Consider the following 57,068-nt stretch of genomic DNA (forward strand, 5'->3'; position numbering starts at 1 on the left):
TTGTATTTTTCATGGGCTTGCCTGCTAGTGTGCGCCTGCTGTCGTGGAGGGCGTTTTTGCGCTGAAACTAGGGCAAATCCGTAGAGAGCCAAACTGCATCAGATCCGGTTCAAGACCTCTTATTTGCTGGCCAGCCGGCGATAGAGTGTGGCCCGGCTCAATCCCAGGTTGCGAGCTGCCACGGTTACATTCCCGTGAGCCTCCTGCATGGCTTGCTGAATCAGCAGCAACTCGCTGGTGCGCAGCGGTGTGGTCATGGCATTGGCAGATGTTGCCCGACAGGCTGCGCCGGAACCCGGCATGACGGGGACACGCAGCAAGGGACTGGCCTGTGCCAGTGCCAGCAGGCGCAGACCGGACCACAGCGGTAGTTGCAGTGGCGCCTCGGGCCGCTGGCGCGCATGTTCGATCAGATGACTCCAGGGCAGGGCCAGCAGCTCATGGCTCTGGATGAGCGAGTCCCCCCCAGGGGCTTGCAGAGGACGCGGCACCAGTTGCCTGGCCACGGTATTGCTGCCCAGCAATCGGCCTTCGGCATCAAATACCATCAGGCCTTCGCCTTCCTGGCCCAGAGGTCCGCCGGGCCAGTTCACGCGCAGCAGCAGGGTATGAGGCAGGGCCCGCAGCAATCGATCTTCGATGGCGCGTGCGCAGCGCAGTGCCAGCAGCAGCAGTTCGGGGCGCTCGGGTACATCAATGCCGGTGATGTCCAGCATGCCCAGGCACTCGCCCTGAGGGCCGAATACCGGAGCGCCTGCGCAACTGTAGTCGCGCAGATCGTCAAAGAAATGCTCCTGCCTGTGCAGCCATACCGGGCTGAGTTCGGCCAGTGTCGCGCCTATGGCCGAGGTGCCCACGCCGCGCTCGGACAGATCCACGCCGACACGGCCTACGGCCAGCGCACGCAGATCGCTATGGTCGACGGGACCTTGCACTTCAAGTGCCAGTCCCTGGGCATCGGTCAGCAGGCAGAAGTAGCGCATGGCACCCACGGCCGCGACCAGCTGCGTCATGACCGGGCGTGCAGCCTGCAGCAGCAACTGGTGCTTGTCCTGGGCGTGGCGCAGCGCGTGAGGTCCGACGGCCTCGAACTCCACTTTTTGCGCGGGATGACGGCCCTGCGCCACGCAGCGCTGCCACGAGCGCCAGAGCCAGGGAGCCAGGCCAGACGGTGCCAGCGCATGGGATGAGTCCATCGCCAGCAACTGCTGCCTGGCCTGGGCAAGCAGGGAATGGCGTGCACCTGGATGCGCTGCGGCTTGCGCGGAAATGGCGGGGCTGGCGGGCGACATGCGGACTCCGGACAGTGTTTCATTTTGAGAATATCTGTGCGTGTTTCGTCTGGCTTGGGGGTCAACCCTAGCGCCTTGCATGGCGGTAACTGCCCACCATAGAGAGTGCGGTTGTGCTTTGTTACCCAATTCTTCGGATAAAGGCAGGAGGCATCACGATGAATGTTCAGTTCACGGTCAATGGCCGCGCGGCCAGCATTGACGTCCCCCCCAATACCTTGCTGGTGCAGGCGCTGCGTGAACAGCTGCGCCTGACGGGCACCCATGTGGGCTGCGATACCAGCCAGTGCGGAGCCTGCACGGTGCTGGTGAATGGCAAGGCCATCAAGTCCTGCACCATGCTGGCCGTGCAGGCCCAGGGCGCAGAGGTGCAGACCATAGAGGGCATGGCCGCTGCCGATGGAACCATGCATCCCATGCAGGCGGCCTTCAAGCAGTGCCATGGCCTGCAGTGCGGCTTCTGCACGCCCGGCATGGTGATGAGTGCGGTGGATCTGTGCCGCCAGAAGCCTCAGGCCACCGATGCCGAGATCCGCGAACTGCTCGAAGGCAATATCTGCCGCTGCACGGGCTACCAGAACATCGTCGCTGCCGTCAAAGTGGGTCGCGACGGCATGAGCGCCAGCTGAGCCGCGCATCACAACTAGAAGAGGAGACACACCATGGGTGCATCTGACTTTTCCAAGCTGCCGCATATCGGCGAAGCCGTTCTGCGCCGCGAGGATGATCGCTTTCTGACCGGCGCAGGCCAGTACACGGACGACATCACGCTGGGCGCGCAGGCCTATGCGGTATTTGTGCGCTCGCCCCATGCCCACGCGAGGCTGCGCAGCGTCAACGTGGATGCCGCCAAGGCGGCGCCAGGCGTGGTCGGCGTGCTCACGGGCGCCGATGTGGCGGCCGCCGGCATCAACGGCCTGCCCTGCGGCTGGCTGATCACCAGCACCAATGGCGAGCCCATGAAGGAGCCGCCGCACCCGATCCTGGCCCTCGATACCGTGCGCTATGTGGGCGACCAGGTGGCCATGGTGGTTGCCGAGACCCTGCAGCAGGCACGCGATGCGGCCGAGCTGGTGGAGGTCGATTACGCGGTGCTGCCTGCGGTCGTGAACGTGGCCGATGCGGCGGGTGGCAAAAAGCCCGGCGCCGTGGTTCACGATATCGCTCCCGACAACCGCTGCTACCAGTGGGCGATAGGCGACAAGGCAGCCGTGGATGCCGTGTTTGCGGGCGCGGCCCATGTGACGCGGCTGGATCTGGTCAACAACCGGCTGATCCCCAATGCCATGGAGCCGCGCGTGGCCATCGGCAGCTACAACCGCGCCATGGATGAGTACACACTGTACGTGGCCAACCAGAACCCGCATGTGGAGCGGCTGCTGATGACGGCTTTCGTCATGGGCCTGCCCGAGAGCAAGGTGCGCGTGATTGCTCCCGATGTGGGCGGCGGCTTCGGCTCCAAGATCTTTCTGTATGCCGAGGATGTTTGCCTGACCTGGGCGGCCAAGAAGCTCAACCGCAATATCAAGTGGACGGCCGATCGCAGCGAGTCCTTTCTGACCGATGCGCATGGCCGCGACCATGTCAGCCATGCCGAGATGGCCATGGACGCCGATGGCAAGTTCCTCGCCATGCGCGTGCACACCGATGCGAACCTGGGCGCCTATCTGTCCACCTTTGCCAGCGCCGTTCCGACGATTCTTTACGCAACGCTGCTGGCGGGGCAGTACACCACGCCGCAAATCCATATCGAGGTCGATGCCTGGTTCACCAACACTTCGCCCGTGGATGCCTACCGGGGTGCAGGCCGCCCCGAGGCCACTTATCTGCTTGAGCGCCTGGTCAGCCGCTGTGCCTGGGAGATGAATCTGTCCCAGGCGGAGATCCGGCGCCGCAACTTCATCACCAGCTTTCCCTATCAGACGCCAGTGGCGCTGCAGTACGACACCGGCGACTACAAGGCCTGCATGGATCAGGCCGAGCAACTGGCCGATGTGGCGGGCTTTGCGACAAGGCGCGCAGCCAGCGAGGCCAAAGGACTCAAGCGCGGCCTGGGCTACAGCAGCTACATCGAGGCCTGTGGCCTTGCTCCCAGCAATATTGCCGGGGCGCTAGGCGCTCGTGCCGGTCTGTTCGAGTGCGGCGAGGTGCGCGTCCATCCCACGGGCAGCGTGACGGTGTTTACGGGCTCGCACAGTCATGGTCAGGGGCATGAGACCACTTTTGCCCAGGTGGTGGCGGCCCGACTGGGCATTCCCGTCGAGCATGTGGAGATCGTCCATGGCGATACGGGCCGCGTGCCCTTTGGCATGGGTACCTATGGCTCGCGCTCCATCAGCGTCGGAGGTGCGGCCATCATGAAGGCGCTGGACAAGATCGAGGCCAAGGCCAAGAAGATTGCCGCCCACCTGATGGAGGCCAGCGATGCCGACATCGACTTCGCGGGAGGCGAGTTCACGGTACGCGGCACCGACAGAAAGCTGCCGTTCGCCCAGATTGCGCTGACGGCCTATGTGCCGCACAACTATCCGCTGGACAAGCTGGAGCCGGGGTTGGACGAGACCGCTTTCTACGACCCCACCAACTTCACTTTCCCGGCCGGCACCTATATCTGCGAGGTCGAGGTGGACCCTGCCACGGGCGTGGTGCGTGTCGACCGCTTCAGTGCCGTGGACGATTTCGGCACCATCATCAACCCCATGATCGTCGAGGGTCAGGTCCATGGCGGACTGGCCCAGGGCATAGGCCAGGCGCTGCTGGAAAACTGCGTCTACGACCGTGACTCGGGTCAGTTGCTGACCGGCAGCTTCATGGACTACGCCATGCCCCGCGCCGACGATCTGCCCGACTTCAAGCTGGGTACGGTCTGCACGCCATGCACCCATAACCCGCTGGGTACCAAGGGCTGCGGCGAGGCCGGGGCCATAGGCTCGCCGCCAGCCGTGATCAATGCCGTGCTCGATGCTCTGCATTCCCTGGGCGTCAAGGATCTGGACATGCCTGCCAGTCCGCACCGCGTGTGGGAGGCCATCGATGCTGCACGCCCCTGACTGTGGCCTGCACACACCCGACTGAGAGGAAGAGAGGACAACATATATGTATGCCTTCAGTTACTCCAATCCCCGGACGCTGGATGAGGTGAGCGCTGCCAGCGGGCAGTTTCTGGCCGGCGGCCAGAGCCTGATTCCTTCCATGAAGCTGCGCCTGGCTCAGCCCGGCGCGATTGTGGACCTCAACCAGGTCGATGGTCTGGCGGGAATCCGCGTCAGCGGTGATCAGGTCGAGATCGGCGCCATGACCCGTCATGCCGATGTCGCCGCCAGCCGCGAGGTGCAGCACGCCATTCCCGCGCTGGCCGAACTGGCCGGCGGCATTGGCGATCGGCAGGTGCGGGCGCGAGGCACGATTGGCGGCTCGCTGGCCAACAACGACCCCGCGGCTTGCTATCCCAGTGCGGTGCTGGGTCTGGGCGCCACCGTGCTCACCCAGCGGCGCGAGATAGCGGCCGACGACTTCTTCCAGGGCATGTACACCACGGCACTGGAAGAGGGCGAGCTGATCAAGGCCGTGCGCTTTCCTGTGCCCAGAAGGGCCGCCTATATCAAGTTCAAGCAGCCCGCTTCGCGCTTTGCGCTGGTGGGCGTGTTTGTGGCGCAGACGGCGCAGGGCGTGCATGTGGCCGTAACCGGCGCGGGACTATCGGTCTTCCGCCACGCAGGCCTGGAAGCGGCGCTCAACCAGAGTCTCACGGCCGCTGCGGCGGCTGCAGTGCCTATCGACGACAGCGAGCTCAACAGCGATCTGCACGCGAGTGCGCGTTACCGGGCGCAGCTGATCAGCGTCCTGACGCAGCGGGCGGTGGATCAACTGCTCTCAATCTGAGCGGCTTGGCCGCTTTCCCCTCTCTCGCTTCGCGGGAGGGGGCAACAGCCTCGCTGCGGTGCGGCCCTTGCTTGCTGTCTCGTTCTTGTATTTTGAAGAAAAGTGGCTCTGGTCTATATGGATAAAGCGCAGGCAGCTATGAATACTGATGTGAACAGCGCTTTGGAGTCGGTGGATGGGCTGCTGGCCGCCTTGAAGGAGGTCGGCTATTTCGCGGACCGGCGTCTGGCTACGGCCGTGTTTCTGGCGCTCAGGCTTCAGCGGCCCCTGCTGCTGGAGGGCGAGCCGGGCGTTGGCAAGACCTCGCTGGCTCAGGCGCTGTCCCAGGTGCTGGCGCGGCAGCTGATCCGGCTGCAGTGCTATGACGGCCTGGAGCAGCGTGAGGCGCTGTATGAGTGGAATTACGCGGCGCAGCTGCTGCATCTGCGCGCGGCCGAGCTGCGTGGTGCGGCGGAACTGGAAGCTGTCGAGCAGGAGGTCTATCAGCCGCGCTATCTGGTGCGCCGGCCTTTGCTGCAGGCCCTGCAGGCGCCCGCGCCCGGCGCGGTGCTGCTGATTGACGAGGTGGACCGGGCCGACGAGCCTTTCGAGGCCTTTTTGCTCGAGTATCTGGGAGAGTACCAGGTCAGCATTCCCGAGCTCGGGGTCATCAAGGCTCAGGTGCCGCCGGTCACCATTCTCACGAGCAACCGCACGCGCGATCTGCATGACGCGGTCAAGCGCCGCTGCCTCTATCACTGGCTGGACTATCCCGAGCGCGAGCGCGAGTTGGCCATTGTCCAGTCCAAGGTGCCTGAGGCCGCAGCGGCCTTGACCGAGCAGATAGCCCGCTTTGTGGACCGGCTGCGCAGCCGCCCGTTTGCCGATGCCTTCGAGCGCACGCCCGGCATTGCCGAAAGCGTGGAGTGGGCCAAGGCGCTGGTGGCGCTCGACACCCTGGTCATAGACCCCGAGGTGGTGCACGAGACGGCGGGCATTCTGTTCAAGCAGCGTGAGGACGTGGCCGCGCTCACCCCAGAGCGTCTGCAGCAATTGCTGGAGCCCGATGCCACAGCCTGAGCTGCAGGCGCAGGCGCAGGCGCCAGAGCGGCCCGCAAGCGTGAGCTGGTGGGGCGATGCGCGCAGCGGCAAGCTGCCCGTCAATCTGCTGGGGTTTGGCCGCGCGCTGCGCCGCGCGGGGCTCGCGGTGGATGCCGAGCGCCTGGCGCTGGCCCAACAAGGCCTGATGCTGGTGGGCATGAACCGCGAGGACGTGGCCGCCGCGCTGGAGGCCGTGATGGTTTCGCGTGAACAGGATCTGGCGGTCTTTCGCGAGCTGTTCGCGGCCTACTTTCGCAATCCCGAGGTGGCGCAGCAGCTTCTGAGCCAGTTGCTGCCGGGTGCGCCGGAGGCTGCCAGGCCGCGTCACAGGCCGCGTGTTCAGGAGGCCTTGTCGGCGATTCGCGCCGCACAGCAAAAGACCGCGAGCGAGGAGTTGACGCTGGATGCTGCCATGTCGGCCAGCGACCGGCACAGGCTGCAGCATGCGGATTTCAACCAGCTCAGTGCCAGCGAGTACCGCCTGGTGCAGCAGCTGGCGCGCGATATCCGCTTGCCGCTGCCTAGCTATCGCAGTCGCAGAAGCGAGCTGCGCGCCTCGGGACTGCGCGTGCACTGGCCCGCCAGTCTGAAGGCAGCGGCGGCCACGGGCGGCGAGTTGGCAAGTCTCAAATGGCGCAGGCGCAAGCGGCTGCCCATGCCCTGGCTGGCGCTGGTTGATGTCTCGGGCTCCATGGAGCGCTATGTGCGTCTGCTGCTGGCATTTCTGCACCAGGCCACCAGCCCCCGGCGCTATCCGCAGCTGCGCCGCCATGTCTACAGCATGGGAACCGGCCTGCAGGAGCTGAACCGCGCTTTTGCCTACAGCGACCCCGATGCCATGCTGGCCCAGCTCAATCACGACATCGACGATTTCGGCGGCGGTACCTGCCTGGGAGAGTGCCTGGCACAGTTGCGCCAGCAGGGGGCGCGCCATCTGGTAGGGCGACGTACCCTGGTGCTGCTGATCAGCGACGGGCTGGATACCGGCGACAGTACGCTGCTGGAGCGGGAGCTACAGTGGCTGGCCCGGCACAGTGCGCGCATTGTCTGGCTCAACCCCTTGTTGCGTTTTGACGGGTATGCCCCGCTGGCCAAAGGCGCGCAGGTACTGCATCGTCACAGCCATGCCATGCTGGCCGTGCACAACCTGCAGTCGTTGCAGCAACTGGCTGCCCATCTGGCGAGGCTGCTGCAACTGCCGCACCGAGATTGAAAAGGAGAACACCATGGAAATGCATGCCAGCCGTCCTCTTGCCGTGAGCCAGCAGCAGGCCTGGGAGGCGCTCAACGATCCGCAAACCTTGCAGCAATGCCTGGCCGGCTGCGAGAAGTTTGAGGATGCGGGCGATGGCTCCTATGCGGTGATCATGTCCGTGAAGATCGGTCCGGTATCGGCCAAGTTCAACGGCCGGGTCACGCTGTCGGACGTGCAGCCGCCCAAGAGCTACACGATTGCCTTTGAAGGGCAGGGCGGTGTGGCCGGCTTTGGCAAGGGCCAGGCCAAGGTGGATCTGACGCCCATCGATGCAGGGCATTGCGAGCTGCAGTACGAGGTGCAGGCCCAGGTCGGCGGCAAGATTGCCCAGCTGGGCCAGCGCCTGATCGACGGCGCAGCCAAGAGCATGGCCGAGGACTTCTTTGCGCGCTTCGAGGCCTTGATGCAGCAGCGCCACCCGAGCGAGCAGCCCGAAGACGAAGGCGGTGCGGAGGAGCTGGATACACGCTCCTGGGAACACGACGCGGCCTCCACCAGCTACGCGCCGCTGGACGCCACACCCTCGGCGCCGCCGCGCGAATCGTCCGGCATCCCCGTCTGGGCCTGGGGCCTGGGGGCTGTCATCGTGCTGGGCGCGCTCTGGCTGCTGACTCGTTGACCAGCGCATGAATAAAAAAAGCCCCTGAGCCTGAGGCCAGGGGCTTGGTGCAGGTAGCCAAACCTTACTGAGGCTGGGCGTGGAAAGCCTTGTTGGCAATCTTCCAGCCCTGCTCGGTCTTGAGCAGCACAAAGTAGTCGGTGAAGGTCACGGCACCGTGGTAGAGCGTGACCTTGGCCATGGCGGCCGTGCCCACGATGTCCAGGGAGTCGATGACGCGGCGACGCGTGGCTTCGTCGGCAGCGGGCGTGTTCTTGAAGCGCTGGCAGTAGAAGTCCAGGTCCCAGGAGGTCAGCGGGCCTTCGCGCACGGACTCCAGCCGGGCCGTGGGCATGAAGGCTGCGCGCATATGCTCGGCATTGTCTTCGGCATGGCCGCGCATATACAGCTCCAGCGGCACGCGCACGGCGGCTTCTTCGGGGTGATTGGTCAGGCGTTCGGTGGTCATATGGGTTTCTCCTTGGAGCCGGATTCCCTGCGCCGCATGGCGGACGCAGCAAGGGGCAGTGTCAGCCGCCAAGCATGAGGCCTGAAAAAGCCGTCATTGCTGCTATGAAAGTCAGCACTGTTTAAGTCTCCGAATACGGAACTTCAGCAGGTAAACCCAAGGTAAAGCGGGGGTAAATGCTGGCAAAGCCGGCGCTGCCTGACCCGGGGTTTGATTGCAACTGGATACCATTGGCGCCAATTCAGGCTCGAAATTCCTGCGCTCAACCATGTCCAGCTCATCCAAATTGCACCCCAATCGTCATTCTTTACAGCAGGGCAAGGTCCGGCCCGTCTTGCTTGCCAGTGTGGTGCTCGCCCTGGCAGCCGCTGGCGGTGGCTATTGGTGGTATGCGCAAAAACAGGGTGCAAGCGGTGATATGTCTGCGTCTGCAGCTCCTAAGCAGGGAGCAGGCGGGCCCGGTGCACGCGCAGGGCGCAATGGTCGAGCAGGGCCGGGCGGCCCCGGCGGCATGAGCCAGGCTCAGCCTGTGAGCGTAGGCCTGGTGGAGCAGCGCGACATGCGCGTGCTCGTCAGCGCCATCGGTACGATGAATGCACGCGCCACGGCCGTGGTGCGCGCCAAGGTCTCGGGCGAGCTGCTCAAGCTGCACTTCAAGGAGGGGGACGAGGTCAAGGCAGGTCAGTTGCTGGCCGAGATCGACCCGCGCAGCTTTGCGGCTTCGCTGGCGCAGGTGCAGGGCTCTCTGGCACGCGACCAGGCCCAGCTCAAGAATGCGCAGCTCGATCTGCAGCGCTACAAGGAGTTGCAGGCCCAGGACTCGATTGCCCGCCAGCAGGTCGATACCCAGGCCGCGCTGGTGCGCCAGCTGCAGGGTACGGTGGCGGCCGACCAGGGCCAGGTCGATGCGGCCAAGCTGCAGCTGAGCTATACCAGGATCACGGCCCCCATCTCGGGTCGCCTGGGCCTGCGCCAGGCCGACCTCGGCAACGTGGTCAACCCTTCCGATACCAACGGACTGGTGACAATCTCCCAGATTCGCCCCATCGATGCCGTTTTCTCCATCCCCGAAGCCCATGTCGGGACGCTGGCCCAGCAACTGCGCGAGGGCAAGCTCATGCCCGTAGAGCTCTGGGATCGCGAGCAAAAGCAGATGCTGGCCAAGGGCCAGCTCAATGCGCTGGACAACACCATCGACACGACCACGGGCACGGTCAAGGCCAAGGCCTCGTTTGACAACGCCGAGCGCAAGCTGTTCGCGAATCAGTTCGTCAACGTCAAGCTGCAGCTGCGCCAGATCGATCAGGCGCTGGTCGTGCCCGCGAATGCGGTGCAGAACAATTTCGTCTATCTGGTCAAGCCCGACAACACGGTCACCCAGCGCAAGATCACCGTGGGGGTGACGGACGGTGACTATGTCAGCGTGCGCGGCGAGCTGGAGCCCGGCGACAAGGTGGTGACCGACGGCATCGACCGCCTGCGCGAAGGCGCGCAGGTGACGGTGGTGGACTCCGAAAAGGTCAAGAAGGTCGACCAGGCCGTGCAGGATGCAGCCAACCAGCCGCGCGGCATGATGCGCAACCTCAGTCCCGAGCAGCGTGAAAAAGTCTCCAAGATGACGCCCGAGGAACGCAAGGAGTTCTTCCAGAAGCTGCGCGCCGAGCGTGGTGCCAATGGCGGCAATGCGGGCCCAGGCCAGGGACCTCGCGGCGCGGACGCCCGTGGCGATCAGCCGCGCGAGGTGCAGGGCAGTCCCTCCAAGCCGGACCCCAAGGCAGAAGCCAAGCCGGATGCCAAGCCTGCGGCTGCGAACGAGGCCAGGCCTCAGGCCGGCGCCGAGCGTGGTGAAGGCGGCGAGGCTCGCACGGAAAGATCCGAGGGCCGGGGTGAGCGCCCCCAGCTGACTCCCGAGCAGCGCGCCAAGCTGGAGGCCCTGTCGCCCGAAGAGCGCCGCGCTTTCTTCCAGAAGCTGCGCGCTGAGCGCGAAGCCAATGGCCAGACCGGTACGGCAGCCGGTGGTACGGGTCGCTGAGCATAGTCAGAGCCTGCGGCCATCATGAATCTCTCGCGCCTCTTCATTCTCAGGCCCATCGCCACCAGCTTGCTGATGGTGGCGGTGCTGATCTCGGGCATTCTTGCCTACCGCCTGCTGCCCATCTCGGCCCTGCCCGAGGTGGACTACCCCACCATACAGGTCACCACGCTCTACCCCGGTGCCAGCCCCGATGTGATGACCTCCAACGTCACGGCACCGCTGGAGCGCCAGTTCGGCCAGATGCCGGGCCTGGACCAGATGTCCTCGACCAGTTCGGGCGGCGCATCGGTCATCAGCCTGCGCTTTGCGCTCGATATGTCCATGGACGTGGCCGAGCAGCAGGTGCAGGCCGCGATCAACGCGGGCACCAATCTGCTGCCCAGCGACCTGCCCATGCCCCCGCTCTACAGCAAGGTCAACCCGGCCGATGCGCCGGTGCTGACGCTGGCCATCAGCTCGCCTTCGCTGCCCGTCATCAAGATCAACGATCTGGTGGAGAACCGCCTTGCGCCCAAGCTCTCCCAGGTCAAGGGTGTGGGCCTGGTGGCCATTGCCGGTGCGCGCCGCCCGGCCGTGCGCATCCAGGCCAACCCCGCAGCGCTGGCCAGCTTCGGCATGACGCTGGATGACGTGCGCACCGCCATCTCTGCGGCCAACGTCAAGACCGCCAAGGGCAGCTTTGATGGCCCCAACCGCGCATCGACCATCGATGCCAACGACCAGATGCAGTCGGCGGCCGAGTACCGCAACCTGATCATCGCCTTCAAGAACGGCAACCCCGTGCGCCTGTCCGATGTGGCGCAGACCGTGGACGACGCCGAGAACACGCGTCTGGCCGCCTGGTCGGGCACGCCCGAGACCGGCTCCAAGTCGGCCGTGATCCTCAATATCCGCCGCCAGCCCGGCGCGAACGTGATTGACACCGTCGATGCCATCAAGAACCTGCTGCCCCAGCTCAAGGAGACGCTACCTGCCTCGATCGACGTGCAGGTGCTGACCGACCGCACCGTGACCATTCGCGCCTCGGTCAAGGACATGCAGTTCGAACTGGCCCTGGCCATCGCCCTGGTGGTGATGGTGATCTTCCTGTTCCTGCGCAGTGCATCGGCCACGCTGATTCCCAGCGTAGCGGTGCCGCTGTCGCTGGTAGGCACTTTCGGCGTCATGTATCTGGCGGGCTTTTCCATCAACAACCTCACGCTGATGGCCCTGACCATTGCCACGGGCTTTGTGGTGGACGATGCCATCGTGATGATCGAGAACATCGCCCGCTATGTGGAAAAGGGCGAGCCGCCCATGCAGGCCGCGCTCAAGGGTGCCAAGCAGATCGGCTTCACCATCATCTCGCTGACCATCTCCCTGGTCGCGGTGCTGATTCCGCTGCTGTTCATGGGAGATGTGGTGGGGCGCCTGTTCCATGAGTTCGCCATCACCATGACGGTGGCGATCCTGATCTCGGCCGTGGTTTCGCTCACGCTCACCCCCATGCTGTGCGCGCGCCTGCTGCGCCACCAGCCCGAGGGCGAGAAGAACCGGGCGCAGTCCAAGGGTTTCAGCGCTGCGGTCGCGCGCTCTTTCGACAAGGTGATTGCCGAATACGGCCGCATGCTGACCTGGGTGCTGGATCACAGCAAGCTGACCTGGCTGGTGTTCATCGCCACGCTGGTGGTCACGGTGCTGCTGTATTTCGTCGTGCCCAAGGGCTTTTTCCCCGAGCAGGATACGGGCACGATTGCCGCGACCACCGAGGCCGACCAGTCCATCTCCTTTGCGGCCATGGCCGAGCGCCAGCAGGCGCTGGCCGAGCATTTGCTCAAGGACCCGGCCGTGGCATCCATCTCCTCGTTTATCGGTGTGGATGGCACCAACACCACGCTCAATACCGGCCGCATCCAGATCGACCTCAAGCCCCATGCCCAGCGCGACCGTCTGCCCGTGGTGCTCAACCGCCTGGCCGAGGATTCCCGCGCCGTGCCCGGCATCCGTCTCTATGCCCAGCCCGTGCAGGACCTGACCATAGAGGATCGCCAGGCTCGCACCCAGTACCAGCTGCTGCTCTCCTCGCCGGACATGAACCAGCTCACGGCCAGCACCAGGATGTTGGTCGAGCGTCTGCAGCAACTGCCCCAGCTGCTCGATGTGAGCAGCGATCTGCAGAGCCAGGGCCGTCAGGCCTATGTGCAGATCGACCGGGCCCAGGCCAGCCGCCTGGGCGTGACGGTCTCGTCGGTGGACTCGGCGCTCTATAACGCTTTCGGCCAGCGTCTGATCTCGACTATCTTCACGCAGTCCAACCAGTACCGCGTGGTGCTGGAGGTGGCGCCGCAGTTCAAGATCGGGCCCGAAGCCCTGCAGAACATCTATGCCGCATCGAGCAACGGTGCGCCGGTGCCGCTGTCCTCGATTGCCACGGTGAGCGAGCGCCCGATGGCGCTGGCCGTCAATCATGTGGGGCAGCTGCCTGCAGCCACCATTTCGTTCAACACCGCATCCGGCGTGTCGCTGGGCCATGCGGTGGAGGCGGCGCAGACCATCATTGCGCAGCTGCGCGACGAGGGGCAGATCCCGCTGTCGGTGGACACGCAGTTCCAGGGCGCGGCGCTGGCTTTCCAGGCCTCGCTCTCCAATACCCTGCTGCTGGTGCTGGCCGCCATCATCACCATGTACATCGTGCTGGGCGTGCTCTACGAGAGCACGATTCACCCGATCACGATTCTCTCCACCCTGCCTTCGGCGGGCGTTGGTGCGCTGCTGGCGCTGCTGGTGTCTGGGCTGGATCTGGACATCATCGCCATCATCGGCATCATCTTGCTGATCGGCATCGTCAAGAAGAACGCCATCATGATGATCGACTTCGCGCTGGACGCCCAGCGCGAGGAGGGCATGAATGCGCGCGACGCGATCTACCAGGCCTGTCTGCTGCGCTTTCGCCCGATTCTCATGACCACGCTGGCGGCCTTGCTGAGCGCGCTGCCCATGATGCTGGGAACCGGCGTGGGCAGCGAGCTGCGCCAGCCCCTGGGCGTGACCCTGGTGGGCGGTCTGCTGCTGAGCCAGCTGCTGACGCTGTTCACCACGCCGGTGATCTATCTGACCTTTGAAAGCTGGGCCGAGGGCTGGCGAACCAGGCGCGGCCTGCCGGCCGTCAAGCATGTGCCGCATTCCGAAGCCGAAGTCATGGGCGAGGGCGGGGACGGCGGCCAGGACGGGGCGCGTCCATGAGCATCTCCACGCCCTTCATCTTCCGGCCCATTGCGACCCTGCTGCTGACCATCGGCATGGCCCTGGTGGGCGGCGTGGCCTATTTCCAGCTGCCTGTGGCGCCGCTGCCGCAGGTGGACTATCCGACGATATCGGTGACCGCCAGCCTGCCCGGCGCGGCGCCGGATACCATGGCGGCCACCGTGGCCACGCCGCTGGAGCGCGCCCTGGGCGCGATTGCCGGCGTCAACGAGATGACGTCCAGCTCCAGCATGGGCAGCACGCGCATCACGCTGCAGTTCGATCTGACGCGCACGGTGGACAGCGCGGCCCACGATGTACAGGCCGCCATCAATGCGGCGCGCACGCTGCTGCCTTCGGGCATGCCGGGCAACCCGACCTATCGCAAGGTCAACCCGGCCGACGCGCCCATCATGATTCTGGCGCTGACGTCAGATTCGCTCACGCGCGGCCAGATGTATGACGCGGCCTCCACGGTGCTGGCGCAGAAGCTGGCCCAGGTGGAAGGCGTGGGCCAGGCATCGATCAACGGCGGCGCGCTGCCGGCCGTGCGCGTGGAGCTGGACCCGGTGCGGCTGGCTGCCAACGGCGTTTCGCTGGATGCGGTGCGTACGGCCATCACCGCCACCAATGCCAACCGTCCCCTGGGCGCCGTGGAGCGCGAAGACCACTACTGGCAGGTGGCGACCAATGACCAGGCCCGCACCGCCGCCGAATACGCGCCGCTGGTGCTGCGCTGGAACAACGGCAATGCCGTGCGTCTGTCCGATGTGGCCGATGTCACCGACTCCGTGCAGGACATACGCAACTACGGCGTGATGAACGGCAAGCCCGCCGTGCTGCTGCAGGTGTTCAAGCAGCCCGACGCCAACATCCTGCAGGCCGTGGACAAGGTGCGCGCCATGCTGCCCCAGCTCAGGGCCTCGATCAATCCGGCCATCGATGTCACGGTGATCTCGGACCGCACGCCCACGCTGCGCGCCTCGGTCAAGGAGGTGCAGAACGCGCTGCTGATCTCGATAGCGCTGGTCATCATGGTGGTGTTCGTCTTTCTGCGCCGCCTGCGCGCCACGCTGATTCCGGCCGTGGCCGTGCCTGCCTCGCTGATGGGGACCTTCGGCGTCATGTACCTGTGCGGCTATACGCTGGACAACCTCTCGCTGATGGCGCTGACGGTGGCCGCAGGCTTTGTGGTGGACGATGCCATCGTGGTGCTGGAGAACGTGATGCGCCACATGGAGCGTGGAAAGTCCGCGATGCAGGCGGCCATCGAGGGCGCGCGCGAGATCGGTTTCACCGTTGTCTCCATGAGCCTGTCGCTGATTGCGGTGTTCGTGCCCATTCTGTTCATGGCCGGCATCGTGGGGCGGTTCTTTCGTGAATTTGCCGTGGTCATGTCGGCGGCGATTCTGGTTTCCATGATCATCTCGCTGACCACCACGCCCATGATGTGCGCGGCTCTGCTGCGCACACCGGCAGAGGAGGAGCGCCGCCGCGCCGAGCGTGCCCGGCGCCCCTTCACGCGCCGCTGGGATGCGCTCTGGTTGCGCGTCTCGCTGGCCATGGATCGCTTCGAGGTGCGAGTGACGGCGCTGTATCGTCACACCCTGGCCTGGGGTCTGCGCCACCAGCCCGTGGTGCTGCTCAGTCTGGTGGCGGTCATCGGCCTCAACATCCATCTCTACCAGACCATAGACAAGGGCTTCATGCCCAGCGAGGACACAGGCCGTGTCATGGGCTTCATACGTGCCGACCAGTCCACGTCCTTTCAGGCCATGGAGCGCCGCATCAAGCGTTTTCTCGATGTGGTGCAGCAGGACCCGGCCGTGGAGTATGTGACCGGCTTTACCGGCGGCGGCCAGGCCAATTCGGCCAATATGTTCATGTCGCTTAAGCCCATGTCCGAGCGCAAGGTGTCCAGCGACGAGGTCATCAACCGCCTGCGTGAAAAGCTCAAGGATGAACCGGGCGCGCGGCTGTTCATGATGACCCAGAGCGATGTGCGCATCGGCGGGCGCCAGAGCATGTCCTCCTATCAGTACACGCTGCAGGCCGACGATACGGCCGAGCTGCGCCTGTGGGAGCCGCGCATCCGCCAGGTGCTGTCCACCCTGCCGGAGCTGACCGATGTCAACAGCGACGTGCAGGACAACGGCATGCAGACCAAGCTGGTCATAGACCGTGACCAGGCCACGCGCCTGGGCCTGACGGTGGCGCAGATCGACAACACGCTCAACGACGCCTTCGGTCAGCGCCAGGTGGGCGTGATCTACAACCCGCTCAACCAGTACCGCGTGGTGATGACGGCCTCGTCCCAGTATCTGCAGAGCCCGGAGACGCTGCGTGGCTTCTTCTTCGTCAACAGCGCGGGCCAGCAGATTCCGCTGACGGCCTTTGCCAGGATCACCACCTCGACCACGCCACTGTCCGTGCAGCACCAGAGCGGCACGCCGGCCAGCACCGTGAGCTACAACCTGGCGCCCAATGTCTCGCTGTCGCAGGCCAATGATGCGATCCGCAATGCCATGCTGGAGCTGGGCGTTCCGGTGTCCATCCGCGGCAGCTTCAGTGGCTCGGCCGGTGCCTTCCAGCAGGCGCTGGCGGGCCAGCCCCTGCTGATCCTCGCGGCCATCATCACCATCTATCTGGTGCTGGGCATCCTCTACGAGAACCTGGTCCATCCGCTGACGATTCTGTCCACGCTGCCCTCGGCCGGCGTGGGCGCGCTGCTGGCGCTGATGTGGTTCAAGACCGAGTTCTCGCTGATCGCCTTCATCGGCGTGATCCTGCTGATCGGACTGGTCAAGAAGAACGCCATCATGATGATCGACTTTGCGCTGGAGCGCGAGAAAGGCGGCCATGCCACGGCGGCCCAGGCCATCTATCGGGCCTGCCATCTGCGCCTGCGCCCCATTCTGATGACCACCATGGCGGCCCTGTTCGGCGCGCTGCCCCTGGCCCTGGGCCGGGGCGACGGTGCCGAGCTGCGCCAGCCCCTGGGCATTGCGATCGTGGGTGGCCTGCTGCTGAGCCAGTTGCTCACGCTCTACACCACGCCCGTGGTCTATGTGCTGCTGGACCGTGTGCGCCGCAGCGTGCTGCGCCTCTGGGCGCGCCGTCCGGCCAGAAAGCGCGGCGGCCAGGCCTCTGCCATGGTTGAGGCGAAGTGAGATGAATATGCCAGCACACTTTTTGAATCAAATCGGCTTCAAATCCAGTCAGGAGAAGCGCAAGCAGCTCACTTTTATGAATACATCCGTCATGGCGCTGCCTCGCTCGCTTCCCCGTCTATTGCCGATCGTTGTCGCTGTCTTGCTGGCCGCATGCTCCACTCAGCCTGCTTATCAAGTGCCAAAGCTGGAAGTGCCCGCGCAGTTCAAGGAAGCCACTCCGCAGGCTGCGCAGTTCGGCATTTGGCAACCGGCGCAGAGCTCGGCGGCCAGCCCGGCCGCGGCAGTGCCCGACCAGTGGTGGACGGTGTATGGCGACAGCACGCTCGATCAGCTGCAGCAGGCGGCAGCCGCAGGCAATCCCGGCGTGGAGCAGGCCGTGGCCCGTCTGCGCTCGGCCCAGGCCGCCGTCGCCAGCAGCCGCGCCGCGCAATTGCCCACGCTCGGCACCACGGGCAGCGGCTCGCGTGCCTTGACTGGCGGCGGCACCTACAGCAACACCAATGGCGAGAACGTGGCGCGCAGCGGCAGCATCAACAACAACTTCTCGCTGGGCCTGAGCGCCAGCTGGGAGCTGGATCTCTGGGGCAAGCTCTCGGGCGCGGTGGATGCCAGCCGCGCTTCGGCCCAGGCCAGTGCCGACGATCTGGCTGCGGCCCGTCTGTCGGCCCAGGCATCGGTGGCCCAGACCTATTTCTCGCTGCGTGCCGTCGAGGCGCAGATGAAGTATCTGCAGGAGAGTTTGGAGGCCTACGAGCAAAGCCTGAAGCTCACGCAGAATCGCTACCAGGCGGGCGTGGTGTCTTCGGCCGATGTGGCGCAGGCCCAGTCCCAGTACAAGAGCACCCAGGCCAGCCTGCTGGAGGCCAGCATCACGCGTGCCCAGTACGAGCATGCGCTGGCGGCCTTGCTGGGCAAGGCCCCGGCCAATTTCAGCCTGCCGGTCACCGGCCACCTGCCGACGCCGCCTGCAGTGCCCGAGATGCTGGCCTCCACCTTGCTGGAGAGGCGCCCCGACATCGCTGCCGCCGAGCGCCGCGTGGCCATGGCCAATGCGCAGATAGGCGTGGCGCGTGCGGCCTATTTCCCCTCGCTGACCCTGTCGGCATCGGCCGGCTATCGCAACTCCGTGCTCTCCGATCTGCTCAATGCGCCGAATCTGTTCTGGTCGCTGGGACCGGCGCTGGCCATGAGTCTGTTTGACGGCGGCGCGCGTTCGGCGGCCGTGGAGTCGGCCCGTGCCACGCTGGACCTGAATGCCGCCACCTACAAGCAGACCGTGCTGACTGCGCTGCAGGAGGTGGAGGACAATCTGGTCGCTGCCGTCAATCTGGCCCAGGAGGAGCAGGTGCAGACCGAGGCCCTGGCCGCAGCGCAGAAGTCGCTGACAGTGGCCAACAACCAGTACCAGGCCGGCATCGTGGCCTATCTGAATGTGCTCTCGGCCCAGACGACGGTGCTCAGCGCCCAGAACAGCCTCAACAGCGTCAGAAACCGCAGGCTGACGGCCGTGAACACCTTGCTCAAGAATGTGGCAGGGCGCTGGGAGCCGCTGGAAGCGGGGCAGCGCAAAGAGTGAGCGCGCCGTGCAGGCTTGTGCTCTGGGTTACAACCGTGGCTCTGTTGTTGTGAAGATCAAACCATGAGCATTGCTGTTTTCTACCTGCGCAACTCCGAGCCCGAGGGCCAGACACCGGTCTGGCAGCCGCAATGCCGGGCCTTCTCCGATGCGCAGATGAGCGAGGCGCTGGCCCTGTGCCAGCAGCTGCGCAAGGACGAGCGCCATGCCCATGTGGTGATTTCGTCGGAGTTGCGCGATATGGTCGGGCCTGTGGGCGTGTCTGCGGTCGAGGATGGCAAGACGCCCGATGGAGTGGACTATCAGTGGAGCAAGGCCGGGCGTGCCGGGGCCAGTCGCAGAAATGCGGCCGAGCCACCCAGGCAGCGACAGGATATGGATCGCTAGGCCGCCTGTATCCTGGCCAGATAGCCGGCCAGCAACTGCATGCTGCCGCTCCAGCCCATGTTCATGTTGGCGTGCGAGCTGTCGAACACCGCTTCTTCCACGACACTGGCGTTAAGGGCACGCCATTCCAGATGCAGGCGCGTGCCGCCGGCTTCCTCGCCGAGCGTGGTGGTCGACAGGGTATAGAGCGGCCATTGCGGCGCCATCGGGTGGCGCGTGACGCCGCCTGCGGCATCGCTGAACTGCACCACGACGACGATGCGCTCGGGCGCTTTCAGCTCCCTGAAGCTCCATTTGCCCCACATCGCGGGTGCTTGGGGCATGGCTTCGGCACGCATGCCGTAATGAAAGCTGCCGCCTTCGCGTGCATCCACTTCGCATTGCGTCATCACCATGCCGGGCGGGCGCATCCAGTGACTCAGGTGCTCGCCTTGCGTGAAGGCCGCATAGACCAGCTCGCGCGGTGCCTTGATGAATTGCTCGATGACAAACGGGGCAGAGAGTCGCTCGGTCATGGCATTGCCTTTGCAAATCGCTTGGAGCCATCCATTGTGCACAGCACGCACCTGACTTCAAGCGCCGTGGCTGCAGGCCCGGATGTCAGGCTTCGAGATCAAAGGCCTGGCGCAGTGCATCGCCGAACTGCGTGGAGCCGGAAAGGCAAAGGCTGACCGTGGTGCGGCCCGTGGCCGAGGCCTGCAGCTCCAGCCTGCCTGCTGCCCTGTCGAAGCGGGCGCTCAGGGGCTGGCCGTCGTCGTCCTGCGCCTGCAGGTCATAGTCCCAGTCATTGCCGTCTTCCAGGGCGCCCTGGCGGCCAGCAAACTTCTGGCTGGCCCAGCGCAGCAGGGATTCGATTTCGCCGGCCAAAGCTGGTACGCGCTCGGCCTTGACGCTGGCCATGGCGTCCCAGGTGCCCGTGCCTTCTTCATCTTCGCTGTAATCGAATTCCAGATAATCCAGAGCCATGGCATATTGCGCGCTGTTGAGAGGGACGCCATTGTGCCTGTGCCTTGCTTTGCGCATGGCCGTGGGTTCTTTGGACACAATCAGCCGTGGACATATATACAAAGGCGTTGTCAGCTATGAATTCTGAACTCGATGATGGCTGCGAGTCGCTCTGCATGGTGCAGGCTCTGCAGGTGAGCTTCGGCTACCCGGGCCGGGTGGTGGCCCATGAGGCCTCGCATTGCTGGCATGCAGGGTTGTGTCTGCTGCAAGGCGACGAGGGCACGGGCAAGACCAGCTGGCTCAAGGCATTGGCTGGGCAATTGCCGCTGCGCATGGGCTTGCTGCACTATCCGTTCGCCGATAACGGCCGCCTGGCTGCAAGCTCCTGCTTCTGGCAGGACCCACGCCAGCCGCTCAACGATGTCTACAGCCAGATGCCGGCCGAGAGCTGGGTGGCTTTGCAGCGCACGCTGTATCCGCATTGGTTGCAGCAGCAGTTCGAGCAGCATGTGCAGGGCTTCGGGCTGGAGCCGCATCTGCACAAGCCGCTGCTGGCCCTGTCGTCGGGCACGCAGCGCAAGCTGTGGATGGCCGCTGGCTGGGCCAGCGCAGCCGAGCTGGTACTGATCGACGAGCCGCTGGCGGCGCTGGACAAGCCGTCCGAGCATTATGTGCAGCATGCGCTGGCTGCCATGGCAGCCGAGCTCAAGAACCCGGCGCGACCCCGCAGTGTCATCGTGGCGCATTGGGATGCCATGCAGGGGGTGGACTGGGAGGATGTGATGGAGCTGACTACATCGCCTTGAACCGTGTTGCGTATAGACGGCTGACGGCCAGCTTTTCAGGGCGGTCACGCAGCAGCAGGCTCAGGCGCCCGGACTCGTCACGCTGGGCACTGGCAATGGCTTGAACGCGCACCACGGTACCGCGATGGATTTGCCAGAACTCGCGGGCGTCGAGCTGCGGCAGCAAATCCTTGAGCGGGGTGCGGATCAGATACTCCTGAGCGGCCGTCAGCACGCGCAGATATTTATCGGCGGCTTCGAGGTAGATGATGTCCTGCACCCTCACCATATGGATCTGGTTGCCGACGCTGGCCTGAATGATCTGCAGCGCGGCGGGGACCTGCCCCAGCAGTTGCTGCTGCAGCCCGAGCAGTTGTTCGAGCTGACGGTGATTGTGCATGGCAAGGTCCTTGCCCTGTACCGGCTGGCGCTGCTGCCACCACTGCTGCAGGCGCTGCACGGTCTGGCCCAGACGTGCTGCCTGCACCGGCTTGAGCACATAGTCCATGGCGCAGGCCTCGAAGGCCGCCAGGGCGTACTGGTCGTAGGCGGTGACAAAGACAATCGCCGGCAGCGCTTGCTCCTCAGGCCAGGCATCGGCGATTTCGGCGGCGGCTTCCAGCCCCGTCTGGCCGGGCATGCGAATGTCCAGGAACAGCAGATCGGGCAACCGCTCCAGCGCCTGCTGCACGGCGCTGATGCCGTCGGCCACCCTGGCCTCGATCTGCAACTGGGGCCAGAGCTGGCCCAGCAACTGCTGCAATGCCAGGGCCAGCAGCGGTTCGTCTTCGGCAATCAGGGCGCGCGGCGGATTGGTGTTCATGGCTGGGACCTCAGGGGTAATACGATGCAGGCCCTGGTTCCGCCTGCTCGGTCTGCTGTCAGGTCGAAGCGGGCAGCGCTGCCGTAGCGACTGGCCAGGCGTTCGCGAATCTGCTGCAGGCCAAAGCCGGAGCCGGAAGGGGGCTGGCCAGGCAGCGCCGGCAGGCCCAGGCCATTGTCATGCACGCTGAGCAGGAGATGGCGGTCATCCAGCATGCCGGCCTGAACGGCAATGTGGCCGCCGGCCAGCTGGGGCTCCAGTCCGTGGCGAATGCTGTTCTCCACCAGCGGTTGCAGCAGCAGGGTTGGCACGGGCAGTTCGGCCAGTTCAGCGGGCAGATGCAGGCCATAGCTGAGCCGGTCGCCCATGCGGATCTGCATCAAGGCCAGATAGTCGGCCAGCAAGGCAAATTCGCTGGCAAGACTGTGCGTGCCGTGGCGCGAGCCGGCCAGCGTGGCACGCAGGTAGGCAATCAGATGATCGAGCATCTGCTCGGCGCGTGGCGCATCGGTGGTGATCAGCACGCGAAGATTGGCCAGGGTGTTGAACAGCATATGTGGCTCCAGCTGGGCCTGCAGCAGGCTGAGCCGGGCTTCGGCGGCCTGGCGCTGGGCCTGCTCTGCCTGCATTTGCAGATGGCGCGACTTGCCCACCACATAAAAGCCCCAGGACATGGCAATGCTGGTCGCCATGGTGATGGCAAGCGGCAACCATAGCGAGGGCCGGGCTGCGGCGGGCAGTTCGGGATGGAGTTGCTGAACGTAGAAACTACCGAGCGGATTGCCCAGAATCAGGCCTGCTGCAATTCCCAGCGGCACCACGGCCATGCCGCGCATGCCGCGCGGCCAGGGAATGTCGTCGGACTCGCGCCAGCGCAGCCTGAGCAGATCGATGCTCAGCCAGCTGATCAGGCCTATGGCCAGCGAGTAGGCGAGATTGACATCCCACAGGCCCTGGCCCAGAGCGGTCAAGGCCGCAGCGATCAGCAGACAGGCAGCCACGGTGATGCCGGCGTGACGCAACAGGGGAGCGGGCGCAAACATGGACATGACGGGCATGGTAGGTGATGGGCGGTCCGGCATCTAGCGCTTTTCGCTGCGCTGCAGCGTTTTCAGCTCGTGCTCCAGCAGTTGTTGAAAGAGGGGACTGCCGGGTGCCAGCAGCCAGACCACTGCGCCATGAATCAGCAGGCCCAGACCCCAGCCCAGAGCCGGGTAGACGGCCCAGTGCCGTCCCTGGCTCAGGGCCAGGGCCATGAGCCCGAGATTCACCGCAGCATAGGCCGCTGCATGGATATACCAGCCCAGCTTCATGCCGGCGCGGCGGCGTGCCTGCTGGTGCAGAGTGTCTTCAGAGATCGGGTTCATGTCTTTTCCTTGTCGAGCGTGGGGGTGAGAACGGGGATCAGGCCAATCGCTGCCACAGCAGATTGCCGAGCAGCCGGCCCGGAAGCAGCGTGAACAGTCCAGCGACGACGCAGCTGCCGAAGTACAGCTTGCGCATGACGCTGCGATGCTGGGCAATGCGTCGATGGGCCAGATGCCAGAAGGACAGCGCCAGGCTGCCCAGCGTCACGGGAATCAGCAGATGAATGGGCGTGAAGCCTGCCCAGTTGGGCAGCTTGAAGTCGCGTATGAACAAGGCGGAGATGGCGGTGGCCAGCATGAGCAGCACGAAGCCATAGCCTGCGATTCTGTGCAGCCAGGGCAGCGGGCCGGCCTGGCGCCTGGCCCAGAGTGCAGTGGCTCCGGTCAAGGTGGCTGCGATGGCGCAACCCATGTGAAAGGCAATCAGAGGTGTGAGTGTCATGGCTGGCTCCTGGTGCTTGCACATGACTGTGCAAGCCGGGCCTGCTGCCGACCAGTGCTTTGCGACGAAGTGACCAGACACGGGAGCCAGTTGCTCCTCAGCAGGTGTGAGTGGTGTACTGGTTTTGCCTGTGTTTGTTTGTGCGTTTGTTTGTGCGCGCACACATATCACGCGGCAGCTTCAGGACTTGCAGCCTGCCTTGGATCCCGTTGAGATCTCAGGGTGTTTGGCATCGGCAAAGGAGATTTATTATTAAAATTAACGATTCTGAAAATCATTCTCAATAACATTAATAATGTTCCTGCTCCGACCGATTTCCCTGGCTGCTCTCGCACTGTGCAGCCAGCAGAGTGTTTTTGCCCAGACTTCCAGCACTGAATCAGAAGCTGCCCTGCAGACCGTGACCGTGGAGGCCAGCGCCGATGCTTCGGCCCAGGGTCTGGCCAAGCCTTTTGCGGGTGGGCAGGTGGCGCGCGGCGCGCGTGTCGGCGTGCTGGGAAATCAGGACATGATGGAGACCCCGTTTTACGCCACCAGCTATACCAGCGATCTGATTCAGGATCAGCAGGCCAAGAGCGTGGGCGATGTGTTGCTCAACGATGCCGGCGTGCGCTCGGCACGCGGCTTCGGTAACTTCCAGCAGGCCTACTTTGTGCGCGGCTTTGTGCTGTATTCCGACGATGTGGCCTATAACGGTCTGTACGGTCTGGTGCCGCGCCAGTACATGGCGTCGGAGTTCGTGGAACGTGTGGAGGTGTTTCGCGGAGCGAATGCCTTTCTCAGCGGCGCGGGCGCCGGCAGCGTCAGCGGTGGCGGTCTGGGCGGCCTCATCAATGTGGTGCCCAAGCGTGCGGGCAACGAGCCGCTCAATCGTGTGACCCTGGGTGGCGCCAGTGGCGGGCAGGCTTACGCGGCTGCTGATGTGGCTCGCCGCTTCGGCCCCGATGATGCAGCCGGTGTGCGCCTGAATCTTGCGCGGCGCAGCGGCGGCACCGGCGTGAGCAGCGAGAAGGTTCACACCACAGTCGGCTCGCTGGGCCTGGACTGGCGCAGCAGCCGTGCACGCCTGTCGGCCGATCTGGGCTGGCAGGAACACAAGCTGACGGCGCCGCGTCCCTCGCTGACACCTTCGGGCAATCTGCCAATTCCGGCCGCACCGGACAGCAAGACCAACTATGCACAGCCCTGGACCTACTCCAACAGCCGCGACCTGTTCGGCACGTTGCGCGGGGAGTACGACTTCAACGACCAATGGACTGGCTGGGCCGCTGTGGGCATGCGCCGGGGCAGCGAGGACAACGCGCTGTCGGGCCTGACGCTGTCCAGCGCGGCAGGCGATGCCACGGTCAACCGCTTCGACAACACGCGCAAGAACCGCGTCAAGACCGGCGAGCTGGGCCTGCGCGGCAAGTTTGAGACCGGCTCGGTCAAGCATTCGGTGGTGGCTTCGCTGTCGGCCTTCGATTCCAGCGAGCGCAATGCCTGGGGCTATAACTACGCAACCGGCCAGAGCAACAACATCTACAACCCGGTGGCCCTGCCTGCGCCTGGCTATACCGGACTGGGAGGCATACTGGGCAGCCCGCGCGAGACCGAGCGCATCAAGACCAGCAGCCTGGCGCTGGCCGATACCCTGGGCTTCATGGACGAGCGCCTGCTGCTGACGGTGGGCATGCGCTACCAGAGCATCAAGGTCGACGGCTTCGATGCAACGACGGGCGCAAGCTCGGGCAACTACGACAAGAGCCGCGTGACTCCGGTGGCGGGCCTGGTGTTCAAGCTGACTCCTGAGGTGTCGGCTTATGCCAACTACATCGAAGGGCTGGCCAAGGGCGGTAGCGCACCCATGACCAACGGAGGCCAGGTGGTCAGCAATGCTGGCCAGGTGTTCGCTCCCTATGTCTCCCGCCAGAAGGAGGCAGGCCTCAAATACGACGGCGGCAATATCGGCGCCAGCGCCTCCTTCTTCACCACCAGCATGCCCAGCGCCTATGTGGAGAACAATGTCTACGGCGTGTTCGGCAAGCAGCGCAATCGCGGTCTGGAGTTCAATGTGTTCGGCGAGCCCGTCAAGGGCCTGCGCTTGCTCGGCGGCCTGACTCTGCTGGACGCCAAATACCTGACCACGGCGAGTGGCGCCAATGATGGCAAGCGCGTGGTGGGCGTGCCCCGCAGCCAGGCCAATATCGGCGCTGACTGGGATGTGCCGGGCGTGCACGGCCTGGCATTGAATGCGCGGCTGATGTATACCGGCGCTCAGTACGCCAATGCCGGCAACACCCAGCGCGTGCCGGCCTGGACCCGCTTTGACCTGGGCGCCCGCTATCTGATGGACGTCGGCGGCAAGCTGGTGACTCTGAATGCACGCGTGGACAACGTGGCCAACCGCAACTACTGGGCCTCGGTCGGCGGTTATGCCACCAACGGCTATCTGGTGCAGGGCGCGCCGCGTACCTTCTCGCTGACCGCCAGCGTGGACTTCTGATGCGAGCTCTGTGGACCGTGGTTCATCGCTGGGTCGGCCTGTTTCTCGCGGCCTTCCTGGTCATGACCGGTCTCACGGGAGCGGTGCTCTCGTGGGATCATGAAATCGACGACTGGCTCAATGCCGACATGCTGCACACGCCGGGACGCGGCCCGCTGCAGACGCCGCTGCAACTGGCCCGGGCCGTGCAGGCAGCCGATGCGCGCGCCGAGATCTCGTATATGAGCCTGGGCCTGCGCGAGGGCGAGGCGGCTTCCTTTCTGGTGCGCCCGCTGGTGGACCAGGCCACGGGCAAGCCCCATGTGCTGGGCTACAACACGGTGTTCGTGGACCCGGTGACGGGAGTCATCACCGGCCACCGTGACTCCAAGAGCCTGGCCCTGAGCTGGCGTAATCTCATGCCCTGGCTGCGCCATCTGCATGAAAGCCTGCTCAGTCCCACGTTTGCGGGCAGCAACCGCTGGGGCTATTGGTTCATGGGCGGTCTCGCACTGCTGTGGCTGGCCGACAGCTTCTGGGCGCTGGTGCTGACCCTGCCGGTGAAGAAGAAGGCGGCTGCGGCGCAGGACGCGCCCGCCAAGGCTGGCGGCAAGTCCTGGTGGGCGCGCTGGATGCCGTCCTGGCGCATACGCTGGGGCGCCGGTGCCTACAAGCTCAATTTCGACCTGCACCGCGCAGGTGCGCTGTGGATCTGGGGGGTAATCGTCATCGTGGCCTTCACCTCGTTCTCGATCAATCTCTACCGCGAGGTGTTCTATCCCGTGATGAGCAAGGTGTCGACCACCACGCCCGGCCCCTACGAGACGCTCAAGCCGGCACCTCTGGGCAGCTTTATCGAGCCTAAGATCGGTTTTGCCACGGCCATTGAGATCGCACGCAAGGAGGCGGTGCGGCTGGGCATCAAGACCGAGGCCGGCGGCATCTGGTATGGCGGGGATTTCCCGTTCTACAACGTGTCCTTCTTCGATCCCGATGACGAGACCGGGGCCATGGGCATGGGGCTGTCCAATGTCTATGTGAGCTCGGAAAGCGGCGAGGTGCTGGGCAGCTATCGTCCCTGGCACGGCACGGGAGCCGATGTCTTCGTGCAACTGCAGCTGCCGCTGCACAGCGGCCGCATCCTGGGCACCTTCGGGCGTGTGCTGATATCGGTGGTCGGCGTGATGGTGGCCATGCTGTCCATCACCGGCGTCGTCATCTGGTTAAAAAAACGCCGCGCCCGGCGAACGGCCTCGGCCTCCGCCTGAAACCACAAAGCCACCTTGCGGTGGCTTTGTGCATTGCGCGCAGCGCGGAATCGGCAAAGCCGCTAAGGCGGTTCAGTCCTTCTTCAGGCACTCGCTCATGAAGGCTTTGCGCTCGTCGCCCTTTTTGCCGGCGGCGTCGGCATTGCAGCTCTTCATGCGTTCCTGCTGACGCTTCTTGCCGTCGGACAGGCAGGACTTCATGAACTCCTTGCGTTCATCGCCTTTTTTGCCGGTGGCTTCAGTGTTGCAGGTGCCCATGAGCTGCTGCTGGGCGGTTTTGGGCTTGTCGCCGGCAGCCATGCTCATGCTGCAGGCCAGGGACACGACAGCCAGGACCACAAATTTTTTCATGATGGTGTGATTTTTGAAAAAACGCCGACAACCGGCGCGCAGCTATTGCAGCACAGGCGCGTGACTTTGCCCATCACCACAAGCCATGTCTTGTAAAAGTTTGCGATTGTCTGTCGATAGGCGGCCGGAAAAGGTCTTGTGAGCGCGAACGGGAAAATGGCGAGCGGATAATGGGCGGCTTTGCTTCAACCCTGCATCCAAAGGACGATTCGCGTGGATACTTTATTGCTGGTCAAGGCCGCCATCATGGGCATTGTGGAAGGGCTGACCGAGTTCTTGCCGATTTCCTCAACCGGCCACCTGATCCTGGCGGGTTCGCTGATGGGTTTTGTCGGCGGCAAGGCCAAGGTGTTTGAGATTGCGATCCAGACCGGTGCCATCTTTGCCGTGATGCTGGTGTACTGGCAGAAGATCCGGGACACGCTGGTGGAGTTGCCCAGCAGCCGCCAGGCGCAGAAGTTCGCGCTCAACGTCATCATCGGCTTTTTGCCTGCCGTGGTGCTGGCGTTGCTGTTCGGCAAATATGTGCAGGAGCATCTGTTCACGCCAGTCATCGTGGCGACCACCTTCATCCTCGGCGGCTTCGTGATTTTGTGGGCCGAGAAGCGGCCCACCGCCGCCACCCGCGTGCAGTCGGTGGACGATATGACGGCTCTCGATGCGCTCAAGGTCGGCCTGGTGCAGTGCTTTGCCCTGGTGCCCGGCACCAGCCGCAGCGGCTCCACCATCATCGGCGGCATGCTCATGGGCCTGTCGCGCAAGGCCGCCACGGACTTCTCGTTCTTCCTGGCCATGCCCACGCTGATCGGCGCGGGCGTCTACAGCCTCTACAAGGAGCGCGCGCTGCTGTCCATGGCGGATGTGCCTCTGTTTGCCGTGGGCCTGATCTTCTCGTTCATCAGTGCCTGGCTGTGCGTGCGCTGGCTGCTGCGCTTTATCTCCACCAACAGCTTTGTGCCCTTTGCCTGGTACCGCATCGTTTTCGGCATCATCGTGCTGGTGACGGCCTATACCGGCATCGTGGACTGGCACCATTGAGCGTTTGGTGCTGCCCACAAAAAAGCCGCTTGCGTGATAGCAAGCGGCTTTTTTAATAGCTTGTAGCGCTTTTTCTGATTGAATTTCAGGTTGTTTTGATACTGAAATCGTTAGCTGAAAAGCGCAAGATGCTACTTATTTATGAGTGCTGCCAGCAGATTTCTGCAATATGGTCTGCTCCATATTGAGCAGCGAAGCCTCGATGGCGGCGGCCGTGGCCTCGGGCCGCTCCATGGGAAACAGATGGCCGCCGTCCAGCATGGTGATGCGCCCGCGGGTGATGCGCTGCGTCATCTCCATGCCCACCTGGCGCATCTCCACCGACGAGCGACCGCCGATGAAGGCCACCGGGCAGCGCACCGGGTGACGCCTGAGCTGGTTGTTGAGATTGCTGGGCAGGGTGTTGTAGATGGCGGTTTCCACCTCGCGCCTGAACAGCAGGCTGCGCTTGCCCTGGTCGTCCTCCAGGCCGTGCTGCACATAGTCCTGCAGCATCTGCGGATGCCACTGGGCAAAGGCCTTCTTGCCGCGGAAATACTCCAGCGCCTCTTCGTTGCTGGCCCAGGTGGTGCGTCGGCGCTGGCTGATCTTGCCGGGGGAGACCGAGGCCACGATCTGCGTCTGCTTGGCCAGGCCCACGGCGTTCGCCTTCCAGCCGCCCAGCAGGGGCGAGTCGATGAGCAGCACGCCGCGCGCCAGATCAGGGCGTTTGGAGGCGGCCTGAAAACTCAGAATGCCGCCCAGCGAGTGGCCCACCAGATAGACCGGCTGGCCGTGCCGCTCGACCTGCTGCTCGATGTATTCGATGAGCTCGTCCACCAGATGCGGCCAGTGGTTGGTGACGGGGCGTTGCGGGTCATGGCCGAAGCGCTGCACGCCGCCGGCTTCGATGCCGCGTTGGCGCAGCAGCGAAAACAGCAGACGATAGGTGCCGATGGGAAAGCTGTTGGCATGCGCGAAGACCACGGGCAGGGTGTTCGTCGTGCTGGCGGTGGCAGTGGGCTGGGACATGGCGCTGAACGGGCTGGACAGGAAAAACGCCCCGAAGGGGCGTTGGATGCGTCGATCAGTTTAGCGCCTTGAAAGGCCTGCCTGTCTTTGCATGCGCGCCTGCTCCTCTGCCGTCTGCAGGCGCTGGTATTCATCGGCCATGCTCAGGCCAGCCTGAGCCGGCACCACGGGCTGGCGCAGCGCGGCGGGCGGAATATTGCCTGCACCCAGTCCATGGGCCGAGCGTGATGCAGCAGGTGCTCCCACTTTGACCAGAGGATGGGCGCGCGGGCTGTGGATGCGAATCGGCGTATCGGTCTGGCCGCCGTCCCAGGCCGGATCGTCGATGCTGTCGAAGACATGGCGCAGGCGCTCGCCCCAGCTGTCGTGCAGCATGCGCAGATAGGGGTTGTCGGCGTCCAGGCAGACAATGCGGTCCGTGGCGAAGCGGTTGTTCTCGTAGACGATCAGATCCAGCGGCAGGCCCACCGAGAGGTTGGACTTGAGCGTGCTGTCCATGGATACCAGCGCGCACTTGGCGGCTTCGTCCAGCGGGGTCTCGGAGGTGATGACGCGGTCCAGCACGGGCTTGCCGTACTTGGATTCGCCGATCTGGAAATAGGGCGTCTCGCCCGTGGCCTCGATGAAGTTGCCCGCCGAATAGACCTGGAACAGGCGCATGCGCTCGCCCTGGATCTGGCCGCCAAAAATCATGGAGACATTGAAGTCCACCCCGGCGCGCTGCAGCGCCGTGGCTTCGCGCTCATGCACATGGCGCACGGCCGCGCCCAGCACGCGCGCGGCATCGAACATGCTGCGCACATTCCAGATGGTCAGCATCTCGTCCGTGGTCGTGTCGTGCAGCTGAAAGCTCTCCAGCAGCTCGCGCACCGACTGGGTGATGGACAGATTGCCGGCCGATTGCAGCACCATGAAGCGCTCGCCCGGTTGCTCATACAGCATGACTTTGCGGAAGGTGCTGATCTGGTCGAGTCCGGCATTGGTGCGGGAGTCGGACAGAAACACCAGGCCGGCGTTGAGCTTGAGGGCGACGCAGTATGTCATGGGTGATAGAGACAATAATGAAAAACGTATGAACACCAGATGCAGCAAGCGTCGAGTGCTTCTGAATGTATAGCTGTAAACGCAGGCTGCAACGCGATTTTAGAAGGGTTTTAATAGTGCCGTTGGCGGCCCTGTAACTGTTGCCAATGCCCTGCCCAGGCACGGCTGCGGGGCCGGGCTGAGGAAGTCCCTGAGATGCAGCGCCTGTATGCGTGAGAAGATGCCGCCCCTTGATCGAACACTTGCTTACAGCTGGTTAGAAGAGGGAATCCCATGCACGCATTTCGCAACCTGTCGATACGGACCAAGCTCATGTCCAGCATGGTGAGCTGCCTGCTGCTGTTCGTGGCGATTTCCACGGCGCTGGGTTTTGTGCTGACGGGCGCCAGCCTGCGCGAGCGTGTGGTGGGGCAGGAGCTTCCGGCCGTGGTGGGGGAGATCCGCAACGACATACTGCGCCAGATCGGCACGCCGCTGGCCATGGCCAGATCGGTGGCCGGCAACAGCTTTGTGCTGGACTGGGAGGCCGCGGGCGAGCCCGAGGATGGCAATGCCGCGTGGGCCAGATACGCCCAGGCCGTCAAGCAGCAGGCCGGGGCCTCATCGGTGTTCTGGGTGTCGGGAACCACGGGCCAGTATTTCGGCGAGCAGGGGCCGATGCGCAAGCTGGCGCCCAAGGGCCAGGGTGACCAATGGTTCTATGAGCTGCTGGCGGGCGACAAGTCGCAGGTGCTGGAGATCGACAAGGACGTGAGCTCCAGCGCCTATATGCTGTTCATCAATGTCCGCTTCGATGCGGGCCAGGGCAGACAAGGCATTGCGGGCCTGGGCCTGTCGGTGGATGAGCTGGCGCAGGCCGTGCGCGCCTACCAGGTGGGCGAGTCCGGTTCGGTCTCCCTGGTGCGCGGCAACGGCAGCATTCTCGTGCACCGCGACCCGGTGCTGGTGGACGGCAAGCACTGGCTCAAGGACCGGCCCGGTTTCAGCGCCGAGCTCAGCGCTGCGCTGCTGAACCGCGAGCGCTTTGCCCATGCCATGTACGAGGCGCCGTCGGGCCGGCAGCTGATTGCTTCCTCCTATGTGCCCGAGCTGGATCTGTACGTGATTGCCGAGCTGCCCGAGGCCCAGGTGCTGGGCGGCGTGCGGCGAACCATTGCGCTGACCTCGGCCGTGGCCGGCCTGGTGGGCGGCGGCATAGGTCTGCTGGTGATCTGGCTGGTGAGCCGGGCGATTGCCGCACCCGTGGGGCGCGCGGCGCGCATGCTGGAGGAGATTGCCGACGGCCATGGCGATCTGAGCCGTCGCATGCCGGTGGAGAGCAATGACGAGGTGGGGGCGCTGGCCTCGGCCTTCAACCGCTTTGTCTCGTCGCTGGAGCGCATGGTTGGGGCTGTGCGCCAGGCCGCCGATTCGATTTCCGTGGCCAGCTCCGAGGTGGCCCAGGGCAACCAGGACCTGAGTCAGCGCACCGAGCAGGCGGCCAGTGCCTTGCAGCAGACGGCGGCATCGCTGTCGGTGCTGACGGACAGCGTGCAGGCCAATACCGAGGCCACGCGCAGTGCGGGCGAGCTGGCGCAGTCGGCGCGCGGCGTGGCCGAGCGCGGCGGAACGGCTTTCCAGCAAGTGGTGGTGACCATGGAGGGCATCAACCACTCGTCGCGCAAGATTGCCGACATCATCGGCGTGATCGACTCCATCGCCTTCCAGACCAATATCCTGGCGCTGAACGCAGCCGTGGAGGCCGCGCGTGCCGGCGAGCAGGGCCGTGGCTTTTCCGTGGTGGCGGCCGAGGTGCGCAGCCTGGCCCAGCGCTCGGCAGAAGCTGCCAAGGAAGTGCGCCAGCTCATCACCGACTCCGTGACCCAGGTGGGCAGCGGATCGCAGCAGGTGGTGCATGCGGGCGCCACCATGCAGGAGTTGCTGGACGCCGTGGCCAGGGTGACGCGGATCATCGAGGAGATCAGCGATGCTTCGCAGACCCAGGGGCGCGGCATTGCCGAGATCAACCAGTCCGTGGCCGGGCTGGACGATGCCACGCAGCAGAACTCAGCCCTGGTCGAGCAGTCGGCCGCTGCAGCGACCAGCCTGCGCGAGCAGGCCGCACGCCTGATGGGCGAGGTGTCTGCCTTCAAGCTGGGTGAAGTACCGCAGCGCAGCCCGTCCGAGCAGGAGCGGCAGCCGCAACTGCTGGAGGCCTGAACGCAAGCCGGGCCTGAAGAGATCAGGCCCGGGCTTGAGTCCGCAAGGCTTGGAACGTGTTCCTAGGCGGCGCTGGTGCTCAGTTTCTTGAGCTGGTAGAGCACTTCCAGCGCTTCGCGCGGGCTCAGCGCATCGGGGTTGACGTCGGCCATGGCCTGGTCCAGCGGGCTGGGCGCGGCGCTAGCGTCCACCAGCTCCGGCGCATCGAACAGATTGACCTGCAGCTCGTTCTCGCCGGCCTGGGATTCGAGTGCCTCCAGCGCATGGCGCGCATGGTTGAGAACGCCGGCGGGCATGCCGGCCAGCTTGGCGACCTGGATACCGTAGCTGCGACTGGCGGGGCCGGCCTGAATCTCATGCAGAAACACGATGTCGCTGCCCGACTCCGCTGCGCTGACATGCACGTTGACGGCGGCCTTGGCCTTGGCGGGCAGCTCGGTCAACTCGAAGTAGTGCGTGGCAAACAGCGTGAACGCCTTGGTCTTGTCGTGCAGCTGGCTGGCAATGCCGCTGGCCAGGGCCAGTCCGTCGAAGGTGCTGGTGCCGCGACCGATCTCGTCCATCAGCACCAGGGAGTGGGGCGTGGCCGAATGCAGAATCTGCGCGGCCTCGGTCATCTCCATCATGAAGGTGGACTGGGCGTTGGCCAGGTCGTCGGCGGCGCCGATACGCGTGTGGATGGCATCGATGGGCCCCAGGCGGCAGGCGCTGGCGGGCACATAGCTGCCCATGCTGGCCAGCAGCACGATCAAGGCCACCTGGCGCATATAGGTCGATTTGCCGCCCATGTTCGGGCCGGTGATGATCTGCATGCGCGTGTTGAGATTCATGCGCGTGTGGTTGGCGATGAAGCTGCCGCTGGAGGTCTCTGCCATGCGTGCCTCCACCACGGGGTGGCGACCGGCCTCGATCTCTATGCAGGGCTGGCTGACGAACTGCGGCTCGGCCCAGTTCAGCGTCAGAGAGCGCTCGGACAGCGTGCACAGAACGTCCAGTGCGGCAATCGCCTGGGCCACGCGCGTGAGCTGGGGCACATGGGGCTGAAGCTGGTCGAGCAGTTGCTCGAACAGGAACTTCTCGCGCTGCAGCGCTCGCTCCTGGGCCGACAAGGCCTTGTCCTCGAAAGCCTTGAGCTCGGGCGTGATGTAACGCTCGGCGTTCTTGAGCGTCTGGCGGCGGCGAAAACGCTCGGGTACCGCATCCTTGTAGCTGTTGGTGACCTCGATATAGAAGCCATGCACCTTGTTGAACTGCACGCGCAGGTTGGGAATGCCGGTGAGCAGCTTTTCCTTGGCCTCCAGCTCCAGCAGAAACTCGTCGCAGTTGTTCTGGATGGCGCGCAGCTCGTCGAGTTCGGCGTCAAAGCCCGTGGCGATCACGCCGCCGTCACGCACCAGGGCTGCGGGCTCTTCATGAATAGCGCGCGCCAGCAGCTCAGCACAGCCTTCGGGCGGAATCAGGTCGCTGAAGATCTGCGTCAGATAGGCCGACGGCGCCTGTCCGGACTGTGCCAGCAGCTTCGCTTTTTCCAGTGTTTTGGACAGGCCCACCAGCTCGCGCGGGCGCACCTGGCGCAGGGCGATGCGGGCGGTAATGCGCTCCACATCGCTCACGCCCTTGAGCTCGGCGCGCAGGGCTTGCCAGGGGGCCATGCCTGCCCCGGTGCCGCGCAGCACGCCAATCGCTTCCAGGCGTTGCATGGCGGCCTTGCGATTGCGTTCGGGCTCCAGCAGCCAGGTCTTGAGCAGGCGGCTGCCCATGCCGGTCATGCAGCTGTCCAGCAGCGAAAACAGCGTGGGCGCATCTTCGCCGCGCAGCGTCTTGACCAGCTCCAGATTGCGGCGTGTGGCCAGCGGCAGGGCAATCAGCTCGTCGTCACGCTGCACCTGGATGGCGTGGATATGGGTGAGATTGCGGCCCTGGGTATGTTCGGCATAGGACAGCAGGGCGGCACCGGCACCATGGGCCAGCGGCAGACCCTCGGCCTCCCAGGCCTTGAGGCTGGCCGCGCCCAGCAGCTCCAGCAGCTTGCGCTCGCCGAGGCCCGAGTCAAACTGCCAGTCAGGGCGGGGTGACAGAGGGCAGCTGATGGCGCCGCTGTGCTTGACGGCAAACAGGGCTTGCTCGAAGCGCTCGGTGACTCCGGCGCTGTAGATCACTTCGCTGGGCGCGATGCGCGACAGCCAGGCGCCCAGTTCATCGGCCGCGCATTCGGCCATGTGAATGCGGCCCTGGGTCATGGCCATCCAGGCCAGTCCCACGCGCTGGCGGCCGGCGGTGTGCAGGGCCAGCAGAATGGCTTCGCTCTTGTCGGAGAGCAGCTCGCTGTCCGTCAGTGTGCCGGGCGTGACCACGCGCACGACCTTGCGCTCCACCGGACCCTTGCCCACGCCGATTTCTCCGACCTGCTCGCAGATCGCCACCGACTCGCCCATCTTGATCAGGCGGCCCAGATAGTTTTCCAGGGCGTGGAAAGGTACGCCGGCCATGGGAATGGGCTGGCCTGCGGTCTGGCCGCGCGTGGTCAGCGTGATGTCCAGCAGGCGCGTGACTTTTTCGGCATCGCCAAAGAACAGCTCGTAAAAGTCACCCATGCGGTAGAAAACCAGCGTGTCGGGGTGGTCGGCTTTGAGCTTGAAGTACTGCTGCATCATCGGCGTATGCGCCGAGAGGTCAGTCATGTCTGGGGAGTAGGGCAGCGACGGGGATTCTGTGCTTGTCTGGGTCATCGCTTCAGCGGTATGCAAAACAGGGGGCGCCGCGCCGGTGCTGGGCGGGCGCCGAACGCTGCATTATCCGTGATGCCCAATAGCAGGGGGCATGGCTGTTTTTTGGCTATTTGGCAGAGGCCGTCTGCACGCCTTGCTCGGATTGAGAGCCAGAGCCTTGATCGTCGTCATGAATGGGGCGGTAGCCCGGGCCGAAGGACACATCGCCCAGCCTCCAGCCCGCGCGGCAACTGAAGGCTCCCCAGAAGCGCTTCAAGGTGTACCACTGCATGGCGATCAGGCCGCGCTCGTTGTCGGCATCGACCTCGGGGTCACTTACGCCCGTGGGGCGTAGTTCCTCGTCGTGATAGAGGGCGGTGCCGAACAACTGATCCCACCAGGGCAGAACCTGGCCGAAGTTGCAATTGTGGCGCTCGGGGCGCTCGGCATCGCGCAGCATATGGTGGTTGCGGTGAAAGCGTGGGCCGACCAGCAGGCGCTCGCCCATTTGGCCCAGCCAGCCCAGACGCAGCGCTACATTGGCATGGGAGAAGTTCTGCACCAGCTCGCTGAGCAGACCCAGCATGGCGAACTCGGATGGCTCCACACCCATGGCCAGACCTACGCTGGCCAGCACAAAGCTTTGCAGCATGCCGTCCAGATAGTTGCTGCGGTCGTTGCTCCAGCAGCTCATCTGGCGCTGGCTGTGGTGCATGCTGTGCATGGCCCACCACCAGGGAATGACGTGCTGGGCGCGGTGCATCCAGTAATACGTCAAGTCGTAGACCACGTAGTACACGGCAAACAATATATAGGGGTGGCCTTCAAACCAGGGCAGCCAGGCCTTGAGGCCGCTGGCCACCTCGGTGGCTGGCCCGCCGCCCAGCATATGGGCGACCGGCATGAGGATCAAAAAGCTGAACAGCGGAAACAGGCCCAGCAGCATGAGCAGGGTGTAGTTGCGGTCCACCGTGGTGTGGCGGCGGTCGGCCCAGCGTTCGGCGGGAAGCAGACTCTCCAGCGGCCGCATCACACAGCCGATCAGAAACAGCTGCAGCAGCGCGATCAGGATGCCAGCGGCTATCTCGCGCGGATCGCCCGCTGCCTCGGCAATATGGAGTGCGTTGACCACGGGAGTCACCGCATGCATGGATACCCAGTCAATGGCCAGCGCCCAGTGCTGGCTGAAGAAGTCCATCATATTGTTCTGCCCATTTATCGTCGGGCAGATTCTGGACCGGGAGTTTGTGGATTCTGTGGAGAGAAATACACCTCCGACGCTTGTCCATTGCTTGTGGACGCTGCCCCCAAGGAGCGTCTATTGCCTGGTGGCGGCCTCTGGCGACATAAAAAAAGGGCCCGGTCCACCGGACCAGGCCCTTTCCGCAGTCGTGGGGCGACCGCCTTTTTTATTCTGCGTTCTTCTGGCCTTCTTCGGCCACAGCTTCGGTGTCTTCCTCGGCGGGGACTTCGAATTCGCCAGTCTTGACAGCCTGACGCACGGCCGCTTTTTCGCCAGCGGTGGCGAACTTGCTGAACTTGCCCAGCACGGGAATCAGCGAACCATAGATGCGTGGGTTGGCGGCCAGGATTTCGCGTTGTTCCAGGAAGTCGGCTTCACCCGTGAAGTTGCCCACCAGACCACCGGCTTCGCTGACCAGCAGAGAACCGGCAGCCACGTCCCAGATGGACAGGCCGGACTCAAAGAAACCGTCGGCAAAGCCGGCAGCCACATAGGCCAGATCCAGGGCTGCGGAGCCGGGGCGACGCACGCCGGCGGTGCGCTGCATGACTTCGCCCAGCATCAGCATGTATTGCTTGAAGTTGTCGCCACGGCGGAAGGGGAAGCCCGTGGAGATCAGGCAATCACGCAGCTGGGTGCGCTTGGAGACGCGGATGCGGCGCTCGTTCAGATAGGCTCCGCGACCCTTGGTGGCCGTGAACAGGTCGTTGCGGCTGGGGTCATAGATCACGGCGTGCTCGATCTTGCCCTTGTAGGCCAGGGCGATGCTCACGCAGTACACGGGGAAGCCGTGGATGAAGTTGGTGGTGCCGTCCAGGGGATCGATGATCCAGACATGGTCGGAGTTCTTGGCACCGTGCTCGCTGCCCGATTCTTCGGCCAGGATGGAATGCTGGGGGTATGCGTTGAGCAGCGTCTCGATGATGATGCGCTCGGCAGCCTGGTCTACCTCGGTCACAAAGTCGTTCACCTGCTTTTGCGCAACGCGCACCGATTCCACATCCAGTGCGGCACGGTTGATGAGGGCGCCAGCGGCGCGAGCAGCCTTGATGGCCACGTTGAGCATGGGGTGCAGGGAGTTCGACATAAATTGTGAGTGCGTTGGCGATGCAGCCCGGAGCAAAACTGGGCTGAACTACGCGGGTAAGAACGTAAAAGCCGCGACCGGCGATGCGGGGCGGCGACAATGGGTGCAATTCTACCCAGGCTGCGCTTTTTTTGCTTGTTCGTCCCGGCGACCCGAGGGTCTTCTCTGCGGCGCTTGCGGATGCCAGAGAGAGCTGGCCGCGTAGTCTGCTGTCTTATCAAGGCCACAAGTGGGGCCTTTTGCATTGTTCTGCGTTGATGAAAACCCGATTCGTACTGATTGAAACCAGCCATGCCGGCAATGTGGGCGCGGCTGCCCGAGCGCTCAAGACCATGGGCTTCGACGACCTGGTGCTGGTGCGCCCACGCTACAAGAACGTGCTGCGCAAGGAAGAAACCATTCAGCGTGCCAGTGGCGCACTGGATGTGCTGGACAAGGCCCGCGTGGTCGACACCCTGGAGGAAGCCCTGGACGGCATCAGCCATATGTGCGCGACGGCAATGACGCCACGCGACTTCGGCCCGCCTACACGCACTCCGCGCGAGCATTTCGAGTTGCTCCTGAAAGGAGAGCTCGATGTGCGCTCTGTGTCTGAAGTAGACGCAGGTCTGACCGATAACCTGCCCACATCCGGTGCGGCCTGCAACCAGAAGGGCGTGGCATTTCTGTTCGGTTGCGAGCGCTTTGGCATGAGCAACGACGATGTCTATCGCTGTGATGTGGCGCTGTCGATTCCGTCCAATCCGCAGTTCGGTTCGCTCAATCTGGGCTCGGCCATTCAGGTCGTTGCCTATGACTGGCGCGTGGCACTGGGTGGTTTTCCCGTGGTGGAGCACACGCCTGAGGCGCATCGCGCCGACATGGCCCAGGTGCAGGGTATGCTGGGCCACTGGGAACAGGCCCTGGCCCATATCGGCTTTCTGGACCCGGCAGCGCCCAAGAAGCTCATGCCCAGGCTTAACCAGCTTTTCAACCGCGCGCAGCTGACCCAGGAAGAAATCCATATTCTTCGCGGTGTTGCCAAAGCCATGCTGCAGAGCCAGCCACCAACCCGCTAGACTTCACAAGCTAAACATTCCTCACGTTGTTATTTGATGCTTGATCGCCTGCGCTCCGACATCCAGTGCATTCTTGACCGCGACCCCGCGGCCCGCAGCACCTGGGAGGTCATCACCTGTTATCCGGGGCTGCACGCCATCTGGCTGCAGCGTCCTGCGCACTGGTGCTGGACGCATGGCTTCAAATGGCTGGGACGCTTCATCTCGCACATGGGGCGCTGGTTCACCGGCATTGAAATCCACCCCGGTGCCGTCATTGGTCGCGAGGTCTTCATCGATCACGGCATGGGTGTCGTGATCGGCGAAACCGCCGTGGTGGGCGATGGCTGCACCATCTATCACGGTGTCACCTTGGGCGGTACCTCGCTCTACAAGGGGGCCAAGCGCCACCCAACGCTGGGCAAGAACGTGGTGGTCAGTGCCGGCGCCAAGGTGCTGGGCGGCTTCGAGGTAGGCGATGGTGCCAAGATAGGCAGCAATGCCGTGGTCATCAAGCCAGTGCCTGCAGGTGCGACTGCCGTGGGCATTCCGGCGCGCATCATTCCCAGCAAGACCGGGCATAGCGCCGATGTGACCGAGCATGAGTCGGCACCCAAGGTCGAGGCCAAGGCGCAAGCGGCTGTCGTGATTGACGAGGATTGCGGCAAGAGCGGCTTCACCGCCTATGGCGTGACGGCCGAAGTCGACCCCGTGGCCCAGGCCATGCGCTCTCTGTCCGAAGGCGCTGCCGGCCATGAAAAGCAGATTGCACTGCTGTGGGCCGCCATCGAGAAGCTCTCGATTCAAGGCCATGTAAAGGACTGTGTGCCCTGCGAGTCCGAACGACCCGAGGCATTCCAGAAGGACAAGATCGATCAGATTCTGGGCAAGTAAACCCCAGGCGCTTGTCCATGGATCGCTTGATGCTTCTGCTCTGCCAGTGAAAGCCAACGCCTGTCGTTGGCTTTTTTCATGGTGCTTGCCCGTAGTCAATTTGAGGGGCGAAAGCCCTGCCTGTCCGGCCGAGACTGCTTGCCAACTCAAACCCGAGGCAAGCAATGATGAATGTGGAACAGGCCATGCAGCAGCGCCATTCGGTGCGTGCTTTTTTGCCAAGGAGAGTGGATGCGGCGCTGGTCAGGGATTTGCTGGCGCAGGCCGGACTTGCGGCTTCAGGCGGCAACCTCCAGCCCTGGCGCGTGATAGCGCTGACGGGGGACAGCCTTCAGGCCTTGCGCCAGGCCATGCCTGCGGCGACCTCCAACTCTGATCCGGCCCTGGTCTATCCACCTCAGCTGTGGGAGCCCTATCGCAGCCGCCGCTTTGACAATGGCGAGGATCTCTATCGTTCCATAGGCATGGGGCGTGAGGACAGGAGTGGGCGGCTGCTGCAGCTAGCCCGGAACACTCATATGTTTGGCGCACCTGTAGGCGTATTCGTCGCGGTCGAGAACCGCATGTTGCATGCGCAGTGGGTGGATCTGGGAATCTATCTGCAATCGCTGATGCTGCTGGCGACCGGAAAGGGGCTCGCCACCTGCGCCCAGGGCTTCTGGCGCAATTACAGCGATTTTGTGAGCCGGCATCTGGCGCTGCCGCAGGGCTACCAGATCGCTTTTGGCATGGCACTGGGCTATGAGGACAGCGCGGCACCCATCAACCAGTGGCGCTCCACCAGGGCAGCGCCCGGGGAATGGTGCGAGATGCGCGGGTTCGAATGAGCCTTGTCTTGATGCCGGTGCGGGCAGTCGCTTGACGCTTCTTCTTGCGTGGCAAGAAGGCGAGGACGAAGCGCAAGGCATCAAGCCGGGTGCCATGCAGGCAACCCGGCCGCTTCTTCAATGCCGACCGACTACTTCCACAGAGCGCACTTGCTCTCTTCCTTGGTGGTGAAGACCTGGTCGCCGGGCAGGGTCTTGAGCACCTTGAAGTAATCCCAGGCCTTCTTCGATTCGGCCGGTGCCTTGACCTGCAGCAGATACATATCGTGAGCGTAGCGGCCGTCGGGGCGGATCACGCCCTTGGCATAGAAGTCCGATAGCGGCGTGGCCTTGAAGCCGGCCATGATCTTGTCGGCATCCGTCGTGCCCAGCTTCTCGGCCAGCTTCAGATACTGCATGGCGGCCGAGTAGTTGGCTGCCTGCAGCGAGGTGGGCATCTTCTTGAACTTGGCAAAGAAGCGATCCGAGAACTTGCGGCTTTCGGGATTCAGGTCCCAATGCCAGCTGTCGGTGAACATCAGGCCTTCCGTGGCTTTGAGACCCAGGCTGTGGATGTCGGAGCTGAACAGCAGCAGGCCGGCCAGCTTCATGGTCTTGGTCAGGCCGAACTCGCGTGCCGACTTGATGGCATTGATGGTGTCGCCACCTGCATTGGCCAGGCCCAGAATCTGGGCCTTGGAGTTCTGGGCCTGCAGCAGGAAGGAAGAGAAGTCGGCTGTGTTCAGCGGGTGCCTGACGTTGCCCAGCACCTTGCCGCCAGCGGCATTGACCACGCGGGTGGTGTCGGACTCCAGCGCCTGGCCAAAGGCGTAGTCGGCCGTCAGAAAGAACCAGCTCTTGCCACCCAGCTCCACCACTGCCTTGCCCGTGCCCTTGGCCAGCGCCACGGTGTCATAGGCATAGTGCACAAAATAGGGGCTGCACTGGTCGTTGGTCAGGGCCGAAGTGCCCGCGCCGTTGATGATGTAGACCTTTTTCTTCTCATCGGCCACCTTGCCCATGGCCAGACCTGCACTGGAGGTGGTGCCGCCGATCAGCATGTTCATGCCCTGGGTGTCGAACCACTCGCGTGCCTTGCTGGCCGCGATATCGGCCTTGTTCTGGTGGTCGGCCGTCAGCACCTCGACGGGCTTGCCCAGCAGCTTGCCGCCAAAGTCGTCCACGGCCATCTGCACGGCCAGGGCTCCGCCCTTGCCGTCCACATCGGCATAGAGGCCCGACATATCGGTGATGAAGCCGATGCGAATCTTGTCCTGCGCCTGAGCGCCTGCAGCGGTCAGCAGGCATCCCAGTGCCAGCGTCAATGTTCTCGGGGAAAAAGCGGTAGCGGAGCAAACAGAGCGAGGCTTCATCAGAGTCATCTCCTGAGGTGGTGAGTACCCAGTCACTGCGACGGGCAGCCAGCATGGTCGCAGTTGGAGCAGGGCGCGCCATCAGGGCAAGCACCGGGGCGGCTGCGACAAGGTATCCACGGCGACTCGGGAAAATGCCGCAAGCTCCTACACTGCACACCAGCGATTTAGGAAAGTAGAAGAGATGGATATTCGTCAAGCATTGCAGCAGCGTCGTTCGGTGCGCGCTTTTCTGCCGCAGGCCGTGGCTGCTGCCACGGTGCGGGACTTGCTGGAGACCGCAGCACAGGCGCCGTCCGGCGGCAATATGCAGCCCTGGCGTGTGACCGCTGTGGGCGGACAGGCGCTCAAGGATCTGTGCGCCAGGGCCAGGGAGACCGAGGCCGTGCAGCGCCCCGGCCTGTCCTATCCACCCGGTTTGTGGGAACCCTACCGCAGTCGCCGCTTTGAAAACGGCGAAGATCTTTACCGCGCAATCAATATCGGCCGCGAGGACAAGGCAGCACGTCTGGCCCAGCTGGCCAAGAACGGCCAGATGTTCGGTGCGCCCGTGGGCATTTTCGTGGCCGTGGAGGAGCGCATGGGCTATGCGCAATGGGTGGATCTGGGCATCTATCTGCAGTCCTTCATGCTGCTGGCCGTGGAGAAAGGTCTGGCCACCTGTGCCCAGGGCTTCTGGCGCATGTACAACGACATGCTGATCGAACAGCTGGCATTGCCGGATGGCTACCAGATTGCCTTTGGCATTGCCCTGGGCTACGAGGATGTCAGCGCGCCCATCAACCAGTGGCGCGCAAGCCGTGCTGCCAGCAATGAATGGCTGGTGTTGCAGGGGCTGGATTGAACGGCGGATTAGACGCTTGAGGGTCAGGATAGTTAAACAGCTTCAAGAGTGCGCAAATTGTGGCAAAACCAGCCTATACTGCGTGCAGCTCCGGGGTGTGCGAAAGCGCTGAGATGCCAGTCACTGTGAAAACAGTGCAGGCGAACCCGACGAACTTGATCCGGTTCATACCGGCGGAAGAAGAGCGGGACCCTGACGCAGGGCCGATGGATTTACAGGGCAACTGGCGCGAGTGCCAACCCTGAAAGCCATAGGCACAGCAAACCCCAGGCGCCTCGCGCACTGGGGTTTTGTCTTTTCTGGACAGCCGGTGCGTGAAGAACCAGGCCGAAATTGCAGAATTTCGGCGGCACAGGCCGGATACCCCATAGCGGGCCGGGCCCGTGCAGGGCAAGATCAGAGCAGGGCCGCACTCCACGGAGCGTTTGATGCACTTCAACCGCTTTGAGGAGACTGCGATGAACGCCCCTGATTCCATTTTTACGCCTGCTGCAGGTCATGCCCCCGATGCCGCCCGTTTTGCCGAGCTGCTGGCACAGTCGCGCCAGCCGTTTCCCGCATCGACCAAGAGCTATCTGAGTGGCGCGCTGCATCCGCAGCTGCGTGTGCCGGTGCGCGATATTGCGCTCACCAATGGAGAGCAGGTCAGCGTCTACGACACCTCGGGTCCCTATACCGACCCCGCCGTACAGATCGACGTGCGCCAGGGCTTGCCCAGCGTGCGAGGTGCCTGGATCGAAGCGCGCGGCGACAGCGAATACTACGTGGGTCGCCTGCGTGTGGCGCTGGACGACGGCGGCAAGCGCGGCGAGGAAGATGCACGCGTGGACCAGTTGCGCGCCGAGGCGGCCGCGCTGCAGCGCCAGCCGCGCCGTGCCAAATCTGGCCAGAACGTGACCCAGATGCACTATGCCAAGCGCGGCATCATCACGCCCGAGATGGAATATGTGGCCCTGCGTGAAAACGGTCGCCGTGAATGGATGGCGCAGTACCAGCAGGACGCGGCGCGCGAGCTGCGCCTGGCTGGCAACAGCCTGGGCGCAGCGATCCCGAAGATCATCACACCCGAATTCGTGCGCGACGAAGTGGCGCGCGGCCGCGCCATCATTCCGGCCAATATCAACCACCCTGAAATCGAGCCCATGGCCATCGGCCGCAATTTCAAGGTCAAGATCAACGCCAACATCGGCAACTCGGCCGTGACTTCCAGCATCGAGGAAGAGGTGGAAAAGCTGGTCTGGGCGATTCGCTGGGGCGCGGACAATGTCATGGACCTGTCCACCGGCAGGAACATCCACACCACGCGCGACTGGATTGTGCGCAACTCGCCCGTGCCCATCGGCACCGTGCCCATCTACCAGGCGCTGGAAAAGGTCGGCGGCATTGCCGAGGATCTGACCTGGGAAATCTTCCGTGACACCCTGGTCGAGCAGGCCGAGCAGGGCGTGGACTACTTCACCATCCACGCCGGCGTGCGCCTGGCCTACATCCACCTCACGGCCCAGCGCCGCACCGGCATCGTCTCGCGCGGTGGCTCCATCATGGCCAAGTGGTGCATGGCTCATCACCGCGAGAGCTTCCTCTACGAACATTTCGAGGACATCTGCGACATCATGAAGCAGTATGACGTGAGCTTCTCGCTGGGTGATGGCCTGCGTCCCGGCTGCGCGTCGGATGCCAACGACGATGCCCAGTTCGCCGAGCTGGCCACGCTGGGCGAGCTGACGCAGATCGCCTGGAAGCACGATGTGCAGACCATGATCGAAGGCCCCGGCCATGTGCCCATGCACATGATCCAGCAGAACATGACCGAGCAGCTCAAGCACTGCCATGAGGCGCCGTTCTACACCCTGGGCCCGCTGACCATAGACATCGCCCCCGGCTACGACCACATCGCCAGCGCCATCGGCGCGGCCATGATCGGCTGGTTCGGTACGGCCATGCTGTGCTATGTCACGCCCAAGGAGCATCTGGGTCTGCCCGACCGCGACGACGTCAAGCAGGGCATCATCGCCTACAAGATTGCGGCCCATGCCGCCGATGTCGCCAAGGGCCATCCGGGCGCGCGTTCGCGTGACGATGCGCTCTCCCAGGCGCGCTTCGATTTCCGCTGGCAGGACCAGTTCAACCTGGGACTGGATCCCGACACGGCCCAGGCCTACCACGACGAAACCCTGCCCAAGGACAGCGCCAAGGTGGCCCATTTCTGCTCCATGTGCGGACCCAAGTTCTGCTCCATGAAGATCACCCAGGAAGTGCGCGACTTTGCCAAGCAGCAAGGCGTGAGCGCCGAGAACAGCATTGCCGTAGGCATGCAGGCCAAGGCGGCGGAGTTCAATCAGGCGGGCGGCGATTTCTACATTCCCATCGTCAATGCATCGACCGACACCACGGCACGTTGACCTGAGCTGAAGTCGGGCTGCGGCGCTTGTGCATCAGGCGCTTTCGCCCGTCGCCATGAAAAAAGGCAGGCACGAGGGCCTGCCTTTTTGTTCCGTAATGGAGCAGAGTCTGCGGCGTTCGGCTTGGCAAGGGGCGCTGGGGATGCCGCCCGTCAGGTCCATCTCGATAAGGCGCAAATATCGCGATGTAAGTTTGTTGCGGGTTGAAACCTGGAGCTGCTGGAACTGCTGCCATAAAAAACGGACAGCTGCCGCGGCTCGCTGTCCGTTGTTCCGATGCGGGGCGTATGCCTCGCGGGTTCAAGTCACCGCCAGTACTGGCATTTGCTTTCCGCCTTGGTGGTCCAGATCTGCTCGGCAGGCAGCTTCTTGATGATCTTGTAGTAGTCCCAGGTGCCCTTGGACTCGGCCGGCGACTTGACCTGCATCAGGTACATATCGTGCACATAGCGGCCGTCTTCGCGGATATAGCCCTGGCCGAAGAAGTCGTCGATCTTGGTGCTCTTCAAGGTGGCCATGACCTTGTCGGCATCGAGCGTGCCGGCTTTTTCCACGGCCTTGAGGTAGTTCATGGTGGCCGAGTAGTCGGCGGCCTGGATCTCGCTGGGGCGGCGCTGGGTCTTGGCCATGAAGGCGTCGGCAAACTTGCGCGAGCCATCGTTCATGTCCCAGTACCAGGGGGCCGTGAACTGCATGCCTTCGGTGTTCTTCAGGCCCAGGCTGTGGATGTCGCTGAAGAAGACCAGCAGGCCGGCCAGCTTCATGTTCTTGGTGACGCCGAACTCCTTGGCCGCCTTGATGGAGTTGATGGTGTCTCCGCCGGCATTGGCAAGGCCCAGGATCTGCGCCTTGCTGTTCTGGGCTTGTAGCATGAAGCTGGAGAAGTCGCTGGCGTTGAGCGGCGTCTTGACCGAGCCCAGCACCTTGCCGCCACGCGCTTCGATGATCTTGCTGGTGTCGGCTTCCAGTGCATGGCCGAAGGCATAGTCGGCCGTCACAAAGAACCAGTTCTTGCCGCCGGTGTCCACCACGGCTCCGCCCGTGCCCTTGGCCAGGGCCACGGTATCGAAGGCGTAGTGCACGGTATAGGGGCTGCACTGCTCGTTGGTCAGGGCCGAGCTACCCGCGCCATTGTCGATGAAGACCCGCTTTTTCTCCTGCGCGACCTTGGCCATGGCCAGGGCGGTGGCGGAGTTGGTGCCGCCGAACACCAGGCTGATGCCTTGCGTGTCTATCCATTCGCGGGCCTTGCTGGCCGCTATATCGGCCTTGTTCTGGTGGTCGGCCGTCAGCAGCTCGATGGGCTTGCCCAGTACCTTGCCGCCAAAGTCGTCAATCGCCATCTGTATGGCAACGGCACCGTTCTTGCCTTCCACATCGGCATAGAGGCTGGACATGTCGGTGATGAAGCCGATCTTGACTTTTTCCTGTGCCATGACGGGGGCCGCGAAGGCCGCCGTCAGGGCGAGAGCCAGCAGGCAGGCAGAGGGCGCAGACTGGGACAAGCGATGCATGGAGTCTCCTGAAAATTATGAGAAATGTGGAGAGAGCGTGCAGCGTCCGGGCGGCGGGTGGCCGCTGTCGCTGCATCGCAGCAAACATGCTAGGGGCGGCGATTGCGTCTGGCATCGGGGCAAGCACTTGCGGGAAATCCCAAGGGATACACCAGTTTTGATAGCTGCTAGCGCTTGTTTTTCATGGATTTCATATGGATTTATTGCTGAAGTCAATGAATGAAAGGCGAAAAGTGCTTTTATTCTGATAGCGGTTGCAGCGAGATACCCGTAGCAGCCATGCCACGTGAGCGCCATGAAAAAAGCAGCCCGTAGGCTGCTTTGGTGGATGTTTTGGTAGGGATTGCACCTGGTGCTGCAGGCTATGCAGTGCGCGGTGCGCGAATCGCGGTCTTGGGGCGGAAGGCCTTGCAGATCTCGTCATGGGTTTCGAGATAGGGGCCGCCGATCAGGTCGATGCAGTAGGGAACGGCAGCAAAAATGCCATTGACCTTGGATTTGCCGTCGGCGTCCTTGAGTCCTTCCAGCGTCTCGGCAATCGCCTTGGGCTGGCCCGGCAGATTGATGATCAGGCTGCTGCCGCGTATCACCGCCACCTGGCGCGAGAGTATGGCCGTGGGCACAAAAGCCAGGCTGATCTGGCGCATCTGCTCGCCAAAGCCCGGCATTTCCTTGTGGGCCACGGCCAGGGTGGCCTCGGGCGTCACATCGCGCAGCGCGGGGCCGGTGCCGCCGGTGGTCAGCACCAGGCTGCAGCCTGCATCGACCAGCTCGATCAGCGCCGCGCTGATGCCGGCCTGCTCGTCGGGAATCAGGCGCGGCTCGAACTGGATGGGGTTCTTGAGCGCGCGGCTCAGCCATTCCTGGAGCGCGGGCAGGCCCTTGTCTTCATAGACGCCGCTGCTGGCGCGGTCGCTGATGGAGACAATGCCGATCTTCACGGCATCGTGAAGATATACGGGCGCATCACTCATCGCCGTCATCCTCGGCGCTCGCACCGGCCTTGCCGGCGCTGGCCAGTTGCTCACGCACCAGCTGGAACAGGTCGCGGTAGGCGCGGCCCTTGCTGACTTCCTTGGGCTCGGCATCGGGGCCGGCGGCAGCGGCCGCTGCGGCGGCTTGCTCCTTGGCCTTGTCGATGTCCTTGCGCGACTGGCGGATCAGCGAGCGCAGTTGCTGCACATCGGTGCCGGGGAAATGCTCCAGCCAGATGGACAGTGCCGCTTCCTCGACGATCAGGCGGTCGCGCCATTGCTCGGCCACCTGCAGCGACATTTTTTCGCTGGCCGAGCCATTGCGCTGCTCGTCCAGTGCCTGCTTGACGGCCGCGACCTGTTCCGGCGTCAGCTTGCGCATGAGCTTGCCGACATATTGCATCTGGCGGCGCTTGCCTTCGAAGTTGGTGATGCGCTTGGCCTCGGCCAGCGCGTCGATCAGTTGGTCGGACAGCTGCAGGCGCTTGAAGAGGTCGCTGCGCAGCGTCATCAGCTCCTTGCCCAGGTCCTGCAGCGCATCACTTTCGCGCTTGAGGTCGGTCTTGGTGGAGTCGTAGGTGCCTTTGAGTTCGGCCTTCAGCTCAAGGTCCAGCTCGCTGCCTTCGGCAACGAACTTTCCGCGAACAAAATAGCCTTTGGTGGGTTTGCGTGACATGGTAAGGGGGCAATATCGGTGGCAGCGCAGAGGGCGCCGCAGTGGCGGCTATCATATCCGCCGCTATGAAAAAACCTCGCTCCAGCAATACAAGCACTTCCAGTGCACAGGCCCAATCCGCACCGCAAGCCGGTTTCAGCTTCAGCCAAGCCTTTTTCGAGGGGCTGGTGGACCAGGCTTTGCAGCATGCCAAAAAGCTGGGTGCGACGGACGCCGGCGCCGAGGCTTCCGAAGGCTGCGGCCTGTCGGTCAGCGTGCGCAAGGGCCAGCTGGAGACCGTGGAGCGCAACCGCGACAAGTCGCTGGGCGTGACCGTCTATCTGGGCCAGCGCCGGGGCAATGCCAGCACCTCGGACTTCTCCGAAGCCGCCATCAAGCAGACCGTGCAGGCTGCCTATGACATCGCCCGCTTCACCGCAGAAGACCCGTTTGCCCGCCTGCCGGACAGCGCAGATATCGCGCTGCCCGGCACGCACCGCGACCTGGATCTGTTCCATCCCTGGGATATCACCAGCGAAGCCGCTGCGGAGATGGCACTGCGCTGCGAGGAGGCCGCCTTCAAGACCCACCGCCGCGTGAGCAACAGCGAAGGTGCGGGCGTCTCGGCCCAGCAAAGCCATTTCTTCACGGCCCATACCAACGGTTTTCGTGGCGGCTACGCCAGCTCGCGCCACAGCATGTCGGTGGCGCCCATCGCCAAGCTGCCCGGCAAGAATGGCGAGATGCAGCGCGACTACTGGTACAGCTCCATGCGCAATGCTGCAGATCTGGCCTCGCCAGAGGCCGTGGGCCGCTACGCCGCAGAGCGCACGCTGAGCCGTCTGGGCAGCCGCAAGATCCCGACTACCGAATGCCCGGTGCTGTTCGAGTCTCCGCTGGCCGCCGGCCTGCTGGGCAGCTTTGTGCAGGCCGTCAGCGGCAGCGCGCTCTATCGCAAGAGCACGTTCTTGCTCGACTCCATGGGCAAGCCCATCTTCCCCAAGCACATCGATGTCGAGGAAGACCCCTTTGTCCTGGGCGGCAAGGGCAGCTCGCCTTTTGACGAAGAGGGCGTGCGCGTGCAGGCTCGCAAGGTGGTCGATGCCGGCCGCGTGGAAGGCTATTTCCTGTCCAGCTACTCGGCGCGCAAGCTGGGCATGAAGACCACGGGCAATGCCGGCGGCTCGCACAATCTGGTCATGACTTCGCGCCGCACCAAGGCGGGCGATGATCTGGATGCCATGCTCAAGAAGCTGGGTACGGGCCTGTTCGTGGTCGAGCTGATGGGCCAGGGCGTGAACTATGTGACCGGCGACTATTCGCGCGGCGCCAGCGGCTTCTGGGTGGAGAACGGCGAGATCGCTTTCCCCGTGGACGAAATCACGATCGCGGGCAACCTCAAGACCATGTTCAAGGGCATAGAGGCCATCGGAGCCGATGCCTATAACTATGGTGCCAAGACCGTGGGCTCCATGCTGATCAATCGCATGAAGGTGGCTGGCAGCTGATCGCTGTCGGTCGCTCCATGAAAAAAAGCAGCCCGGTGGCTGCTTTTTTTCATTTCTGCATCAGCTCTCGGCTGCGGCCTGAACTATGCAGTGCGAGAGTTTCTCGAAATGCTTGTGGGCATCGGCACTGAGCTCGATCTGCTTGCGTCTGGCATCCTCGGTATCGGCCAGCAGGATCCAGCCTTTCTGGCGCATGGATTTCAGACGGGTGTGAATCGTGGCCGGAGACCCCAGTTCACGCTGGGCCATCAGATCCCGGACGCAAAGACGCTCCTGGCGCGTGCCGGCATTGGCGATTTGCTCCAGCAGGCGTTCCTCCAGTGGATCCAGTGCGGGCAGCACTGGCAGGTTGCGGATGGTCGCTGCCAGGTGCAGAAAGCGTAAATAGATATCGGCAGACAGGGACTTTGGCATGAGAAGGCAAAAACAGGCGACGCGCCGCTAACAAAGAGCGAATAAACGGCACTCATAATACTGTGCAGACAGTGAACAAGCTCGGCGGCAGCGCATGAAGAACATTTGGACGCAATTTTCGGTGGCGGTTATCACGGCTTTGCTGTTCCTGGCGATGCTGGCTCTTAATCAGTGGATTTTCTCCGAACTGGAATTTGTCAGGGGTGTCAACTGGATTTACCTGCCTGCAGGCGCTCGTCTGCTTTGTACCCTGCTTTTTGCGGAGGCGGGCGTGGTCGGGCTTTTTGCCGTGTCATGGCTGGTCTGCAACTTCTACTTTTTTCCGGATGACTGGCTGCGGGCATTTGCGGGCGGCATCATGGCCACGCTTGCCCCTTATGGCACCTATTGCGCAGCTCGCAAATGGATGGGGCTCGGGCGATCTCTCAGTGATCTCACGCCGCGTCGCCTGCTGTGGCTCAGTGTGATCTACGGACTGAGCAATGCCTTGCTGCACCAGGCCTGGTCCGTCGTCATAGGGGATGGTTTTCAGATGGACCAGCTTCTGGTGATGATTCTGGGCGACTTCAGCGGCACTTTGATCGTCCTGTATGTATTCAAGGCCTTGCTCATGCTGCCGATCAAAATGGACCGGTATCTGCTCAAGTAAGACCGTTTGCAGTCCCGGTGTTCGATTTGACCGCTTTCGCAGCCAGCCATGACTGATGGCAAGTCATACTAGGGGGCTTGATCTAGAAAATCCAATATCAGTTGTCAGTGTCATGAGTTCTGCATCCTCACCCACCTCCGGCATGAGCCGTCCGGACTGGCTCAGCGCCATCATCGTCATCGTGGTCTGGGGTCTTAATTTCGTGGTCATGAAGTGGGGGCTGGCCAAGCTCTCGCCCCTGCTGCTGTGCGCGCTGCGCTTTGCCGCGGCATCGCTGCCGTTTCTGCTGTTCGTGCGTCCGCCCAAAAATCTTTCCTGGGGTCTGCTGGCCGCCTACGGTCTGGTGCAAGGGGTCGGGCAGTTCGGCCTGCTGTTCACCGGCATGAAGCTGGGCATGCCTGCCGGCATGGCATCCGTGGTGCTGCAGACCCAGGCCTTCATCACCATGCTGCTGGCGGCTGCGTTCTTGCACGAGAAACCGCAGCGCTGGCAATGGCTGGGTCTGCTCATCGCTCTTGCCGGACTGCTGCTGATTGGTGCAGCCCATGGTGAGGGGGCATCGGATATGACGCTGATCGGTTTTGTGCTGACCGTGGGCGCCGCTGCCATGTGGGCCGGCTCGAACCTGCTGACGCGGATGGCGGCCAAGCAAGGCTCGTATGAGCCGGTGTCCTTCATCGTCTGGACCAGCGTCTTCCCCATGCTGCCGCTGCTGTTGCTGTCCCTGTGGGTGGATGGCGCGGATTCGGTGGCTTCGCAGCTGCAGTCCATAGGCTGGAGCGAGCTTGGGGTGATCGCCTATCTGGCTTTTCTGTCCACCTTGCTGGGCTATGGTCTGTGGACGCGGTTGCTGCAGCGCTATGCGGCCAGCACCGTGGCCCCTTTGTCGCTGCTGGTGCCGGTGATCGGTCTGCTGTCGGCCATGCTGCTGCTGGGAGAAGCCCCCAATGGCCTGCAATGGCTGGGTACGCTGGGCGTTCTGCTGGGCATGGTGGTCAACCAGTTTGGCGGCAAATGGCGGCGCTGAGACACCGGCTGGCTGATAGCAGGGCACACCGCTGCTCTGCCGCAGCAGCCTGTGACTGCCCGGCAGAGCACTTTGCCAGCGCAGCACAGGCTCGCAAGTCAATAGCGGTTGTCGATCGAAGTTTTTTTGAGCACTCGGCCTGAATCACGAATATTGAATCTCGTTTTCGTCATTATTATTGCCGGCATCCAGATAAAAGCATGACTTTTCCATTCCGGATTCGAGCCGGCCTGGGATGCGAATATGCAAAGGAATAATGATGCGAGAGGGAGATATTGGCGCGATGCCTCCTGAGTTGCAGCTGGCCCAGCTGCAGGCCTTGGACAGGGTAATGGCCATGGCTGAATTTGGCCTGGATGGGTCGTTGCACCGTGCCAATGACAACTATCTGCAGCTCATGGGGTTTACGCGTGAGCAGTCTCTGGGTCGCCCACATCGCAGCTTTTGCTCTGCGCGCTTGGCCGACAGTGCCAGGTATCGGGAAATCTGGACGCATCTGTGTGCAGGCAATGCCTACTCCGGAGTGGTGGAGCGACTACGCAGCGATGGCAGCAGTTGCTGGCTGGAGGCTACCTATTCACCGGTGATGGATGCCCAGGGCCGGGTGATGCATATTCTGAAGATCGCTACCGACGTCACGCAGCGGCGCGCCCGGGAGCAGGCGCAGCAGGAGCACCTGCGTCGCTTGTCCCTGGTGGCCGATGCCTCCGATACGGCAGTGGTCATCAGTGATGGAAGCTCACGCATCGTGCATGTCAACGGCGGCTTTACGCGCATGTTCGGCTGGCACTCTGAGGAGGTCGCGGGACGCATGCCGATTGCCCTGCTGGCTCCCCAGGTGTCCGAGGCTTCGGTGGATCTGTACCGTTCGGCGCTGCGCGCCGGCCAGCCCGTGGGGCGCGAGGAAATAGTGGTCGGCAAGAACGGTCAGCGCTACTGGGCCAAGGTCATCAGCAACCCCATCCTCGACGCGGACGGGCACTGGCAATACACGGTGTCGATGCTGACCGATATCACGCGTTCCAAGATGCATGAGGCCTTGCAGCACCGCGTGCTGGAAGCCATGGCACGCGAGCGGCCGCTGGTGGAGGTGCTGGAGATGGTGTGCCTGGAGGTCGAGAGGATTGCTCCGGAGGTGACGGCATCGATTCTCGAGGTGGATGCCCAGGGGCTGCTTCACCCGCTGGCCGGGCCAAGCCTGCCCCAGTCCTATTCGGCGCTGATCGAGGGGCTGGCCATAGGCCCTAACGTGGGTTCGTGCGGCACAGCAGCCTGGCGCAATGCGCCGGTGCTGGTCGACGATATTGCAAAAGACCCGCTGTGGGCGAATTTCAAGCACCTGATCCTGCCGCTGGGGTTCAAAGCCTGCTGGTCCACTCCCATCTGCAACAGCGGCGGCAAGCCGATCGGTACTTTCGCGTTCTATTACCGGGAGCAGCTGACCGGGGATGCCTCGGCTTTTCACCAGCAACTGGTGGATGCCTGCATTCATCTGTGCGCCCTGGCGCTGGAGCGTGAGCTGTCGCGCGCGCGCATTCGTCAGCTGGCCTTCTACGACGGCCTGACCGGATTGCCCAATCGAAGTCTGCTGCAGGCCAAGGCCGATCAGGCGATTGCGTCAGCTGCCGGCAATGACGAGCAGTTGGCGGTGCTGTTCATCGATCTGGACCGGTTCAAGCAGGTCAATGACTCTCTGGGTCATCCTGTAGGGGATGAATTGCTGCGCAATGTCGCGACGCGATTACAGCGCGTGCTGCGCAGTTCCGATATTGCCGGGCGTTTGTCGGGTGACGAGTTTGTTGCCGTGCTGCCGCAATGCGATGCGGAGCATGTGGCCAATACCATCGAACGCCTGCAGGAGTTGCTGTCAGAGCCTCTGAATATTGCCGACACCTCGCTGACCATATCCGCCAGCGTGGGCATTGCAATGTTTCCCATGGACGGCAGGGATATGGAGACCCTGGTGCATCGTGCCGACATGGCCATGTACCAGGCCAAGAGCAAGGGGCGCGGCCGTTTCTGTTTCTTCAGCAGCGAAATGAACCGCTTGGCCCAGGAGCGCCTGGCATTGGAGACTGCACTGCGCAAGGCGCTCAAAAGCGGTGGCCTGCGTCTGCACTATCAGCCTCAGATCGAAATGGCCACCGGCCGTCTGTATGGCGTGGAGGCCCTGGCGCGCTGGACCCATGCCGAGCTGGGCGAGATTTCGCCTGCCCGCTTTATCCCGCTGGCAGAAGAGTGCGGGCTGATCGCCGATCTGGGAAGCTGGGCACTGGAAGAAGCCTGTCGCCAGTTGTCGCAGTGGCGGGCCAGGGGGATGGAAGTCCCCGCAGTATCGGTCAATCTGTCGCCGTCGAGCTTTCACAATCTGGATTTGCCTCGGATGATCGCCGACACGCTGGACCGAAACGATCTGGTGCCGCAGGACCTGACCCTGGAGCTGACGGAAAGCATTTTGCTGGACACCAACCCCAGCACCATGAAGACCATAGACGAGGTGCATGCGCATGGCGTGCGCCTGTCCATGGATGATTTCGGCACCGGCTACTCCAGCCTCAGCTATCTGCGCCGCCTGCCGGTCAGCGAACTCAAGCTGGATCGCAGCTTCGTGGCCGATCTTGAACATGACGAGGCGGCTCGGGCGTTGAGCAGTGCTATTTTGGGCATTGGCAAGAGTCTGCACCTGACCGTGGTGGCGGAAGGAGTGGAAACGCCAACGCAGAGCGTGATGCTGTGCGAGCAGGGCTACCCGGTGGCGCAAGGCTTTCTGTTCGCCCGGCCGCTGGCACCGAAGGAGTTTGAGCATTGGCTGGCCGCCAACCCGCCGACCGCGCCAGGCGCCGTCGCCGCATGAACTTGCGGTGCAGAGGTTCGGCACAGAGCGCTCCAGCAGCGATGACCTGATGTGCAGATGTGGCTGAGAGGCCACGCGCATTGTGATGCGACCGAGGTTTGGGCGGCTCTGCGACATTTCCATCAGGATATGCGGGCATGGTTGCAACTTCTGCACGGTGCTTCAAGGCTTCAGTAGGCGGCTCCTGGCAGTGCCGGGGCCGCCACCGTGGAGCCGGCAAACTGGGTACGCAGCTTGCGCGCGGCATTCACGAACATCAGCACATCCACGCCCACGGCCACAAAGCTGCAGCCGAGCTGAAGGTAGCGCTGTGCCAGCGCGGGGTCCGAGGTCAGCGTACCTGCAGCCTTGCCGCAGGCAACAATGGTCCGCATCGCTGCCTCGATGGCAGCCTGCACCTCGGGGTGGCCGGGGTTGCCGCGGTGGCCCATGGAGGCCGCCAGGTCGGCCGGGCCTATGAAGACGCCGTGCACGCCGTCCACGGCGCAGATGGCTTCGAGATTTTTCAGGGCCGTGGTGGTCTCGGCCTGCACCAGCAGGCAGACCTCGTCGTCGGCCACATTCAGATAGTCGGCGCGGCTGTTCCACTGAGAGGCACGTCCCACGGCACTGCCGACGCCGCGCACGCCCAGGGGCGGGTATTGCGTGGCGGCCACGATGGCCTGGGCCTGGTCTGCCGTGTCCACCATGGGCACGAGCAGTGTCTTGGCGCCAATGTCCAGCATCTGCTTGATCAGGGCCGTGCTGCCTTCCACGACTCGCACCACCGGCTGGGCGCCGTGCGGCGCCACGGCCTGCAGCGCACCCAGCGTGCTGCGCAGATCGTTGGGCGCATGCTCGCCGTCGATCAGCAACCAGTCATAGCCTGTGGTGGCGGCCGCTTCGGCCAGGTAGGGGGCGGCCATGGACAGCCATAGCCCGACCTGGGGCTGGCGTGCGGCGATGGCGGTCTTGAAGGGGTTCAGTGCGGGCATGGGAGTCTCGATTCAGTGAAAGGGCTGAGTGCCGGTGAATAGGCGTGGCGCCTGTAACTGGCGCGGCACAAGCCAGAGACGCCAAGCAAGGGTCTGGGCTGGCCGCGCAGCGCCTCAGGGAGGTGTCCTGCATTCAATCCAATCCACCTTGGCAGACGTATTTGGTGTGCAGGTAATCGTCGAGCCCGTGGGTCGAGCCTTCGCGGCCGTAGCCTGACTCCTTGACACCGCCAAAGGGCGCGGCCTCGGCGGCCAGAGCGCCTTCGTTGACGCCCACGATGCCCGACTCCAGGGCATCGGCGACACGCCAGATGCGACGTATGTCCTGACTGTAGAAATAGGCGGCCAGACCGAACGGCGTGTCGTTGGCGGCGGCGATGACCTCGGCCTCGTCGTCGAACACGGTCAGCGGAGCCACCGGGCCGAAGGTTTCTTCGCAGGCGCAGGCCATGGAGGCCGTGGCGCCCGAGAGCACGGTGGGGGCGTAGTAGGTGGGGCCCAGTTCCGTCAGGCGCTTGCCGCCGGTGAGGACCTTGGCGCCCTTGGCCACCGCGTCCTCCACATGGCGGGCGATCTTCTCGACCGCACGGTCATTGATCATGGGGCCGATCTGCGAGGCCGGGTCGCTGGCCGGGCCCACGTGCAGGGCTGCCACGCGGGCGCTGAGTTGCTGGGCAAAGGCCTCGTACACGGTGCGGTGCACAAAGACGCGATTGGGGCAGACGCAGGTCTGGCCGCCGTTGCGGAACTTGGCGGCCATAAAGCCGTCCACGGCGGCTGCCACATCGGCATCCTCGAAGACGATGAAGGGCGCATTGCCGCCCAGTTCCAGCGAGAGCTTTTTGAGCGTGTCAGCGCTGCGGCGCGCCAGATGCTTGCCCACGGGCGTGGAGCCGGTGAAGGTGATCTTGCGCACGCGGCTGTCATCCAGCCATTGATCGACCACCTCGGGCGTGCGCTCACGCGAAGCCGTGACGATGTTGAGCACGCCGGCCGGCACGCCGGCTTCGTGCGCCAGCAGCACCAGGGCCAGCGAGGTCAGCGGCGTGTCCTCGGCCGGCTTGCAGACCACGGTGCAGCCCGCAGCCAGGGCCGGCGCGATCTTGCGCGCAATCATGGCGGCCGGGAAATTCCAGGGCGTGATGGCGGCGACCACGCCAACGGGTTCGAGCAGGGCGAACATGCGCCGGCCCGGCACGGGCGCTGGGATGACTTCGCCATTCATGCGCGTGGCGGCCTCGCCGAACCATTCGATATAGCTGGCTGCATAGGCCACTTCGCCCTTGCCCTCGGCCAGCGGCTTGCCCTGCTCCAGCGAGATCAGCGTGCCCAGATCGTCCTGATGGGCCAGCACCAGATCGTTCCAGCGCTTGATGATGGCGGCGCGTTGCTTGGC

The 57,068-nt window shown here is 63.7% G+C and carries 46 protein-coding genes and 1 riboswitch (1 of these 47 only partly in view); of the genes, 25 read left to right on the forward strand and 21 right to left on the reverse strand.

Going from position 1 to position 57,068, the window contains the following annotated elements; genetic code table 11:
- Positions 1-119: 119 nt before the first annotated feature.
- Entirely contained in the window at positions 120-1,292 is a 1,173-nt protein-coding gene (locus CSE6_RS17340; protein ID WP_059441095.1) for a helix-turn-helix domain-containing protein, read from the reverse strand.
- A gap of 158 nt (positions 1,293-1,450) precedes the next feature.
- Here CSE6_RS17340 and CSE6_RS17345 point away from each other — a divergent pair, with 158 nt between their 5' ends.
- The 6 genes from CSE6_RS17345 (at position 1,451) to CSE6_RS17370 (ending at position 8,128) form a co-directional block, all read left to right on the forward strand.
- A complete protein-coding gene (locus CSE6_RS17345) occupies positions 1,451-1,921 on the forward strand; it encodes a (2Fe-2S)-binding protein (RefSeq protein ID WP_034352836.1) in 471 nt (156 codons plus the stop codon).
- Between the two features lie 33 nt (positions 1,922-1,954).
- Positions 1,955-4,342, forward strand: a complete 2,388-nt coding sequence (locus tag CSE6_RS17350) for a xanthine dehydrogenase family protein molybdopterin-binding subunit (protein WP_059441096.1) — start codon at positions 1,955-1,957, stop codon at positions 4,340-4,342.
- Between the two features lie 46 nt (positions 4,343-4,388).
- Positions 4,389-5,174, forward strand: coding sequence for a xanthine dehydrogenase family protein subunit M (locus CSE6_RS17355; protein WP_059441097.1), 786 nt, complete (start codon positions 4,389-4,391; stop codon positions 5,172-5,174).
- Between the two features lie 138 nt (positions 5,175-5,312).
- The gene (locus CSE6_RS17360; RefSeq protein WP_059441131.1) at positions 5,313-6,233 is read left to right on the forward strand and encodes a MoxR family ATPase; all 921 of its coding nucleotides are present in this window, start codon (positions 5,313-5,315) and stop codon (positions 6,231-6,233) included.
- Positions 6,220-7,467: a VWA domain-containing protein gene (locus CSE6_RS17365; RefSeq protein ID WP_059441098.1), complete on the forward strand. Its 1,248-nt coding sequence runs from the start codon at positions 6,220-6,222 to the stop codon at positions 7,465-7,467. The genes CSE6_RS17360 and CSE6_RS17365 overlap by 14 nt, the downstream gene beginning before the upstream one ends.
- Positions 7,468-7,480: 13 nt before the next feature.
- Positions 7,481-8,128, forward strand: coding sequence for a CoxG family protein (locus CSE6_RS17370; RefSeq protein WP_059441099.1), 648 nt, complete (start codon positions 7,481-7,483; stop codon positions 8,126-8,128).
- A gap of 64 nt (positions 8,129-8,192) precedes the next feature.
- Here CSE6_RS17370 and CSE6_RS17375 read toward each other — a convergent pair whose 3' ends face one another.
- Positions 8,193-8,576: a nuclear transport factor 2 family protein gene (locus CSE6_RS17375; protein ID WP_003069196.1), complete on the reverse strand. Its 384-nt coding sequence runs from the start codon at positions 8,574-8,576 to the stop codon at positions 8,193-8,195.
- A 268-nt stretch (positions 8,577-8,844) separates the two neighbouring features.
- On the opposite strand from CSE6_RS17375, the gene CSE6_RS17380 reads away from it, so the two are divergent.
- The 5 genes from CSE6_RS17380 (at position 8,845) to CSE6_RS17400 (ending at position 18,969) form a co-directional block, all read left to right on the forward strand.
- Positions 8,845-10,608: an MdtA/MuxA family multidrug efflux RND transporter periplasmic adaptor subunit gene (locus CSE6_RS17380; protein WP_059441132.1), complete on the forward strand. Its 1,764-nt coding sequence runs from the start codon at positions 8,845-8,847 to the stop codon at positions 10,606-10,608.
- A gap of 24 nt (positions 10,609-10,632) precedes the next feature.
- Positions 10,633-13,833, forward strand: coding sequence for an MdtB/MuxB family multidrug efflux RND transporter permease subunit (locus CSE6_RS17385; protein ID WP_059441100.1), 3,201 nt, complete (start codon positions 10,633-10,635; stop codon positions 13,831-13,833).
- Positions 13,830-17,003, forward strand: a complete 3,174-nt coding sequence (locus CSE6_RS17390) for an efflux RND transporter permease subunit (RefSeq protein WP_059441101.1) — start codon at positions 13,830-13,832, stop codon at positions 17,001-17,003. Before CSE6_RS17385 ends, CSE6_RS17390 begins: the two co-directional genes overlap by 4 nt.
- A gap of 1 nt (position 17,004) precedes the next feature.
- The gene (locus tag CSE6_RS17395) at positions 17,005-18,582 is read left to right on the forward strand and encodes an efflux transporter outer membrane subunit (protein ID WP_083994758.1); all 1,578 of its coding nucleotides are present in this window, start codon (positions 17,005-17,007) and stop codon (positions 18,580-18,582) included.
- 63 nt (positions 18,583-18,645) lie between these two features.
- Complete coding sequence (locus tag CSE6_RS17400) at positions 18,646-18,969, forward strand: hypothetical protein (RefSeq protein ID WP_012839346.1); 324 nt, start codon at positions 18,646-18,648, stop codon at positions 18,967-18,969.
- Here the strand turns inward: CSE6_RS17400 and CSE6_RS17405 are convergent.
- A complete protein-coding gene (locus CSE6_RS17405; protein ID WP_059441102.1) occupies positions 18,966-19,484 on the reverse strand; it encodes an SRPBCC domain-containing protein in 519 nt (172 codons plus the stop codon). The genes CSE6_RS17400 and CSE6_RS17405 overlap by 4 nt on opposite strands.
- A gap of 85 nt (positions 19,485-19,569) precedes the next feature.
- A complete protein-coding gene (locus CSE6_RS17410) occupies positions 19,570-19,935 on the reverse strand; it encodes a hypothetical protein (RefSeq protein WP_034352927.1) in 366 nt (121 codons plus the stop codon).
- 116 nt (positions 19,936-20,051) lie between these two features.
- Between CSE6_RS17410 and CSE6_RS17415 the strand changes: the two genes are divergently transcribed.
- The gene (locus CSE6_RS17415; RefSeq protein WP_034389480.1) at positions 20,052-20,723 is read left to right on the forward strand and encodes an ATP-binding cassette domain-containing protein; all 672 of its coding nucleotides are present in this window, start codon (positions 20,052-20,054) and stop codon (positions 20,721-20,723) included.
- Here the strand turns inward: CSE6_RS17415 and CSE6_RS17420 are convergent.
- The 4 genes from CSE6_RS17420 to CSE6_RS17435 are packed head-to-tail and all read right to left on the reverse strand — an operon-like array spanning position 20,710 to position 23,334.
- On the reverse strand, positions 20,710-21,525 hold the full coding sequence (locus tag CSE6_RS17420; protein WP_059441103.1) for a LytTR family DNA-binding domain-containing protein: 816 nt from the start codon (positions 21,523-21,525) through the stop codon (positions 20,710-20,712). The two genes, CSE6_RS17415 and CSE6_RS17420, sit on opposite strands and share 14 nt — an antisense overlap.
- On the reverse strand, positions 21,522-22,583 hold the full coding sequence (locus CSE6_RS17425) for a sensor histidine kinase (protein WP_059441134.1): 1,062 nt from the start codon (positions 22,581-22,583) through the stop codon (positions 21,522-21,524). Before CSE6_RS17425 ends, CSE6_RS17420 begins: the two co-directional genes overlap by 4 nt.
- A gap of 24 nt (positions 22,584-22,607) precedes the next feature.
- Positions 22,608-22,892, reverse strand: a complete 285-nt coding sequence (locus CSE6_RS17430; RefSeq protein WP_059441104.1) for a 2TM domain-containing protein — start codon at positions 22,890-22,892, stop codon at positions 22,608-22,610.
- Between the two features lie 37 nt (positions 22,893-22,929).
- Positions 22,930-23,334 (reverse strand): DUF2306 domain-containing protein, encoded by a 405-nt coding sequence (locus CSE6_RS17435; protein ID WP_034352920.1) that lies wholly within the window; start codon positions 23,332-23,334, stop codon positions 22,930-22,932.
- Positions 23,335-23,629: 295 nt separating this feature from the next.
- On the opposite strand from CSE6_RS17435, the gene CSE6_RS17440 reads away from it, so the two are divergent.
- Both CSE6_RS17440 and CSE6_RS17445 read left to right on the forward strand, forming a co-directional pair.
- The gene (locus CSE6_RS17440) at positions 23,630-25,819 is read left to right on the forward strand and encodes a TonB-dependent siderophore receptor (protein ID WP_059441105.1); all 2,190 of its coding nucleotides are present in this window, start codon (positions 23,630-23,632) and stop codon (positions 25,817-25,819) included.
- Positions 25,819-27,066 carry a PepSY domain-containing protein gene (locus CSE6_RS17445; protein WP_059441106.1) on the forward strand — a complete coding sequence of 416 codons (1,248 nt, stop codon included), beginning with the start codon at positions 25,819-25,821 and terminating at the stop codon, positions 27,064-27,066. The genes CSE6_RS17440 and CSE6_RS17445 overlap by 1 nt, the downstream gene beginning before the upstream one ends.
- 72 nt (positions 27,067-27,138) lie before the next feature.
- Here CSE6_RS17445 and CSE6_RS17450 read toward each other — a convergent pair whose 3' ends face one another.
- Complete coding sequence (locus CSE6_RS17450) at positions 27,139-27,417, reverse strand: PsiF family protein (protein WP_003052901.1); 279 nt, start codon at positions 27,415-27,417, stop codon at positions 27,139-27,141.
- 213 nt (positions 27,418-27,630) lie between these two features.
- Between CSE6_RS17450 and CSE6_RS17455 the strand changes: the two genes are divergently transcribed.
- A complete protein-coding gene (locus tag CSE6_RS17455; RefSeq protein WP_059441107.1) occupies positions 27,631-28,455 on the forward strand; it encodes an undecaprenyl-diphosphate phosphatase in 825 nt (274 codons plus the stop codon).
- Positions 28,456-28,590: 135 nt separating this feature from the next.
- Here the strand turns inward: CSE6_RS17455 and CSE6_RS17460 are convergent, their stop codons facing one another.
- Together CSE6_RS17460 and CSE6_RS17465 are read right to left on the reverse strand one after the other, a co-directional pair.
- The gene (locus tag CSE6_RS17460; protein ID WP_059441108.1) at positions 28,591-29,466 is read right to left on the reverse strand and encodes an alpha/beta fold hydrolase; all 876 of its coding nucleotides are present in this window, start codon (positions 29,464-29,466) and stop codon (positions 28,591-28,593) included.
- 60 nt (positions 29,467-29,526) lie between these two features.
- Positions 29,527-30,510 carry a proteasome-type protease gene (locus CSE6_RS17465; RefSeq protein ID WP_034352787.1) on the reverse strand — a complete coding sequence of 328 codons (984 nt, stop codon included), beginning with the start codon at positions 30,508-30,510 and terminating at the stop codon, positions 29,527-29,529.
- A gap of 273 nt (positions 30,511-30,783) precedes the next feature.
- Here CSE6_RS17465 and CSE6_RS17470 point away from each other — a divergent pair, with 273 nt between their 5' ends.
- Complete coding sequence (locus tag CSE6_RS17470; protein ID WP_059441109.1) at positions 30,784-32,709, forward strand: methyl-accepting chemotaxis protein; 1,926 nt, start codon at positions 30,784-30,786, stop codon at positions 32,707-32,709.
- A gap of 62 nt (positions 32,710-32,771) precedes the next feature.
- Here CSE6_RS17470 and mutS read toward each other — a convergent pair whose 3' ends face one another.
- The 3 genes from mutS to CSE6_RS17485 all read right to left on the reverse strand — a co-directional run bounded on the left by mutS (position 32,772) and on the right by CSE6_RS17485 (position 37,747).
- Positions 32,772-35,390: a DNA mismatch repair protein MutS gene (gene mutS / locus CSE6_RS17475; protein ID WP_370545715.1), complete on the reverse strand. Its 2,619-nt coding sequence runs from the start codon at positions 35,388-35,390 to the stop codon at positions 32,772-32,774.
- A 154-nt stretch (positions 35,391-35,544) separates the two neighbouring features.
- Complete coding sequence (locus tag CSE6_RS17480) at positions 35,545-36,618, reverse strand: sterol desaturase family protein (protein ID WP_034380126.1); 1,074 nt, start codon at positions 36,616-36,618, stop codon at positions 35,545-35,547.
- A gap of 208 nt (positions 36,619-36,826) precedes the next feature.
- A complete protein-coding gene (locus CSE6_RS17485; RefSeq protein ID WP_059441111.1) occupies positions 36,827-37,747 on the reverse strand; it encodes an inositol monophosphatase family protein in 921 nt (306 codons plus the stop codon).
- A gap of 257 nt (positions 37,748-38,004) precedes the next feature.
- Between CSE6_RS17485 and CSE6_RS17490 the strand changes: the two genes are divergently transcribed.
- The 3 genes from CSE6_RS17490 (at position 38,005) to CSE6_RS17500 (ending at position 40,505) form a co-directional block, all read left to right on the forward strand.
- Complete coding sequence (locus CSE6_RS17490) at positions 38,005-38,805, forward strand: RNA methyltransferase (RefSeq protein ID WP_034352771.1); 801 nt, start codon at positions 38,005-38,007, stop codon at positions 38,803-38,805.
- A gap of 36 nt (positions 38,806-38,841) precedes the next feature.
- Positions 38,842-39,678, forward strand: a complete 837-nt coding sequence (gene cysE, locus CSE6_RS17495) for a serine O-acetyltransferase (RefSeq protein ID WP_059441112.1) — start codon at positions 38,842-38,844, stop codon at positions 39,676-39,678.
- Between the two features lie 167 nt (positions 39,679-39,845).
- Positions 39,846-40,505, forward strand: coding sequence for a nitroreductase (locus CSE6_RS17500; protein WP_059441135.1), 660 nt, complete (start codon positions 39,846-39,848; stop codon positions 40,503-40,505).
- A 131-nt stretch (positions 40,506-40,636) separates the two neighbouring features.
- Here CSE6_RS17500 and CSE6_RS17505 read toward each other — a convergent pair whose 3' ends face one another.
- The gene (locus CSE6_RS17505; RefSeq protein WP_059441113.1) at positions 40,637-41,857 is read right to left on the reverse strand and encodes an ABC transporter substrate-binding protein; all 1,221 of its coding nucleotides are present in this window, start codon (positions 41,855-41,857) and stop codon (positions 40,637-40,639) included.
- A gap of 184 nt (positions 41,858-42,041) precedes the next feature.
- Between CSE6_RS17505 and CSE6_RS17510 the strand changes: the two genes are divergently transcribed.
- The gene (locus CSE6_RS17510; protein WP_034352760.1) at positions 42,042-42,701 is read left to right on the forward strand and encodes a nitroreductase; all 660 of its coding nucleotides are present in this window, start codon (positions 42,042-42,044) and stop codon (positions 42,699-42,701) included.
- A gap of 81 nt (positions 42,702-42,782) precedes the next feature.
- Positions 42,783-42,900: riboswitch (TPP riboswitch) on the forward strand.
- A 259-nt stretch (positions 42,901-43,159) separates the two neighbouring features.
- Positions 43,160-45,103 carry a phosphomethylpyrimidine synthase ThiC gene (thiC, locus tag CSE6_RS17515; protein WP_034389497.1) on the forward strand — a complete coding sequence of 648 codons (1,944 nt, stop codon included), beginning with the start codon at positions 43,160-43,162 and terminating at the stop codon, positions 45,101-45,103.
- 305 nt (positions 45,104-45,408) lie between these two features.
- Here thiC and CSE6_RS17520 read toward each other — a convergent pair whose 3' ends face one another.
- The 3 genes from CSE6_RS17520 to yjgA all read right to left on the reverse strand — a co-directional run bounded on the left by CSE6_RS17520 (position 45,409) and on the right by yjgA (position 48,267).
- Entirely contained in the window at positions 45,409-46,617 is a 1,209-nt protein-coding gene (locus CSE6_RS17520) for an ABC transporter substrate-binding protein (RefSeq protein ID WP_034389468.1), read from the reverse strand.
- A 362-nt stretch (positions 46,618-46,979) separates the two neighbouring features.
- Entirely contained in the window at positions 46,980-47,591 is a 612-nt protein-coding gene (gene mog / locus CSE6_RS17525) for a molybdopterin adenylyltransferase (RefSeq protein WP_034352753.1), read from the reverse strand.
- Entirely contained in the window at positions 47,584-48,267 is a 684-nt protein-coding gene (yjgA, locus tag CSE6_RS17530; RefSeq protein WP_034409367.1) for a ribosome biogenesis factor YjgA, read from the reverse strand. Before yjgA ends, mog begins: the two co-directional genes overlap by 8 nt.
- 65 nt (positions 48,268-48,332) lie before the next feature.
- On the opposite strand from yjgA, the gene pmbA reads away from it, so the two are divergent.
- Positions 48,333-49,754, forward strand: coding sequence for a metalloprotease PmbA (gene pmbA, locus CSE6_RS17535; RefSeq protein WP_012839320.1), 1,422 nt, complete (start codon positions 48,333-48,335; stop codon positions 49,752-49,754).
- A 60-nt stretch (positions 49,755-49,814) separates the two neighbouring features.
- Here the strand turns inward: pmbA and CSE6_RS17540 are convergent, their stop codons facing one another.
- Positions 49,815-50,168, reverse strand: a complete 354-nt coding sequence (locus CSE6_RS17540; protein ID WP_003069365.1) for a hypothetical protein — start codon at positions 50,166-50,168, stop codon at positions 49,815-49,817.
- Between the two features lie 94 nt (positions 50,169-50,262).
- Between CSE6_RS17540 and CSE6_RS17545 the strand changes: the two genes are divergently transcribed.
- From CSE6_RS17545 to CSE6_RS17555, 3 genes are all read left to right on the forward strand, one after another.
- Complete coding sequence (locus tag CSE6_RS17545) at positions 50,263-50,817, forward strand: hypothetical protein (RefSeq protein WP_034389464.1); 555 nt, start codon at positions 50,263-50,265, stop codon at positions 50,815-50,817.
- A gap of 112 nt (positions 50,818-50,929) precedes the next feature.
- Entirely contained in the window at positions 50,930-51,844 is a 915-nt protein-coding gene (locus CSE6_RS17550) for an EamA family transporter (RefSeq protein ID WP_034352742.1), read from the forward strand.
- A 259-nt stretch (positions 51,845-52,103) separates the two neighbouring features.
- Entirely contained in the window at positions 52,104-54,698 is a 2,595-nt protein-coding gene (locus CSE6_RS17555; RefSeq protein WP_059441136.1) for an EAL domain-containing protein, read from the forward strand.
- Between the two features lie 170 nt (positions 54,699-54,868).
- Here the strand turns inward: CSE6_RS17555 and CSE6_RS17560 are convergent, their stop codons facing one another.
- Both CSE6_RS17560 and CSE6_RS17565 read right to left on the reverse strand, forming a co-directional pair.
- A complete protein-coding gene (locus CSE6_RS17560) occupies positions 54,869-55,672 on the reverse strand; it encodes an aldolase/citrate lyase family protein (protein WP_034380104.1) in 804 nt (267 codons plus the stop codon).
- 133 nt (positions 55,673-55,805) lie between these two features.
- Positions 55,806-57,068: the 3' portion of an NAD-dependent succinate-semialdehyde dehydrogenase gene (locus tag CSE6_RS17565; protein ID WP_034380101.1), read on the reverse strand. It continues 219 nt past the right edge of the window; 1,263 of the gene's 1,482 nt are visible here — the last part of the coding sequence; its start codon lies off the right edge, out of view — the gene reads right to left on this strand; the stop codon is at positions 55,806-55,808.

Source organism: Comamonas sp. E6, from assembly GCF_001010305.1.
Taxonomy (GTDB): Bacteria; Pseudomonadota; Gammaproteobacteria; order Burkholderiales; family Burkholderiaceae_C; genus Comamonas; species Comamonas thiooxydans.

Excerpts from the sequence above, each read along its gene's own strand:
- CSE6_RS17555 (WP_059441136.1), top strand. The coding sequence starts at position 52,104 with ATGCGAGAGGGAGATATTGGCGCGATGCCTCCTGAGTTGCAGCTGGCC.
- cysE (WP_059441112.1), top strand. The coding sequence starts at position 38,842 with ATGCTTGATCGCCTGCGCTCCGACATCCAGTGCATTCTTGACCGCGAC.
- CSE6_RS17390 (WP_059441101.1), top strand. The coding sequence starts at position 13,830 with ATGAGCATCTCCACGCCCTTCATCTTCCGGCCCATTGCGACCCTGCTG.
- CSE6_RS17545 (WP_034389464.1), top strand. The coding sequence starts at position 50,263 with ATGAAGAACATTTGGACGCAATTTTCGGTGGCGGTTATCACGGCTTTG.
- CSE6_RS17400 (WP_012839346.1), top strand. The coding sequence starts at position 18,646 with ATGAGCATTGCTGTTTTCTACCTGCGCAACTCCGAGCCCGAGGGCCAG.
- CSE6_RS17365 (WP_059441098.1), top strand. The coding sequence starts at position 6,220 with ATGCCACAGCCTGAGCTGCAGGCGCAGGCGCAGGCGCCAGAGCGGCCC.
- CSE6_RS17540 (WP_003069365.1), bottom strand. The coding sequence starts at position 50,168 with ATGCCAAAGTCCCTGTCTGCCGATATCTATTTACGCTTTCTGCACCTG.
- yjgA (WP_034409367.1), bottom strand. The coding sequence starts at position 48,267 with ATGTCACGCAAACCCACCAAAGGCTATTTTGTTCGCGGAAAGTTCGTT.
- CSE6_RS17500 (WP_059441135.1), top strand. The coding sequence starts at position 39,846 with ATGAATGTGGAACAGGCCATGCAGCAGCGCCATTCGGTGCGTGCTTTT.
- CSE6_RS17505 (WP_059441113.1), bottom strand. The coding sequence starts at position 41,857 with ATGAAGCCTCGCTCTGTTTGCTCCGCTACCGCTTTTTCCCCGAGAACA.
- CSE6_RS17460 (WP_059441108.1), bottom strand. The coding sequence starts at position 29,466 with ATGTCCCAGCCCACTGCCACCGCCAGCACGACGAACACCCTGCCCGTG.
- CSE6_RS17370 (WP_059441099.1), top strand. The coding sequence starts at position 7,481 with ATGGAAATGCATGCCAGCCGTCCTCTTGCCGTGAGCCAGCAGCAGGCC.
- CSE6_RS17435 (WP_034352920.1), bottom strand. The coding sequence starts at position 23,334 with ATGACACTCACACCTCTGATTGCCTTTCACATGGGTTGCGCCATCGCA.
- CSE6_RS17440 (WP_059441105.1), top strand. The coding sequence starts at position 23,630 with ATGTTCCTGCTCCGACCGATTTCCCTGGCTGCTCTCGCACTGTGCAGC.
- CSE6_RS17490 (WP_034352771.1), top strand. The coding sequence starts at position 38,005 with ATGAAAACCCGATTCGTACTGATTGAAACCAGCCATGCCGGCAATGTG.
- CSE6_RS17350 (WP_059441096.1), top strand. The coding sequence starts at position 1,955 with ATGGGTGCATCTGACTTTTCCAAGCTGCCGCATATCGGCGAAGCCGTT.
- CSE6_RS17360 (WP_059441131.1), top strand. The coding sequence starts at position 5,313 with ATGAATACTGATGTGAACAGCGCTTTGGAGTCGGTGGATGGGCTGCTG.
- thiC (WP_034389497.1), top strand. The coding sequence starts at position 43,160 with ATGAACGCCCCTGATTCCATTTTTACGCCTGCTGCAGGTCATGCCCCC.
- CSE6_RS17385 (WP_059441100.1), top strand. The coding sequence starts at position 10,633 with ATGAATCTCTCGCGCCTCTTCATTCTCAGGCCCATCGCCACCAGCTTG.
- CSE6_RS17405 (WP_059441102.1), bottom strand. The coding sequence starts at position 19,484 with ATGACCGAGCGACTCTCTGCCCCGTTTGTCATCGAGCAATTCATCAAG.
- CSE6_RS17375 (WP_003069196.1), bottom strand. The coding sequence starts at position 8,576 with ATGACCACCGAACGCCTGACCAATCACCCCGAAGAAGCCGCCGTGCGC.
- CSE6_RS17425 (WP_059441134.1), bottom strand. The coding sequence starts at position 22,583 with ATGCCCGTCATGTCCATGTTTGCGCCCGCTCCCCTGTTGCGTCACGCC.
- CSE6_RS17470 (WP_059441109.1), top strand. The coding sequence starts at position 30,784 with ATGCACGCATTTCGCAACCTGTCGATACGGACCAAGCTCATGTCCAGC.
- CSE6_RS17395 (WP_083994758.1), top strand. The coding sequence starts at position 17,005 with ATGAATATGCCAGCACACTTTTTGAATCAAATCGGCTTCAAATCCAGT.
- CSE6_RS17410 (WP_034352927.1), bottom strand. The coding sequence starts at position 19,935 with ATGGCTCTGGATTATCTGGAATTCGATTACAGCGAAGATGAAGAAGGC.
- CSE6_RS17340 (WP_059441095.1), bottom strand. The coding sequence starts at position 1,292 with ATGTCGCCCGCCAGCCCCGCCATTTCCGCGCAAGCCGCAGCGCATCCA.
- CSE6_RS17560 (WP_034380104.1), bottom strand. The coding sequence starts at position 55,672 with ATGCCCGCACTGAACCCCTTCAAGACCGCCATCGCCGCACGCCAGCCC.
- CSE6_RS17550 (WP_034352742.1), top strand. The coding sequence starts at position 50,930 with ATGAGTTCTGCATCCTCACCCACCTCCGGCATGAGCCGTCCGGACTGG.
- CSE6_RS17485 (WP_059441111.1), bottom strand. The coding sequence starts at position 37,747 with ATGTCGAACTCCCTGCACCCCATGCTCAACGTGGCCATCAAGGCTGCT.
- CSE6_RS17450 (WP_003052901.1), bottom strand. The coding sequence starts at position 27,417 with ATGAAAAAATTTGTGGTCCTGGCTGTCGTGTCCCTGGCCTGCAGCATG.
- pmbA (WP_012839320.1), top strand. The coding sequence starts at position 48,333 with ATGAAAAAACCTCGCTCCAGCAATACAAGCACTTCCAGTGCACAGGCC.
- CSE6_RS17380 (WP_059441132.1), top strand. The coding sequence starts at position 8,845 with ATGTCCAGCTCATCCAAATTGCACCCCAATCGTCATTCTTTACAGCAG.
- mutS (WP_370545715.1), bottom strand. The coding sequence starts at position 35,390 with ATGACTGACCTCTCGGCGCATACGCCGATGATGCAGCAGTACTTCAAG.
- CSE6_RS17510 (WP_034352760.1), top strand. The coding sequence starts at position 42,042 with ATGGATATTCGTCAAGCATTGCAGCAGCGTCGTTCGGTGCGCGCTTTT.
- CSE6_RS17420 (WP_059441103.1), bottom strand. The coding sequence starts at position 21,525 with ATGAACACCAATCCGCCGCGCGCCCTGATTGCCGAAGACGAACCGCTG.
- CSE6_RS17345 (WP_034352836.1), top strand. The coding sequence starts at position 1,451 with ATGAATGTTCAGTTCACGGTCAATGGCCGCGCGGCCAGCATTGACGTC.
- CSE6_RS17480 (WP_034380126.1), bottom strand. The coding sequence starts at position 36,618 with ATGATGGACTTCTTCAGCCAGCACTGGGCGCTGGCCATTGACTGGGTA.
- CSE6_RS17465 (WP_034352787.1), bottom strand. The coding sequence starts at position 30,510 with ATGACATACTGCGTCGCCCTCAAGCTCAACGCCGGCCTGGTGTTTCTG.
- mog (WP_034352753.1), bottom strand. The coding sequence starts at position 47,591 with ATGAGTGATGCGCCCGTATATCTTCACGATGCCGTGAAGATCGGCATT.
- CSE6_RS17355 (WP_059441097.1), top strand. The coding sequence starts at position 4,389 with ATGTATGCCTTCAGTTACTCCAATCCCCGGACGCTGGATGAGGTGAGC.
- CSE6_RS17430 (WP_059441104.1), bottom strand. The coding sequence starts at position 22,892 with ATGAACCCGATCTCTGAAGACACTCTGCACCAGCAGGCACGCCGCCGC.
- CSE6_RS17415 (WP_034389480.1), top strand. The coding sequence starts at position 20,052 with ATGAATTCTGAACTCGATGATGGCTGCGAGTCGCTCTGCATGGTGCAG.
- CSE6_RS17445 (WP_059441106.1), top strand. The coding sequence starts at position 25,819 with ATGCGAGCTCTGTGGACCGTGGTTCATCGCTGGGTCGGCCTGTTTCTC.
- CSE6_RS17520 (WP_034389468.1), bottom strand. The coding sequence starts at position 46,617 with ATGCATCGCTTGTCCCAGTCTGCGCCCTCTGCCTGCCTGCTGGCTCTC.